This is a genomic window from Novosphingobium sp. MD-1 (assembly GCF_001014975.1).
Lineage (GTDB): Bacteria > Pseudomonadota > Alphaproteobacteria > Sphingomonadales > Sphingomonadaceae > Novosphingobium.
This window is the reverse complement of record NZ_BBXA01000030.1, coordinates 360,235-417,905: the sequence shown is the minus strand read 5'-3', so window position 1 is coordinate 417,905 and position 57,671 is coordinate 360,235. Positions and strand designations below refer to the sequence as shown.

General features: G+C 59.2%; 41 protein-coding genes and 2 pseudogenes (1 of these 43 running past the window's edge). 20 read left to right on the top strand and 23 right to left on the bottom strand.

Going from position 1 to position 57,671, the window contains the following annotated elements; translation table 11 throughout:
• Positions 1-309: 309 nt before the first annotated feature.
• The 12 genes and pseudogenes from NMD1_RS15000 to NMD1_RS21255 all read left to right on the top strand — a co-directional run bounded on the left by NMD1_RS15000 (position 310) and on the right by NMD1_RS21255 (position 12,713).
• Positions 310-2,496 carry a TonB-dependent receptor gene (locus NMD1_RS15000; RefSeq protein WP_125955349.1) on the top strand — a complete coding sequence of 729 codons (2,187 nt, stop codon included), beginning with the start codon at positions 310-312 and terminating at the stop codon, positions 2,494-2,496.
• 440 nt (positions 2,497-2,936) lie between these two features.
• The gene (locus NMD1_RS14995; protein WP_158453974.1) at positions 2,937-3,890 is read left to right on the top strand and encodes an enoyl-CoA hydratase/isomerase family protein; all 954 of its coding nucleotides are present in this window, start codon (positions 2,937-2,939) and stop codon (positions 3,888-3,890) included.
• Between the two features lie 127 nt (positions 3,891-4,017).
• The gene (locus NMD1_RS14990) at positions 4,018-4,368 is read left to right on the top strand and encodes a RidA family protein (RefSeq protein ID WP_125955347.1); all 351 of its coding nucleotides are present in this window, start codon (positions 4,018-4,020) and stop codon (positions 4,366-4,368) included.
• A 237-nt stretch (positions 4,369-4,605) separates the two neighbouring features.
• Positions 4,606-5,784, top strand: coding sequence for a lipid-transfer protein (locus NMD1_RS14985; RefSeq protein WP_233497667.1), 1,179 nt, complete (start codon positions 4,606-4,608; stop codon positions 5,782-5,784).
• Position 5,785: 1 nt separating this feature from the next.
• On the top strand, positions 5,786-6,229 hold the full coding sequence (locus NMD1_RS14980; RefSeq protein ID WP_125955346.1) for a MaoC family dehydratase N-terminal domain-containing protein: 444 nt from the start codon (positions 5,786-5,788) through the stop codon (positions 6,227-6,229).
• Positions 6,222-6,638: a MaoC/PaaZ C-terminal domain-containing protein gene (locus tag NMD1_RS14975; RefSeq protein WP_118074302.1), complete on the top strand. Its 417-nt coding sequence runs from the start codon at positions 6,222-6,224 to the stop codon at positions 6,636-6,638. The genes NMD1_RS14980 and NMD1_RS14975 overlap by 8 nt, the downstream gene beginning before the upstream one ends.
• Entirely contained in the window at positions 6,635-8,152 is a 1,518-nt protein-coding gene (locus NMD1_RS14970) for an AMP-binding protein (RefSeq protein WP_125955345.1), read from the top strand. The genes NMD1_RS14975 and NMD1_RS14970 overlap by 4 nt, the downstream gene beginning before the upstream one ends.
• A 270-nt stretch (positions 8,153-8,422) precedes the next feature.
• Positions 8,423-9,499, top strand: coding sequence for a CaiB/BaiF CoA-transferase family protein (locus NMD1_RS14965; protein ID WP_125955344.1), 1,077 nt, complete (start codon positions 8,423-8,425; stop codon positions 9,497-9,499).
• Between the two features lie 728 nt (positions 9,500-10,227).
• Complete coding sequence (locus NMD1_RS14955; RefSeq protein WP_125955342.1) at positions 10,228-11,499, top strand: D-amino acid dehydrogenase; 1,272 nt, start codon at positions 10,228-10,230, stop codon at positions 11,497-11,499.
• Between the two features lie 122 nt (positions 11,500-11,621).
• Positions 11,622-11,993 (top strand): transposase, encoded by a 372-nt coding sequence (locus NMD1_RS21770; RefSeq protein ID WP_118074305.1) that lies wholly within the window; start codon positions 11,622-11,624, stop codon positions 11,991-11,993.
• Between the two features lie 56 nt (positions 11,994-12,049).
• Positions 12,050-12,516, top strand: a pseudogene (locus tag NMD1_RS14945) (transposase).
• A 71-nt stretch (positions 12,517-12,587) separates the two neighbouring features.
• Entirely contained in the window at positions 12,588-12,713 is a 126-nt protein-coding gene (locus tag NMD1_RS21255; RefSeq protein WP_158453971.1) for a transposase domain-containing protein, read from the top strand.
• A gap of 596 nt (positions 12,714-13,309) precedes the next feature.
• Here the strand turns inward: NMD1_RS21255 and NMD1_RS14935 are convergent.
• The 3 genes and pseudogenes from NMD1_RS14935 to NMD1_RS14920 form a co-directional block, all read right to left on the bottom strand.
• Positions 13,310-14,043: pseudogene (locus NMD1_RS14935) on the bottom strand (IS5 family transposase).
• Between the two features lie 670 nt (positions 14,044-14,713).
• A complete protein-coding gene (locus NMD1_RS14925) occupies positions 14,714-16,123 on the bottom strand; it encodes an aldehyde dehydrogenase family protein (protein WP_233497660.1) in 1,410 nt (469 codons plus the stop codon).
• A 12-nt stretch (positions 16,124-16,135) separates the two neighbouring features.
• Positions 16,136-17,242, bottom strand: a complete 1,107-nt coding sequence (locus NMD1_RS14920) for an NAD(P)-dependent alcohol dehydrogenase (RefSeq protein WP_118074307.1) — start codon at positions 17,240-17,242, stop codon at positions 16,136-16,138.
• Positions 17,243-17,417: 175 nt separating this feature from the next.
• Here NMD1_RS14920 and NMD1_RS14915 point away from each other — a divergent pair, with 175 nt between their 5' ends.
• Positions 17,418-18,584, top strand: coding sequence for an acetyl-CoA C-acetyltransferase (locus NMD1_RS14915; RefSeq protein ID WP_118074308.1), 1,167 nt, complete (start codon positions 17,418-17,420; stop codon positions 18,582-18,584).
• A gap of 342 nt (positions 18,585-18,926) precedes the next feature.
• Here the strand turns inward: NMD1_RS14915 and NMD1_RS14910 are convergent, their stop codons facing one another.
• The 5 genes from NMD1_RS14910 to NMD1_RS14890 form a co-directional block, all read right to left on the bottom strand.
• Positions 18,927-21,635, bottom strand: a complete 2,709-nt coding sequence (locus tag NMD1_RS14910; RefSeq protein WP_125955340.1) for a LuxR C-terminal-related transcriptional regulator — start codon at positions 21,633-21,635, stop codon at positions 18,927-18,929.
• Between the two features lie 108 nt (positions 21,636-21,743).
• Entirely contained in the window at positions 21,744-22,622 is an 879-nt protein-coding gene (locus NMD1_RS14905; protein ID WP_118074310.1) for a fatty acid desaturase, read from the bottom strand.
• A gap of 100 nt (positions 22,623-22,722) precedes the next feature.
• The gene (locus tag NMD1_RS14900) at positions 22,723-24,279 is read right to left on the bottom strand and encodes a class I adenylate-forming enzyme family protein (protein WP_118074311.1); all 1,557 of its coding nucleotides are present in this window, start codon (positions 24,277-24,279) and stop codon (positions 22,723-22,725) included.
• Between the two features lie 39 nt (positions 24,280-24,318).
• Positions 24,319-25,419 carry a CaiB/BaiF CoA-transferase family protein gene (locus tag NMD1_RS14895; RefSeq protein ID WP_125955339.1) on the bottom strand — a complete coding sequence of 367 codons (1,101 nt, stop codon included), beginning with the start codon at positions 25,417-25,419 and terminating at the stop codon, positions 24,319-24,321.
• A gap of 131 nt (positions 25,420-25,550) precedes the next feature.
• The gene (locus tag NMD1_RS14890; protein ID WP_125955468.1) at positions 25,551-26,342 is read right to left on the bottom strand and encodes a crotonase/enoyl-CoA hydratase family protein; all 792 of its coding nucleotides are present in this window, start codon (positions 26,340-26,342) and stop codon (positions 25,551-25,553) included.
• Between the two features lie 60 nt (positions 26,343-26,402).
• On the opposite strand from NMD1_RS14890, the gene NMD1_RS14885 reads away from it, so the two are divergent.
• The 4 genes from NMD1_RS14885 to NMD1_RS14870 all read left to right on the top strand — a co-directional run bounded on the left by NMD1_RS14885 (position 26,403) and on the right by NMD1_RS14870 (position 30,622).
• On the top strand, positions 26,403-27,338 hold the full coding sequence (locus NMD1_RS14885) for an SDR family oxidoreductase (protein ID WP_233497658.1): 936 nt from the start codon (positions 26,403-26,405) through the stop codon (positions 27,336-27,338).
• Entirely contained in the window at positions 27,335-27,766 is a 432-nt protein-coding gene (locus NMD1_RS14880) for a DUF4345 domain-containing protein (protein WP_125955338.1), read from the top strand. Before NMD1_RS14885 ends, NMD1_RS14880 begins: the two co-directional genes overlap by 4 nt.
• Before the next feature lie 130 nt (positions 27,767-27,896).
• Positions 27,897-29,147, top strand: a complete 1,251-nt coding sequence (locus tag NMD1_RS14875) for a Xaa-Pro peptidase family protein (protein ID WP_199558138.1) — start codon at positions 27,897-27,899, stop codon at positions 29,145-29,147.
• 137 nt (positions 29,148-29,284) lie between these two features.
• Positions 29,285-30,622, top strand: coding sequence for an aspartate aminotransferase family protein (locus NMD1_RS14870; protein ID WP_118074315.1), 1,338 nt, complete (start codon positions 29,285-29,287; stop codon positions 30,620-30,622).
• A 35-nt stretch (positions 30,623-30,657) separates the two neighbouring features.
• On the opposite strand, the gene NMD1_RS14865 is transcribed toward NMD1_RS14870, so the two are convergent.
• The 8 genes from NMD1_RS14865 to NMD1_RS14830 form a co-directional block, all read right to left on the bottom strand.
• Entirely contained in the window at positions 30,658-32,595 is a 1,938-nt protein-coding gene (locus tag NMD1_RS14865; protein WP_125955337.1) for an MOSC domain-containing protein, read from the bottom strand.
• Positions 32,596-32,657: 62 nt separating this feature from the next.
• Entirely contained in the window at positions 32,658-32,927 is a 270-nt protein-coding gene (locus NMD1_RS14860) for a hypothetical protein (protein WP_125955336.1), read from the bottom strand.
• The gene (gene fghA, locus NMD1_RS14855; protein WP_125955335.1) at positions 32,920-33,753 is read right to left on the bottom strand and encodes an S-formylglutathione hydrolase; all 834 of its coding nucleotides are present in this window, start codon (positions 33,751-33,753) and stop codon (positions 32,920-32,922) included. Before fghA ends, NMD1_RS14860 begins: the two co-directional genes overlap by 8 nt.
• Positions 33,753-34,865, bottom strand: coding sequence for an S-(hydroxymethyl)glutathione dehydrogenase/class III alcohol dehydrogenase (locus tag NMD1_RS14850; RefSeq protein WP_125955334.1), 1,113 nt, complete (start codon positions 34,863-34,865; stop codon positions 33,753-33,755). The genes fghA and NMD1_RS14850 overlap by 1 nt, the downstream gene beginning before the upstream one ends.
• Before the next feature lie 92 nt (positions 34,866-34,957).
• Positions 34,958-36,316: an MFS transporter gene (locus tag NMD1_RS14845; protein ID WP_082364758.1), complete on the bottom strand. Its 1,359-nt coding sequence runs from the start codon at positions 36,314-36,316 to the stop codon at positions 34,958-34,960.
• Positions 36,317-36,504: 188 nt separating this feature from the next.
• Positions 36,505-37,887: an alpha/beta fold hydrolase gene (locus NMD1_RS14840; protein WP_162896104.1), complete on the bottom strand. Its 1,383-nt coding sequence runs from the start codon at positions 37,885-37,887 to the stop codon at positions 36,505-36,507.
• A gap of 194 nt (positions 37,888-38,081) precedes the next feature.
• Positions 38,082-40,181, bottom strand: a complete 2,100-nt coding sequence (locus NMD1_RS14835; RefSeq protein WP_125955333.1) for a CocE/NonD family hydrolase — start codon at positions 40,179-40,181, stop codon at positions 38,082-38,084.
• Positions 40,182-40,241: 60 nt separating this feature from the next.
• A complete protein-coding gene (locus NMD1_RS14830) occupies positions 40,242-42,383 on the bottom strand; it encodes a CocE/NonD family hydrolase (protein WP_125955332.1) in 2,142 nt (713 codons plus the stop codon).
• A gap of 375 nt (positions 42,384-42,758) precedes the next feature.
• Between NMD1_RS14830 and NMD1_RS14825 the strand changes: the two genes are divergently transcribed.
• A complete protein-coding gene (locus NMD1_RS14825; RefSeq protein WP_125955331.1) occupies positions 42,759-43,349 on the top strand; it encodes a hypothetical protein in 591 nt (196 codons plus the stop codon).
• An 8-nt stretch (positions 43,350-43,357) separates the two neighbouring features.
• Here NMD1_RS14825 and NMD1_RS14820 read toward each other — a convergent pair whose 3' ends face one another.
• Both NMD1_RS14820 and NMD1_RS14815 read right to left on the bottom strand, forming a co-directional pair.
• Positions 43,358-44,602, bottom strand: a complete 1,245-nt coding sequence (locus NMD1_RS14820) for a sulfotransferase (protein ID WP_125955330.1) — start codon at positions 44,600-44,602, stop codon at positions 43,358-43,360.
• A 122-nt stretch (positions 44,603-44,724) separates the two neighbouring features.
• Complete coding sequence (locus NMD1_RS14815; protein ID WP_158453970.1) at positions 44,725-47,196, bottom strand: TonB-dependent receptor; 2,472 nt, start codon at positions 47,194-47,196, stop codon at positions 44,725-44,727.
• Between NMD1_RS14815 and NMD1_RS14810 the strand changes: the two genes are divergently transcribed.
• Positions 47,186-48,475: an aromatic ring-hydroxylating dioxygenase subunit alpha gene (locus NMD1_RS14810; protein WP_199558137.1), complete on the top strand. Its 1,290-nt coding sequence runs from the start codon at positions 47,186-47,188 to the stop codon at positions 48,473-48,475. The two genes, NMD1_RS14815 and NMD1_RS14810, sit on opposite strands and share 11 nt — an antisense overlap.
• Here NMD1_RS14810 and NMD1_RS14805 read toward each other — a convergent pair.
• Positions 48,469-49,092, bottom strand: a complete 624-nt coding sequence (locus tag NMD1_RS14805; protein ID WP_054123164.1) for a TetR/AcrR family transcriptional regulator — start codon at positions 49,090-49,092, stop codon at positions 48,469-48,471. The genes NMD1_RS14810 and NMD1_RS14805 overlap by 7 nt on opposite strands.
• Positions 49,093-49,404: 312 nt before the next feature.
• On the opposite strand from NMD1_RS14805, the gene purU reads away from it, so the two are divergent.
• Entirely contained in the window at positions 49,405-50,244 is an 840-nt protein-coding gene (purU, locus tag NMD1_RS14800) for a formyltetrahydrofolate deformylase (RefSeq protein ID WP_233497657.1), read from the top strand.
• Between the two features lie 79 nt (positions 50,245-50,323).
• Here purU and NMD1_RS14795 read toward each other — a convergent pair whose 3' ends face one another.
• The 4 genes from NMD1_RS14795 to NMD1_RS14780 all read right to left on the bottom strand — a co-directional run.
• On the bottom strand, positions 50,324-53,053 hold the full coding sequence (locus NMD1_RS14795; RefSeq protein WP_125955328.1) for a spermidine synthase: 2,730 nt from the start codon (positions 53,051-53,053) through the stop codon (positions 50,324-50,326).
• A 72-nt stretch (positions 53,054-53,125) separates the two neighbouring features.
• Positions 53,126-55,447, bottom strand: a complete 2,322-nt coding sequence (locus NMD1_RS14790; RefSeq protein ID WP_125955327.1) for a TonB-dependent receptor — start codon at positions 55,445-55,447, stop codon at positions 53,126-53,128.
• Between the two features lie 124 nt (positions 55,448-55,571).
• The gene (locus tag NMD1_RS14785) at positions 55,572-56,036 is read right to left on the bottom strand and encodes a hypothetical protein (RefSeq protein ID WP_125955326.1); all 465 of its coding nucleotides are present in this window, start codon (positions 56,034-56,036) and stop codon (positions 55,572-55,574) included.
• On the bottom strand, positions 56,026-57,671 hold the 3' portion of the coding sequence (locus tag NMD1_RS14780; RefSeq protein ID WP_125955325.1) for a 2Fe-2S iron-sulfur cluster-binding protein. Its footprint extends 1,054 nt past the window's final position; only the last 1,646 of its 2,700 coding nucleotides appear in the window; its start codon lies beyond the right edge, outside the window; its stop codon occupies positions 56,026-56,028. The genes NMD1_RS14785 and NMD1_RS14780 overlap by 11 nt, the downstream gene beginning before the upstream one ends.

The following is a 57,671-nucleotide window of genomic DNA, read 5'->3' as shown; positions in this document are numbered from 1 at the left end:
GATCCCTGACAGTCGACTCCGCCAGCTCACCTGATCGCGTTTGCCCGGCCAAGTATGCCGCAGGACCCTTGGGTCTTGTGGTCGAAATGCCCAACCATCTAAGCGGACCGATCCCATCCACGGCAAAGGTTCGGCCCAGTTCACCAGGGCAAAGCGACCTCACGAGACTCCAGTTGTGCTCATGCGTCACATTCATCCGATCCATACCCCTGAAGGTGTTTATCGACCGGTCGGATTATATAAATTGCCCGACCGGTCGATTAATGATACACCGCGCCGACAATGAGGTAATCAAGGGGAGAGGGGCCGATGCGTAAGTTCCCGTTTTTTCTTAGTGCTATGCTGATCAGCATGCCTGCCTTCGCGCAGGAGGCCGATTCGCCTTCAGCCGAGCCGGAGGTTAAAGACAACGCGATCGTCGTGACAGCCCGCAAGCGGGATGAGCGAATTGTCGATGTGCCGCTGTCAATCAGCGCTCTGGGAGCCGGCGATATCGATGCGAAGGCGTCCCTGCGACTGCTCGACCTGGCCAATTCGGTCCCGAATCTGGTCAACATCAGTAACGGGAATGACTCTCTATCGCTGATCGTCGTGCGCGGGGTCGCCAGCCAGTCACGGGTGAACGCAGGATTTGATTCCGGTGTTGGTGTTTACGTCGACGGCGTGGTTCAAGGTAAGCTTTACAGCTTCAACCAGGAACTGTTCGACACCGAGCGGGTCGAGTTCCTCAGAGGCCCACAAGGGACTTTGTTCGGACGCAATTCCATCGCTGGTGCGATCAGCATCACCACTCGCAAGCCCGAATTCGAATTCGGCAGCGACGCAACAGTGCAGCTTGGCAGTTATGACGAACGCCGGTTTTCTGCCTTCCTGACCGGCCCCGTTGCCGAAGACAATCTTGCAATCAGCATCGGTGGCTTCCGGACCACTCGGCGCGGCTATATCACCAACGTCTTCGACGGACAGGATATCGGCGACATCGATTCCGTCGGCGGGCGGATCAAGGCCCTGTGGCGGCCAAACAACGATGTATCGGTCTTGCTGTCAGCAGATTATACGAACGAGGACCAGCTTGCTCCTGTACCGCAGCCGATCAGCGGATATGGCGCTGTCACTGGCACCTACAAGACCAACACTAACCTCCCCCCGATTGCGAAGCGCGAGCTATTCGGTGTTTCGGGTCAGATAGACTGGTCAACCTCAACTGATCTGACCCTGACTTCGATTACCGCCTACCGGACCGCCTCCTCGTTGCGCAATAATGACCCCGACTTCGGCCCATTGGCAGTCGTGGACAGCCAGAAGAAGCAGGATCAATGGCAATTCTCCCAAGAGTTGCGCCTTGCTGGCAAGATGGGGTCTCGATTTTCCTTTGTCAGCGGTCTTTACTATTTCAAGCAGGACGTTGACGGTTACGCCTCGAGCACTTTTGGCAATATTGCCAACGTCCCGGGATTCTTGAGAGGGCTGACCGGTTCTACGAGCGGGATGGTGGGATCGGAATCCTTCGCCGGCTTCGTCAATGCTGATTGGGAGGCGCTACCGCGCCTGACGCTGACGCTCGGGGCACGACTGACCTATGAGAAGCAGACCCTAGACTTCCGTCAGCAAGGCTTCCCGTTCGTTGCACCCACCCTGCCACGTGAAACCGATGCTGGTTCCGACACCGATTTCTCGCCCTTGGTTACCTTGCGCTACAAGCTTGCGCCAAGCGTATCGATCTACGGTACGGTGTCGCGCGGATACAAGAGCGGGGGCTGGAACCTCGACAATGTCACAAGCTTCTTGATCACCTCGTTCAAACAATTGCGGTTCAATCGCGAGCAGCTGACCAACTACGAAGTTGGTTTGAAGGGTGACGTGCTTAACGGTGATCTGGGCTTTGCATTCTCCGGCTTCCAGCAAAATTATGGCGACATCCAGACCGCGAAACTTGTGCCAGTGCTGGGCGGCGGCGGGGCGCTGATCGCGGTTGTCTCGAATGCTGCGAGCGCGAGAATCCGTGGGTTCGAAGGGGAAGTTAAGGTTCGTCCCTTCAAGCCGTTCACGGTTGTCGGAACCCTCGGCTACGCTGACGCGCGATTCAAGGACTACCGCGATACTACGGCCGGCGGCGCACCGTTGATCTTCGACGGCAACCGTATTCCGAATTCTCCCAAACTGACGGCCAGCCTAACCGCCACATTGCGAGTGCCTGTGAATGACAGGCTCACCTTGGGCGGGCGCGCGCAATACAGCTATGTCGATGGCTTCTTCCAGGATCGCGATAACAGCGCCGCGTTGCGGATCCCGTCTCGCGACACCGTCGACATGTCGATCGAAGCCGAGATCGACAAAAACTTCCGGCTGGCGTTCAATGTCAGCAACCTGTTCAACAACCAGGTTCCGGTCTCTATCGGTCCGGGCGGTTTCGGCTTTCCGGGTGTAGGGGCAAATCAAAACGTTCAGTTGTCCCTGCCGCGGATGTGGAATGTTCGAGCAAGCCTGAAGTTCTAGTAATCCCGAATCCTAGGTTAGCGATTCTGGACGGAAGTCCTGAAGGGATCGGATAGAGGCGGTGCGGTTTTCAGACCTACCGAGGCCGCCCGCCTCTTCAACTCTGCTGCGCCGATCACCTCGTTCACTTCTGCTCACAGCCTTGAATTAGGATCAGTCGGGCCCAGGGCTGCGTGTCGAGACATGGTCATGATGCATTTTCTGGAACTGCAGGCTCATTCCAAGGCTCGATAACTATGCATAGCCATGACGCGGCGCGACCGGGCAGCTTTTGATACCAGGCAAGCTGCTTCAATCGCCCAGCAGCGAAATCACGAACGCTATCCTAAATTCAAAGCATGACCATAATGGCGGTGGAATTCGGATAATCCAACGATGATAGCATTTTGATTCTGCGAGGCTCAATGACTGCCCCTGTATCGCTTGTTCAGCGTGGCCCCGTGGCCTGCATCGAGATCGACAATCCACCGGTCAATGCCTTGTCGCACGCAGCGCGCAGTCAGCTCATTGCCGCAGTTGCCGAAGCTGGACGCAGTGAGGCGCAGGCAATTGCGATAGTTGGCAAGGGACGTAACTTCATCGCTGGAGCAGACATTGCCGAACTAGAACATCCGGTACGAGCGCCCGGACTGCTCGAGCTCGAGGAAGCCTGCCGGCTCGCACCGCAACCAGTGATCGCCGTGATGCACGGTATGGTGCTGGGTGGCGGCATGGTTGTTGCCTATTGCGCCGACTTTCGGATTGCGGCGCCGGGCACACTTTTTGGCATGCCGGAAGTCAAGCTTGGGCTGTTGGCAACCTTTGGAGGTACGCAATTCTTGCCGCGACTGGTCGGCATGCCAGCCGCCCTCAAACTCCTGATCGGAGCCGAGCCAATTGACCTGAAGGAAGCGGAGGAAATCGGCTTCGTCGACGCGGTAGGCGATCTGCAGATGGCAGTGACGATGGCTCCTAGGTTCTCAAAACGCCCGGTTCGCAACATCGCAGGCGAACCAGCCAAAGCGGCACTTGCCGCAATCAGTCGTTATGAAACTGCACTGGATCCCGAATGGCAGGCTCCGCAGGCAACCCTTGAGGCTGCACGCGCAGGTGTGGAACACGGACTTGAGGCTGGACTGGCCCTTGAAGCCACCTTGTTTGAGACTCTGAGAGCCTCGCGGCAGTCGCGTGTATTGCGTCGATACTTCTTTGCCAGCCGCGCGCTTGCCCGCCACCCTGAACGCGACATTGCGTTGGCGAGGTTTCGCAAAATCGGGCCTGATCGCGGCGAACTTCGCCGCGCAGCCCAAAACATGATCGATAAAGGCGAGCTAACCGATACCGCAGTCGCAGACGCGGCGATCGTCGAAGCGCTGGCGCTGCCAGCGTGGCGCGCTGACCTGTTGCTCGAGTGATACTACCGATAGGCGGCAATTCGCCATCCGCTTGGCGGCCTGTCCAAGGCAACAGAGCCACCAGTCGACTGCCGCGCCCAATTGACCTCGCGGAACTGGAATTGAATCAAAAGCAGAAGGAACCATCATGGCAAGCATTATACGTCTGAACAGCGGCCCCCGGATGAGCCAGGCCGTAATCCACAACGGTACGATATACCTTGCCGGTCAGATTGGGGTGCCTGGCGAATCTGCGGCCAACCAGACCCAAGACATTCTGACGAAGATCGATGCCCTGCTCGAGCAGAGTGGCAGCGACAGGTCGCACGTGCTTTCCGCGACCATCTGGCTCGCCGACATGGCGGACTTCGAGGAAATGAACGCCGTCTGGGACAACTGGATCGATCGCGACGCTCCCCCTGCGCGCGCTACAGGTCAGTCTTGGCTTGCACGGCCAGGTTGTAAGGTCGAGATCATCGTTGTCGCGGCTGTCAAGTAATCCGCCTTCGTTTCAAATTTGGCCGCGATGTAGCCTGATGGCTTTAGCTGAGTACAGCCCGCGATCGCCTGTACAGTTAGTCTAATTGGATTGAGCCCCCTTTCGTCAGGGCCTGTTCCCCGCACCATCTTAAGAATGAGCTCAGCATCGCTGGGCCTGCCGTGCGGCCACAAAAGGTGCTTGCATTTGACGACCGGTCGGTCAATAAATGTGCCGAAAGAACAGAGGAGAGTTCTCGTGTCGAAGGTTTACGTTGCCGGTGTCGCCATGGTCCCCTTCACCAAGCCTGGGCGAAGCGAAACATACAATCTGATGGGTGCTGAAGCGGTACGCGCGGCTCTTGCCGACGCGGGAATTGCCTATTCGAAGGTCGAACAGGCCTATGCCGGCTTTGTCTATGGCGATTCTACCTCGGGCCAGAAAGCGCTTTATTCGGTCGGTTTGACTGGCATTCCCATTATCAATGTCAACAATGCGTGCGCAACCGGCTCCACCGCGCTGTTCCTTGCGCGCCAGGCCGTGGAAAGCGGCGCGGTCGATGTGGCCTTGGCCGTTGGGTTTGAACAAATGATGCCCGGTGCGCTGGATGTAATGTTTACGGACCGGCCTTCGATCCTCGAAAACTACGTCAGGATTGCAGAGCAGGCACCAGGCGACGACAACACCAGGCCGCCTGCTGCTCGGTTGTTTGGCGGAGCCGGTGCCGAGTATCAACGGCGCACAGGCTTTGAGAGCCGAAGCTTTGCTCTCGTAGCGGAGAAAGCTCGCCGCCACGCCATCAACAATCCTCTCGCGATCTTCCGCGATCCGCTTACCGCCGATGAGATCATGGCCTCACCTACGATCTTTGGCCCTCTCACCCGTCTGCAGTGCTGCCCACCCACGTGCGGAGCGGCGGCTGCGATCATCGTTTCCGAGAAGTTCAAGCGAGCCAATCCGGGTCGCTATGTTGAGATCGCCGCGCAAGCTATGACTACAGACCCAGCGCAATCCTTCAGCGATGGCAGCCTGATCGATGCGGTCGGGTTCAACATGGCGCGCGACGCTGCCCTGCAGGTATACGACAAAGCAGGTATCGGCCCCCAGGATGTACCGGTGGTCGAGTTGCACGATTGCTTCACGACCAACGAGGTGCTCACTTACGAGGCTCTCGGGCTGGCGGCACCGGGAGAAGCGGAAAAGTTCATCCGCGACGGAGACAACACGTATGGCGGTCGGACTGTAACCAATCCTTCTGGCGGGCTGCTTTCCAAGGGACACCCGCTTGGTGCCACGGGCCTCGCGCAGTGTAGCGAGCTCGTCTGGCAATTGCGGGGCGATGCCGACAAACGTCAGGTTGCGGGAGCGAAGGTCGGGCTGCAACATAACCTCGGTTTAGGAGGCGCCTGCGTCGTTACCCTTTACAAGGCTGCTTGAGATGGTTGACCTGTCGGTAATCGGAAGAACATGGCCGAAACGAACGATTGTCGCCGAGGAAGGTGCCCTGCGGTTCTTCGCGAAGGCCACGGGCGAGACCAATCCGGTCTACAGCGACGTGTCCGCTGCCAAGGCTGCGGGACACCCCGGACTCCCCTTGCCCCCAACCTATTTGTTCACGCTCGATTTGCTTGCGCCATCTGAAACCTTCTGGCTCGATGACCTGAAGGTTCCCCTGGCTAAAGTGCTACATGCAGAACAAAGCTTTGAGTATCGGCGAATGGTCTATGCTGGCGAAGAGCTGACGATCGAAACGAAGATCAGCGATGCCTATGAAAGAAAGGGCGGACTGCTGGAATTCATTGTGCGCGACATGACCATCACCGATGCGAAGGGAAGCGAATGTGCGTTGCTCAAGACAACCCTGGTGGTGCGACATGGCTAATGGAACCGAAGCGATCGCAGTCGGCACCCGGGTGCCAGAGCGCGTACTGCCGCCGATTTCCCGCACTACCCTTGCATTATTCGCGGGAGCCTCAGGCGATCACAACCCAATTCATGTTGATATAGATTTCGCCAGGTCCGCCGGTATGCAAGACGTCTTTGCACACGGCATGCTGTCGATGGCCTATCTTGCGCAATTGCTTACCAGTTGGCTACCCCAAGCCCAGTTGCGTTCCTGGAAGGCCCGGTTTGTATCCATTACCCCTGTGGGAGCGGTCGTTTCCTGCAGCGGTGAGGTCGTCGAGTTGTTCGAAGTGGATAATGAGCGACGGGCTCGCCTGAAGATCCTGGCCACGATCGGCGGCGACGTGCAAACTCTGGCCGGCGAAGCGGAGGTCGTGCTTCTATGACTGCAACCGTCATAAGTGGATCAACCATGGTCACCGGTAGTACCATCGACCAGCGCGCTGCCAAGGTGGCGACTGGATTGGCCGAGATGGGTATTGGAGCTGGTGACACTGTTGCAATCCTGCTCCGCAACGATCCGGTTTTCTTCGAAATTTCGTTTGGAGCAAACCTTATTGGGGCAAATGTCGTACCAGTAAACTGGCACTTCCGCAGCGAGGAAGCCTTGTTCGTGGTTGGCGACAGTGGTGCAAAAGTGATTGTAGCTCACGAGGATCTCCTTCCTATTCTCGGCGACCGTTCGTCGCTTTCATTGCCGATCCTGGTCTGTCCTGTCCCACAAGAGGTCGCCAAAGCCTACGGCAGTCCGGTCTCGACAGTCGATGAATGGGCGAACTGGCGTGACAAGCATGCGGAATGGCGAGGCGAACCACAGATCACCCGCTTCGGAATGATTTACACGTCGGGAACCACAGGCAAACCAAAGGGTGTGAAACGAGAGCCAGCAGATGCTGAGATGGCCAGGCGCATGGCCGCGCTCATTTCGACGGCGCTCGGTCTTGTCCCTGGCCAGACAATCCGTACAGTCATAACTGGACCAATTTATCACGCCGCACCGAATACTTACGCATTGGTAGCGGGCCGGGTGGGTGAGTTGGTAGTAATGCAACCGCGTTTCGACGCGGAAGAGCTTCTAGCGCTCATCGAGCATCACCGGCTTACTCATGTCCACTTGGTTCCGACTATGTTCGTGCGCCTTCTGAAGCTTCCCGAGGAGGTGCGTTGGAAATACGATCTGTCATCGCTTCGGTTTGTGGCGCACGGTGCAGCGCCCTGCCCGCCTGAGATCAAACAAGCCATGATCGCATGGTGGGGGCCGATCATTCACGAATACTACGGCGGTAGCGAGACTGGTGGCGCCGTTTATCACAATTCCGAAGAAGCCTTGCGCAAACCCGGAACTGTCGGTCGTGCAATGGATGGCTGCGCGATCCGCATTCTCGACGACGAGGGCAATGAGATTCCGGCCGGGACTCCAGGTCATGTCTATATTCGTTCAACCAGTTTCCCGGACTTTACCTACCACGGTCGCGATGCTGACCGCCATGCAGTCGAGCAGGAAGGCTTCATCACGATAGGTGATATCGGGTTTCTCGATGAAGATGGTTATCTATTCCTCTGCGATCGGGCAAACGACATGATCATTTCGGGGGGGGTCAACATCTACCCAGCGGAGATCGAAGCCGTGCTGCTTTCACATCCGGGAATCGCCGACGCGGCCGTCTTCGGCGTACCCGACGCGGAGTTTGGAGAAGCTGTTTGCGCGGCGATTCAGCACGCCGACATTGGCGGACCCGATGCCTGGGAAGTTAGAGCCTTTGTCCGCAGCAAGCTCGCAGCTTTCAAGGCTCCTCGGCACGTGGAGTTCCACTCCACCCTGCCACGGGAAGACTCTGGCAAGATCCTGCGTCGGTTGCTGAAGGAACCACACTGGGCGGGAACCGGAAGGTCGATCTGATACTTGCGGACTGGGCTTTCATCGCAGTTGTCGGCGACAGCCAAGCGCAAGTTCAATAGGCTTGCACGACTTGCCCACAGAGGTGCTCCCCAGCATTCAATCGGTAACGCCTCTTCGGGACTTTTGGGCCGCCGGGCGATCTGGAGGCTCTCTGCCGCCAGGTCAGCAGACAACCGATACGGCTTCGACCTGCCGACCCGAGCTCACTTGTCTGATTGTAGTTCTGTGACCCAGCCGAAACATGCGTCATCATGAAGGAAGTGTGCATTCATGACATGTGATGGACCGCTCAAAGGCCTTCGCGTAATCGAATTTTCCGGAATCGGTCCTGCACCATTCGCAGCAATGCTGCTGGCCGACATGGGGGCTGATGTCATCAGAATCGATCGGCCAAACGCGCCAATTGAATATGTCTTGGCACGCGGCAAACGCTCAATCGCGCTAGACATGAAACAGGCAGCGGACCGCGAAATGGCCATTGAGCTGATCGGACAGGCAGAGATTCTGATTGAAGGATTTCGACCTGGCGTGATGGAACGCCTTGGGCTTGGTCCGGAGCCCATGCTCGCGACCAATTCCAAGCTGGTCTACGGACGTATGACAGGCTGGGGACAATATGGACCATTGGCGCAGGCCGCAGGCCATGACCTCAATTATATTGCGATCTCGGGAGCGCTTCATGCGATAGGATTGGCCGAGGGTCCGCCGCTTCCACCTTTGAACCTCGTGGGCGATTTCGGTGGTGGATCACTCTATCTCGTCATGGGCCTGCTCGCGGCGCTAAGCCACGCGAGGGCGACTGGACAAGGCCAGGTAGTCGATGCCGCAATGAGCGACGGAGCGAGTTCACTGATGGGTTTGTTCTACGGGCTCAAAGCCCGCGGCGAGTGGAACGATGCGCGATCTGCAAACTTTCTCGACGGAGCAGCGCCTTACTATCGCTGCTACCGTTGTGCCGATGGGGGTTGGGTATCCATTGCCGCAATCGAACCTCAATTCTGGGCGCAGCTTCGGGAGCGGGTTGGGCTTATCGACCCGCTCTTTGACCGTCGAGATGACACCGCATCGTGGCCGGAGATGTCTCAGGCTCTTGAAAATATCTTTGCGACGCGAACCCGAGACCAATGGTGTGATTTACTCGAAGGGAGCGACGCTTGCTTTGCACCCGTTCTGTCTTTGAGCGAAGCTCCATTGCATCCCCACAATCAGGCACGCGGCACTTTTACCTCTGACGCGCAAGCGGCTCCGGCACCTCGCTTCTCTGTAACACCCGCCCGCAACGGCGACGACCCGCCCCTCACTGATGCCGACCGTGAGGCCATCATACGGGACTGGCTACAAAGATAATACTTTTAAAAACCACAGTAGATTTCATACAGTTCGAAATAAAATTCGATATTCTTATCCCTAATAAGGCTTGAATAAATGCTATTATTACTGATATTATTCATTTCGCGATTGCACAATCCGGGCAGTTTATAATGTCCATACTGCAGCTTTATTTCCCTTAATCTCACCAATAATTATCGGAATATTGGGGGATTCCGGAGGAATTTCCAGCCAGCAACACATAAGATGTTATCGCCACCAATCTCTTCCAAATCCCGCGCTTGTGTTACTCTCTGTAGCGCCAAGCCCACAGGCTTTTCTAACGCAGGGCGCTCTATGCAGACTCTTTCAGGCCGCACTAGTGAGATTCGCACCGGCATCGGTGTCAGCTACGGCTCTACGCAAAGCACTGGCGACCCTTTTCACGTCGTCACCAAGCTCATGGGCTATTCCAATGACGGGCCTCACCACGTCTTTATCCATGTCGCGGATGGTATTAGCGGTCACGGCGGTCCAATGATCTGCCGCTTGTCGATAGCAAGCGTCAGGCTCTCGCTCGATTTGAGTGAAATACCCGGATCCCTTTTAAAATGCGAGCCCACGGTCGAATCGATCGGCCCAACCCAGAGCGTAGATAATGTCGCTGCGAATGCCGGCAAAATTTCCTACTTGCTCCAAGCCTGTGTCGGACTCCGGTATCCGAGCGTCCTTAGAGGCCCACCACTGGCCCAACAAAGTAGGACGGCATGAAAATCGCCATTCTCGGCAGCGGCGTTATCGGTGTGACATCTGCGTGGTACCTGGTTCAAGCCGGCCATGAAGTCATCGTCATCGACCGTCAGAGCGGCCCCGCTCTTGAAACGAGTTTTGGCAATGCCGGTGAGGTCTCGCCAGGCTATGCCGCCCCTTGGGCCGCGCCCGGCATACCGATCAAGGCGCTGCGTTGGTTATTCATGAAGCATGCGCCGCTGATCTTGCGTCCGCAACCCAATATGGCGATGCTGCGGTGGATTGCTGAAATGCTAGGAAACTGCACCCATAGTGCCTACGCGACCAACAAAAAACGAATGGTTCGACTCGCAGAATACAGCCGCGAGAAGCTGATCGAACTACGCCACGAAACCGGCATTACATATGACGAGCGCAGCCGGGGAACGCTGCAACTCTTTCGCGAACACGACCAGTTCGACGGGATCGCGAAGGACATCGCCGTGCTCAATTCGGATGGCGTTGCCTTCGAAGTGCTAGACCGACAGGGCTGCATCACCGCCGAACCAGGCCTTGCCTACAGCAGCGAGAGCATCGCGGGCGGTCTGCGCTTACCCAATGACGAGACGGGAGACTGCTTCAAATTTACCAATGCACTTGCCGATCTCGCGAAGGCAAAGGGCGTCACCTTTCTCACTGGTTGCACGATCCGTCGCCTCGCCACCGACATGGGTCGAATTACCCATGTCGAAACCGATAAGGACAATATCCGTGCCGACATCTATCTTGTCGCACTTGGCAGCTATTCGCCGTTGCTACTCTTGCCGCTCGGGCTACGTCTGCCGGTATATCCGGTGAAAGGCTATTCCACTACCATCCCAATTGTCGACGAAAGCCGCGCGCCAGTTTCGACTGTGATGGACGAGAGTTACAAGGTCGCTATAACGCGGTTGGGCGACCGTATCCGCGTCGGCGGCATGGCTGAGTTGTCAGGCTATTCTTCGAATCTGCCCCAAGCGCGGCGCAACACGCTAGACCTTTGCGTCGGCACGCTGTTTCCCAGTGCAGGCGACCTCAGACGTGCCAGCTTCTGGAGCGGCCTCCGGCCAATGACTCCGGACGGCACGCCGATCATCGGTCCGACCAAAATTCCAAATTTGTTCCTCAATACCGGCCACGGCACGCTTGGCTGGACGATGGCCTGTGGATCAGGGCAGATCATAGCCGACCTGATTAACGGCAAGCGCACCGCAATCCAAACCGACGACTTGGCTGTCAGCCGCTATCAGCGCGGTTTATCCCGGTCCTAGCTAGCTGCGGTCCCAGCCTTAGACTATCCCAATGGAACAAGCTCACCTTTGGTCCCACCCTATTGGGCGTCAAGCCGAGCGCCGAGTCTCAGCGCCCTGATTAGGTTGAGGTCGCTGGTGCTATGACGATGGCATGTGATGATGCTGGCGCTAGCCGGGTAGCGCGCCTCGACGTGTTCACCGGCTTGGGGCGGCGGTGCGATCGGCTGCCGGAGGTAAATGCGTCGATCGTGGCAGAGAGCCTCTCCGGGCAGGAGACCATCTGCTCGGTCGTGCGGCGCCATGGCATGAGCCCATCGCAGCTGTTCACCGGGCGTCGGCAACTCCGCAAGCAGATGGAGAGCCGGGGCGCATTTTTCCGGCACTCGTTTCTGCCGTGGTCGATACTGGTTCGGCCGCCAAGTCCGCGCCTGCGCCCAGTGGGCGAAGAGAGACCCACGCCCGAAGGTGAGAGCAGTGGAACTGGAGATCGCCGGCTTGGCGGTGAAGATTAGCCGCGGCGCCGATGCCGGAGTGATTGATGCGGCAATCGAAGCGCTAAGGCTACGCGATGATCGGGCCTGCTGCCGATGCGCGTGCTGAGCGCGCGCAGAAGCATATCTGGGAAGCTATTCCGGCATCTTGCAGGTCGGACGGGCACAGCGGCTACGCCGCGCTCGCCAGACTAAGCCAGCAACTCAGCCTCGCATTCTGCTGGTCGCACGTGATACGCAAGTTTTACGAAGTGGCTGACAGTTTGCCGGTCGCGACCGAGGTGCAGCGCCGCATCGCTATACTATACGAGCTTGATGACGAAGTTCGCGGCACCTCCGCCAGTAGCGACGCGCTATTCGCAGCGAGAAGGCCGGCATCATCGTCGATGAACGGCGCATCTCCTCCGAGGCGAGGCTCCGTCAGATCAGCGCCAAGAGCAAGTTCGCCGACACCATCCGCTACGCGCCGCCCCGCCGGACCGGACTGTCGCTGTTCCTGAATGAAGTCCGTGTCGAACTTGACTCTATTCCGTCGAGCGGCTGATCCGGCCGCTGGCCCTCAATCGTAAGAATGCACTCTTCGTAGGCTCCCACAAAGGCGGCAACAACTGGACTGTGATCGCCAAGCTCATTGAGAACTGCAAGATCTTGGGCGTAAACTCACACACTTGGTTGACTGAAACGCTCGCCAGGCTGGCCAGCGGCCATACAGCAAACGCCGTTGGTGAACTCATGACATAGACGGGCGCGGCGTGAGGAGAGCGCTTACGAGCGAGCGGCGGAGCTCGAAGGTTTGTCGGTCGACGAGGTGACGTTCTTCGGAAAAGTGATTGTGGCCGAAAGCCTGTACCTAAGCGACTTTCTGCGGCGACATCGTCTGTCGAAAGGGCAGCATAGCCCGCTGTCGTCGTCGGAACGGCGGGTGTAAGTTTTCCGCGCCGTAGTTAATGCTGACCGGCTTCGCGCAACTCCTCATTTCCCAGTCCTCGCGCAGGGGCAGAACGTAGGCAGTCGGTCATGACAACCTCGGCCTACCCCTGTTGCTTGAGACTCTTCATCATCAAGGTCAAACTAGGCGGCGTGGACAAATTCCACATCGCCACAGCTGGAGGCAAAAGCCGCCAGTTCGAGGAGGCGAGGTGAAGGAATATCGGCTATATTTCGAGCCGAGCCGACGCTGAAATGGCGGCTTTTGGTCCAGCCCCGAAGGGGTTGCCCTGAGACAGGCCCCGGCCGCGTTGCGCGGCCTTGAAAGAGGCCCGCTCTTCCTGCGGCCTCGCGCCTTGCCAGGGCCTGTCTCAGGGCAACTGTGGCGTTGCGGAATTTGTCCACGCCGCCTAGGTTTCGTGGACAAAGGGTATCCACTGTAGGGCCGCGACAAGATTGACGAAGCCGAGGTATGATTCTTGGGTTTTGTCGTAGCGGGTGGCAATTCGGCGCCAGTTCTTGAGCTTGTTGAACAGACGCTCCACGAGATTGCGCCAACGGTACTTCTCGCGGTCGTGTGGCACCGGGTTGCGTCGGTTGCTCTTGGCGGGAATGACGGCTTCGATGTCAGCTGCAGCCAGATCCTCCCGGATGGCATCGGCGTCATAGCCCTTGTCTGCGAGGAGGGCCTCGATCCTGTCGGCGATCATACGGAGCAAAGGCCCGAAGCCTTGAATATCGTGGCTTTGGCCAGGCGTCAGCACGAACCCGAGTGGGCGACCTTGGGCATCGCATCGCGCGTGGAGTTTGGCGCTGAATCCCCCTCGCGATCGGCCAAGAGCCTCGGCTTCCTGAGTCCCTTTTTTATGCCGACTGCACAATGATGTGCCCGGACCACAGTGCTATCGATCATGTCGGCGGTGACGTCTCGCCCCACCATCTCTGCGAGTGTCTCCAGCATCGCGTCAAACACGCCGGTCGAAACCCAGCGCCGGTAGCGCCGGAACACGCTGTTCCATTTGCCATATTCGTCAGGCAGGTGACGCCACTGCGAGCCTGTCCGGGCGATCCACATCATACCTTCGAAGTACCGCCGATTGTCCTGCGCTGGACGGCAACCGCGCCCTGTCTCAGGCGGCAGCAATTCCGAGATTATCGACCACTCGTCGTCCCTCAATCCAACCCGCTCGCCCAATGCCGCCTCCAAAAGACAGCCTTGAATCAAGCAGCGGGTCTGCTGTCAACCTTTGTCCACGAAACCTAATGATCGATGCTCGGGCTTGGCACTTTGCCTTGGCCACGGTCGACGACGAAATCTGTGAAGGCAATGAATCACTCGTCGAGCTTACTCGCGCTCTTCCAGGACTTGTAAATGCGGCCAATCGGTCGATGGCATCAAAGTTTCTCTAGTCACTGCTGCGCGATCTTGCGCGTTGCTGGCGAGACATTCTTCCTGCCGCGGGCGCCAAAGGCCCGCTTCCCCGTCCATGGCCTGACGGCGGGGTCTTGGACTCCCCAGAAGGGGGGGGGCTGACAATCCTGTCGCCGTCTTTAGGTCGCTCGGCGCGCAGCGCGAAGCGAGGTCTCGCGATGCATGCCGCATTTCATTGGCAATCTTGTGGCGGGGTTTGCCGACGGCTTCGCACGCATGGGCACGCACGCGAGCTAAGTTCTTGATAGCCGGTCTAACGGCAACAGGCTAAGAGCGAAGTTGGAGAAGTGCTGCGCGACGACCGTTGCAGCTGCATAGCAGATTTGCATACCGCCATCATCGCTGGTTCAAAGTGACGTAATTCCTACCAGATGTTGCTGATCTATTTTGTAACAAGGAAGGTCTTTGGATCGGTATAGGCCATCAATCCCTCGATCCCATTCTCCACCCCCATGCCCGATTGCTTGCGCCCGCCGAAGGCTGCGAAGGGTGACAGGGCGAGCCCCTCGTTGATCCAGACATTCCCAGTATCCATTCGTTCAGCGATCCGCATGGCGGCGTCCATGTCGGCGGACCAGACGGTTCCGGCCAGCCCCATGTCGGTGTTGTTGGCTTTGGCAATCGCATCTTCGACATCCGTAAAGCGCACGAGCGGCAAGATCGGCCCGAACTGTTCCTCCTGGACGATACGGCTGTCTTCGGGCGGATTGTCGACCAGCGTGACGGGAACAAAGAGGCCATCTCCCTCTGGCGCTTCCCCCTGGAGCAACTGGTAACCGTTCGCTTCGCAATCGGCGAGCAAGCCCTTGACGCGGTCGTACTGCGGCTTGTTCTGGATCGGCCCGAGCGCGGTGCCCTGCTGGCTGCCATCACCCATCGGCACAGCCAGCGCCAGCTTTGCCAGTTCATCGCGGAACGCATCGTAGATGTCATTGTGGACATAGGCCCGCTTGGTCGCGACGCAGACCTGCCCGCTGTTGGTGAAAGCCGACCAGAACAGCTTTTCCGCCGTTTCCGGGACGTTGACGTCCGGCATGACGATCGCCGCATCGTTGCCGCCCAGTTCCAGTGTCAACCGCTTCAGCGTCGATGCCGCGTTTGCCATCACCCTGCGTCCGGTCGCGGTCGAGCCGGTGAAGCTGACCTTGTCGAAGCCCGGATGCGACGTCATCAGCGGCCCCAGTGCATCGCCGCCGGTGATAATGTTGAGCACCCCGGCAGGCACGAAGTCTCGCACCAGTTCGCCAATCCGCAGCACGGTCATCGGCGTGAACGGCGAAGGCTTCAGGACCAGGGTATTGCCGGCCAGCAAGGCAGGCGCGATCTTCCAGATCGACAGCACGACCGGAAAATTCCACGGCGAAATCCCGGCCACCACCCCGATCGGGACATAGCGGGTGACCTGGCGGCGGCCCGGCCCGGCCTCGATCTCGCGGTCGGGCAGGGTCAGGCTGGCGGTTGCCTGACACCACTGCGCGGCGGCCATGACCTCGAACTGGGCCTGCTCCGCCGGCTTGCCCTGCTCGCGGGTGAGCATCGCAGCCAGTTCCGCGGCGTTGGCAGCGATAGTCTCGCCGATCCGGTTGACGATTGCCGCGCGGTCGGCCCAGGCCGTGTCACGCCAGGCGGGGAAGGCGCTGCGGGCCGCGGTGATGGCCGATTCAAGCTCTGCCGCTCCGGCATCTGGCACAGCGGCGAAGACCTGTCCGGTCGCCGGGTTGCACACATCGAGGCTGTTAGCGGACGATGCAGCCTTGCCGCCGATCGTCATGGTCAGGATGTCTTGGGTCACAGTCAGGTTCCTTCAAGCCGGGAGTTCAAGGATTACCTTGACGCATTTGCCGGAATGGCTGTCGGCAATCGCCTGGTTGATCTGGTCGAACGGGTAGATGGTCGAGAACCGCTCGATCGGTAGCTTTCCGGCAGCGTGCAGCGCGATCAGTTCGGGCAGGAAGGTATCGGGATCGCTGTCGCCTTCGATGATCCCCTTGATCGTGTAGCCATAGGTAATGGCCGGCACGATCGGCAGTGGCAGCGCCGCATCGAGGCTGCCGGGCACTCCGACCAGGCCCAACGCGCCGTGCGGCGCCAGCATGCCTAGCGCGGCGGAAATCGCCCCGACATTGCCGCTGGTGTCGACCACGTTGTTCGCGCCTTGCGGGAGGATGGCCCTGACCTGTTCGGCAGTGTCGCCCGTAGCCGGATCGATGGCATGGTCCGCGCCGAGTTCGAGCGCCAGTTGCCTCCTGGCCTCCTGCGGTTCGATCATGATGATCTTCGAACAGCCCGCGATCTTGCCGCCCAGCACGGCGCTGAGGCCCACGGCGCCGGCCCCGAGGACGACCAGGTTCGATCCGGCCTGCGCCTTTAGTGAGCGCAGCACCGCACCTACACCGGTCTGGATCCCGCAGCCAAGCGGCGCAAGGCTGGCAAGATCGGCCTCGTCTGGCAAGGCCACCACATTGCGTTCGTCGGCAATGGCGTGCGAGGCGAACGACGACTGCCCGAAGAACCGGGCCGAAACCTGCCCTGTATCATCGTGGGCGCACGAGCTCCCGTCAGCCCGGACGCAGGCAAAGTTAAGCGCGACGAATTCCTGGCAATAAGCTGGATCGCCGCTGTGGCACTGGCTGCACCGCCCGCATGAATTGAAAGTCAGCAGAACCTTCTGGCCGGGCCGGACCTTGGTCACCCCTTCGCCAACCGCTTCGACCACACCCGCGCCTTCGTGCCCGAGGATCAGGGGAAAGGGTGATCCCATCGCGCCAGAGGCGAAAACCATGTCCGTATGGCAGATGCCTACCGCGCGGATCCGGATGAGCACTTCGCCAGCGCGCGGCGGATCGAATTGCACTGTTTCGATTGAAAAAGGCTGGTTCGGTTCGCGCAAGATTGCTGCCGTGCCTTGCATCACCACTCTCCTGGAATTGTCGTCACGCCTACTTTTCCAGTTCGACCGGCGTTCGGCCCCATACTTTTGTTTTGGCCGAACGCGCAAGCATGGACCTATTCACTCCGTCGAATGCTGCTCCGCCGGGCCACCTGGTGCCGAGACCGGCGACGGCCAGCGCATGTGAGGGACTAGAATGACCGAAGCCTATATCGTTGACGCTGTCCGCACGGCTGGTGGCAAGCGAAACGGGAAGCTCGCCAATTGGCATCCCGCTGACCTCGCTGCCGAAATGTTCAACGCTCTGATCGACCGCAATGCTTCGCTTGATCCGAAGGCGATCGACGATGTCATTCTTGGCTGCGTCATGCAAGCCGGCGAACAGTGCTTTGCTTTTCCGCGCAATGCGATCCTTGCCTCGCGATTGCCTTCGACGACACCTGGGGTGGCGGTCGACCGCCAGTGCGGATCATCGCAGCAATCGCTGCAGTTTGCGGCGCAGGCCGTAATGTCTGGAACCCAGGATGTGGTGATCGCGGCAGGTGTCGAGAGCATGACCCGGGTGCCGATGTTCTCGAACTTCTCCCTGCACGAGAAGGAAGGGATAGGCACCGGCCCGCTGAGCCCGCGCGGCAAGGAACGCTACAACCGTACAACGCAGTTCAGCCAATTCGAAGGGGCCGAACTGCTCGCGCACAAGCATGGATTCAACCGAGAGGCGCTTGACCGCTTTGCGCTGGAAAGCCACCACAAGGCTGCGGCCGCCATCGAGTCTGGCGCATTCGACGACGAAATCGTGCCCATCGATGTAGGTGGTGAATTGCACAGAGTCGACGAAGGCGTACGGATGGATGCGACGCTTGAGGCAATCTCGTCAGTCAAACCTATGCGCGAAGGTGGTGTTGTTTCAGCTGCCAATGCCAGCCAGGTTTGCGACGGGGCGAGCGCCGCGCTGGTAGTAAGTCAGCGTGCACTCAAGGAGTTCAACCTGACCCCAATTGCGCGTATCCATAACCTGACAGTGACCGCGGGCGATCCAGTCATCATGTTGGAAGAGCCGGTTAATGCGACCCGCAAGGCCTTGCTGCGTACTGGCATGTCAATCGGCGACATCGACCTCTATGAAGTCAATGAAGCCTTTGCACAAGTGCCACTGACGTGGCTGAAGGAGATCGGCGGCGATCCCGAAAAACTCAACGTCAATGGCGGCGCCATAGCTCTCGGCCACCCGCTGGGAGCGTCGGGAACAAAGCTGATGGCGACCCTGATCAACGCGCTTCATGCGAGAGGCAAGCGCTGGGGGTTGCAGACAATGTGCGAGGCGGGAGGTGTCGCCAATGTAACCATCGTTGAGGCGCTCTGATTGATGCCAATGCCACTATCAGTCACCCTTATGATCGCGTCCTCCAGTGATGCCATTAAGCAAGGCGCCTCTCGTGGTAGCATTTGCCACCCCGCCATGTCGAATTCATCAGCTTCGCCTCTCACCTTCTCTCCTCCCTTTTCAGGGGAGAAGCGATCCTTCGATCGATGCAGGGGGCACTTCGGCCGGGATAGCGTTCATCCAGATACAGCCTGGATAAGCCTCATCACTCAGCGCATCATAATTAGCAGTGGTCTTTCGCGAAGCTCCTGTCATTAAGGCTTCGATATCACGATGATTGGGGTCGAGCTTAGCGTATTCACACTCGGCTCACTAACCGATCTACACCGAGGCAAGACCGAGCGAGCGAGCGCGATGGATTGCTGCGGTCCGGTTGTTCACGCCAAGCTTGCTGTATAGATTGTAAAGGTGCCACTTAACCGTGGCTTCCGACATGGCGAGCCGCCCGGCAATTTCGCGATTGCGCAAGCCTGCTAGCAGAAGTTCCACCATCAGCTTTTCCCGGGCGGTCAGCGGCTCGAGCGGAGCGTACATCTCGTCGTTGGGCTTGGCGATCTGACTTTCAAGACCGAGGCGCGCTTGCAAATTCTGCAAGAACCCAAGTTCGTTCATCTGTCCGCCGAGACTTTGTTCTAATCTGGCCAATGTCGCCGCTACCAGCGGACGGCAAAGCTGGGCATCGTCGAGGAAGATCTGGTTGAGCCCCCGGTCACGCGCAACCGCCACCGCGTCGAGGAAGGCACGGACCGCCTTCACGCTGTCACCCTGGTTGTAGTGGACCGCAGCCTTGAGGATCAACGCCTGAACCAACCGCAAGTTGCGCCCCCCGTGCCGCGCGGCGCTGATCAGGCCGGTCAGGATGCGCAGCGCCTCGTTCCAGGCCTGGTCCGCTATAGCCACCCGGGCCGAAACGATCTGGCGCAGTTCCTTGACGCTGGGCAGGTCGGGATCACCCTCGTCGGGCCGCCGTTCACCCAGTGGCTGGACTTCCGTGATGCCGCTTGCCTCCTCGATCGCCTCTTCGCTGCGACCGGCCCGAAACAGCAGCAGGACCCGCTCGTACCGCAAGGTAAAGGCGAGGCGCGGGGCATAGGCCTTGGCCAGGCCGGCCTCCATCTTGCGGGCCAAGGTCAGCGCGTCCGAAGCGCCAGCCCTGAGCGCGGTCACCCGCAGGCAGGCCGCGAGGCCAAAAGCGGCGGTTTCGCTGACCCCATGTTCGGCCAGCATGTGGAGGTTTTCATTCACCAGCGCTTCGGCACTGTCGATTTCGCCCAGATGATAATGGGCAGCTGCGGAAAGCAAAGCCAGGGTCGATGAGATGTTGCTTGGTGCCTTGGGAGTTTCAGACCAGCCCGCCCCCAGCGCTTCGAGCCGGGCGAGCACCTGGCGCGGTTCGCCCACGACCAGATCCATCGTCATCCCGATCCCGCAGACCCAGGCATTGCCATAGGCGCTGTCGCTGTCGGCAATCGCCCGTTGCGCCAGATCGAAAGCGCGCCTGGCGGCGGGAACATCAAGGAAGGCGAGCGACGAAAGCACTAGGCTGCAGGCAACGGTCGCGCGGTCGAACGGATCGGCACTTGGATTGCTGCTCAGCCAGTCGCTGGCCGCGCGCCGTGCCGAAAGCATGTCGTCCATGAAAGTCGCCGACAAGGTATCGAGCAGCCCGATCTGGTTCTGCAGGCCCGCATCAATTTCGCCCCCGCTACCGATCTGCGCATTGCGGTGAAGGCTTGCGACCAGGCTGGCGGCCTGGCGATAGCGGCGGGCGAAGAACATGGCCCAGGCTTGCCAGTAGAGCAGCGTCGAATCGTCTTCGATCATGCCCTTGGGAAAGCGCGACAACAGCTGCAGGAAGGTCGCAAGATCGCCGCGCACGGACACAAGTTCCGGCGCCAGCCTGGCAAGAAGCGACCGCGCCCGGCCGGCATCGCCCGAAAGCAGCGCCATATCGATCGCTTCGGCCAGCTGATCATTCGCCTCGTACCAGCGTCCGGCCGCGCTGCGCATCTCGGCCTGTTCCTGACGGGGCAAGCGATCGAACTGCGTCAGCAGGTACTGGCGGAAGATCGGATGATAGCGGAACCAGCCGCTGTCGCTTTCCAGTCTGACGATGAACAGGTTGTTGCGCTGCACCTGTTCGATCATCTGGGCGGCGTCGGCGCGGGGAGCAACCGCTTCACACAGCGCAAGGTTGAACTGTTCCAGAAAGCAGGTCGCCACCAGGAAATCCTGAACCTCGCGCGGCTGGCCGCGCAGGACTTCTTCCGAGAGATATTCGGCGACGTCGGCATCGCGTGAGGAAATCTCCTCAAGCAGGCGCTTGGTGTCGGCCCCTTCCTTCAGGGCGAGCAGGAACAAGCGGATGGCGACGGGCCACCCTTCGGTCCGCTCCAGCACGCCAGCCAGATCGGCGCCGCCGCCATCCGGCATGACCGTGCGGGCCAGCGTGCCAAGCTCGCTCTTGGTAAAGGCCAGGTCCCGGACGCGAAGTTCTGCGACCCGGCCGGCCAGCATCAGCTTGCGCGTGGCAAAGCCCGGCTTGACGCGCGAGGAGATCACCAGGTGCAGGTATGGCGATTCAGTCGCCAGCAGGGCTTCGATCAGCGCGTCGGTTTCCTGCGACTGCGCCAGATGATAGTTCTCGATGATGACGGTGAGATCGGCCTTGCGCCGATCGAGGCCAGCAGCGATCAGGCTGGCTGATAAGGCCCCGCTGGCTTCAAGGCCGAGGCTGTCGTCGGCGGCCAGACCGCCTTCAGCAGAACTCACGTCCATCAGGAATGCGGCAAGCTTGCGGGGTACCACGTCGGTGCGGTCGCAGTTGTACCAGTATGCGCCGCCCTTCGCCGCTCCAAGCGCCTCATGAAGCGAGGTCAGCAAGACAGTCTTGCCATAGCCAGCCGGGGCGACAGCTAGCACAAGATCCTTGGACTGAACGTCAAGAAGGAGCTGATCGATCAGGGCATCCCTGCGGATCAGGTCACCGCCCGACACCGGCGGCGCGGTTTTACCTCTGGGGTAATTCAAGCTGGCTACCCTGCGCTCCACATCCCGACCCTGATGGCGGATTATAGTCGCAGATGCACCCACCACCCATACTTTTGTATGGGTGGTGGGCAATGCGCTCCAGAGGATCTAGTGCCTCGCCAGTTCCTTCGTCCGCGGCGACAGCCCGAAGGTTGGCGGCATCAGCGGGTCTTTGGCCATGATCTCGTCGCCGCGCAGCTTCATGATCTTGATGTAGTTGTAGAACGGCGCGGTGGGATAGAGGTGGTGGATCAGGTGGTAATTGTGGTTGGCCATCAGCGGCGAGAGAATCCACTCCCCGCCCATCCGCAGCGCGGTCGCCTTGTATTCGTTTTCCTTGGCATAGGTCTCGAACGGCTGGTGGGTCAGGAAGCTGAACACCAGCACGAACAGGAAGGAACTGATCCGGGTCGGAATGAACCACAGCATCAGCAGTTCCAGCCCATAGCCCAGCCAAATGATCAGCGCGCAGGTCGCGAGGATGAAAGCAACATAGGCAAACAAGGCCGGGTACTTCCGGCGGGCAAAATCGCCGCCCTTCTGGAAGAACCACTTGGTATAATAGTAGTCGAAGTTGAGCCAGCGCAGCGGGAACCACAAATCCAGCTTGTGCGCGTAGCCATCCGGATCGCGCTCGGGATCATTGGCATATTTATGATGCGCCATGTGGATGTAGCGAGCCACGTCCATCGGCGCGAGCGGGGCGAAATAGACCAGGCCGATCCTGCCGAGCAGCTCATTGACGAACTTGTTCTTGCTCACCGCATTGTGCGAGGAATCATGGACAACGCTGAACAGGTAGTACGCGGTAACCCCGTTCACGATTGCACCCAGCCAGAGCGGAAACCCATGGGCGATGGCGGCGTACCAAACCCCGCCGATAATGCTGGTGCAAACGACGAACAGTGCCACGGTCGGCCATGCTACCTTGGGGCAGGACCGCAACGCATTGAACTGGGCAGCTGCATTCTGCGGTAACGTGGACATCAGACTCTCCTGGACCAAGTGTTTCCGCATCAATGCCTGCCCACGATGGGCAGCGCCTCGACGAAAGTTTGGCTTGTCGATTTTTCCGCGCGGCCTGGTCCTAGCCCACTGCCCTGTCCCGCCCCTTCCAGAAGGGTTCGCGCAGTTCGGTCTTCAGGATCTTTCCGGCTCCGGACAGCGGCAGGCTGGGCCTGACTTCCATGCTGCGCGGCACCTTGTATCCGGCGATCAAGGCCCGGCAATGGGCCTGGAGTGCCTCAAGTGACAGCTCACTACCTGGCCGCAAGACCAGGGCGACATGCACGGCTTCACCCATCTGCTCGTGGGGAATCCCGATCACCGCATTGGCGGCAACGGCGGGGTGGCTGGCGACGGCATTCTCGACCTCGGCGGAATAAATGTTCTCGCCGCCCGATATGATCATGTCCTTCGCCCGGTCGACGATGAAGACATAGCCCTCCTCGTCCATCCAGGCCATGTCGCCGGTATGCAGCCAGCCGCCGCGCAAGGTTTCGGCGGTTGCTTCGGGCATGTTGTAATAGCCCTGCATTACATTCGGCCCCTTGACGATGATTTCGCCAATCTCGCCGCGCGGAAGCTCGCGGTCGTCGGGATCGACAATCTGGAGATGGACATCGAAAGTCGATCGCCCGGCCGCGCGCAGCCGGTTCGGGCCATCATTGTCCACGACATGCTGGTGCCAGGGCAGCGCGCAGATGAAGGCCGCGCTCTCGGTCATGCCATAACCCTGAGTCAGGCGCACGTCCGGGAAGGCCGCCATGGTGCGCCGCAGCAGTGTTTCGGAGGCGGGTGACGCGCCGTAGAGGATGTTACACAGGCTCGACGTGTCGAAATTCCCGATCGCAGGGTGATCGACGATCGCCTGAAGCATGGCCGGAACCACCAGCGTGTCGGTGACCCCAAACCGCGCGACATGGTCGAGCACAGCATCGGGACTGAAGGCGGGGAGCATGACATGGGTGCAGCCGCGCAGGACCAGACAGGTGGTGAGCAGCATGTCGGCAAGGTGGAACATCGGTGCCACGTGCAGCCCGACTGCGCCCTCGTTGAACACGCCCTCGGCCAGCATCGACAGGCCGGATGAGCACAGATTGGCATGGCTCAGCATCACGCCCTTGGGCCGTCCGGTGGTGCCGCCGGTGTAGAAGATGCCCAGCAGGTCATCGCCGCCAGCCCCTGCGTTCTGCAAAGGCTCCGCCGCTGCAATCAGCGCGTCAAGGCCAGGAAGGTCATCCGATTCCTCGGTCCCGCCCATCAGGAAGATATGCTGCAGACCGGGGCATTGCTCCCGCAATGTGGGAACCAGCGCGGCATGATGCTGGTCGACCATCAGCGCCACACAGCCAGCATCATTGAGAGAATAGGCTATCTCGGCGGGGCTCCAGCGGAAGTTGACGGGCACGATCACGCCGCCTGCCCAAGCCGTCGCCAGATAGACCTCAAGGTAATGATCGCTGTTGAGTGCCAGCACCGCGATGCGCGCACCTTTGGCAAGGCTCCGGGATGCCAGGCAACCGGCCAGCCCGGTGACCCTCTCATAGAGCTCCGCGAAAGTCTGACTGCGGGCACGGCAGATCGTCGCCGTCACGTCCGGATGGTGCTGGACGGCTCTTTCGAGACCTTGTGTGAATTGCATGGGTTGCCTCCTTCCTGTCCGCCGGCCGTAAATGCACTACTACAGTGCGCGAGGCGCTGCTGCCTGCTTGTCCGATGCCCAATCAGCTATCATTGCCTCCGCTGCCCGGTCCTCGGGGATTGTCGCCCGGGTTCGTGAAAACCGCGGCGCGGGCGCAGGATGAGCAAACCCGTCGCGATCGACGTAGGTGCCACGGGACTTCATATGGGGATGCTGTCCAGCCTCGCGGAAATCAAGGACGGGGGCGAAGCACGCGTCGATACCTTCGATCTGGTTTGCCCATTCATCCCTGGACTTGGTGAGAAACTTAGCCGCGAACCATGCACAACGGTCCGGCCAATTTGTGGTGTCGTGTTGGTCCTTGACCCATTCGGCAGGTGCGCCAACTGCTGCAAGCAAATGCGAATAGAATTGCGGCTCGATGGCTCCGACCGCGATTTCCTTACCATCCTTGCAAAGATAGCAACGATAAAATGGGGCCGCGCCACCCAGCATGTTGGCCTCGCGATCAAGCGAGATTCGTCCGGAAGGCACCAGCCCTGCAAACATACTCATGATCGATGCGACACCATCGACTATCGCGGCATCCACCACCTGTCCAAGACCAGACCGCTCGCGCTCCCACAAGGCAGCCATGATGCCGAAAGCAAGGAACACGGATCCACCGCCAAAATCGCCGATCAGATTGAGGGGCACTGTCGCCGGTTCGCCCGGCTTCCCAACCGCAGCCAGCGCGCTCGTCAGCGCGAGATAGTTGATGTCATGGCCTGCCATACGCGCCAACGGCCCATCCTGACCCCAGCCGGTCATCCGCGCATAAATCAACCGCTTGTTCAGCGAACAGGCGTCGTTGGGACCAAGACCAAGCCGTTCCATCACACCGGGTCGGCTCCCCTCAATGGACACGTCCGCCTGAGCGATCAACTCGAGACTCTTAACCCGTCCAGCTTCCGACCGGATATCTAGGGTCAGGATTGCCCGCCCGCGATCTGCAACGGGATTGGGCTGATCGTTACCGTTAGGCCGATCAATACGCAGGACATCGGCTCCCAAATCTGCCAACAACATTGCACAGTGCGGACCTGGTCCGATGCTCGCAAATTCAACGACCCTCAGTCCAGCAAGGCGTCCGCTCGTCATGGCATAGCCCTTCCTGGCGAAGTCGCCGGCGCAATCGGGTTGAACTGATCAATCAGGACTTGATGATGAACCATCTTGCTAAGTCCAATACCTTCGGGGGTGGCCAAGGTAGTTTGAAATTGCGCATCCGCTTAATCGCGATAGACGGGCAGGCGCTTCTCTGCATAAGCCAGCAATGCCTCTCGGTGATTATGCGAAGCGAGAAGTCCTTGCTGCTCGGCAGCTTCGGCCAGGAGCAAGTCGGGGTCGGATGCTCCCGCGGTTGCTGCATTTGCCAGACGCTTTGCGGCTTTGACCGCGTCCGGGCTGGACGATGCAATTTCTTGCGCAAGTTCGCGGGCGGCCGTCAACGGGTCTGCCGCCATTCGGGTCGCCAAGCCAAGCTCCAACGCTTCCTCGCCCGAAACTATTTTCCCTGAGAACAGCAAGTCGCGCATCACATCCGTGCGGACGAGCTGACGTAGCAACACTGTGCCCGCCATGTCGGGGATCAGTCCCCATGCGATTTCCCGGATCGACAACCTGGCATCCGGCGCGACGATGCGGATATCCGCGCCCAAGGCCAGTTGCATTCCGCCGCCAAGCGCGTGCCCCTGGATCGCCGCGATGACCGGCACGGGTAATTCGCGCCATTGCATAGCGACATGCTGAAAAAGGTTTGCATCGCCATGGGTGCGCGCCGCCAGGTTTGACAGGATTTTTGTTCCGCCTTGGGCCAGCGCGTCAAGGTCAATTCCAACTGAAAAGCTGCGTCCGTTCCCGCTCAGGACCACTGCCCTCAAACCCTCTTTTGCCGCGAGCGTGTGACCGGCTTTGACGATCAGGTCGAAAGTCTCGAAGTCAAGTGCGTTGAGTTTCTCGGGGCGGTTGAGCCGAACTTCGGCGACCCCATCAAGAACAACCAGTTCAACCCGATCCGCCAATGTTCCGCTCCCGATGTAGCTTTCAGGCTTCACGCCAGCGCCGGATGCCTGTGGTAGCGATTGATCGAAGCGCGTCGAGTTCTGGCCAACCAAAAGTATGGTGTGGCTCCATCCGATCCTACCCTAGTCGGGGTCACAGTTCTGATGGGAAGCCCTCGACGCATGATCACCGACACATTCAATCCCGAGGTTCTGCGCAGCCAGGTGGCTTTCATTACGGGAGGCGGCAGCGGCATCAATCTGGCGATTGGCAAGGCGCTCGCCCGGTTGGGAGGCAACGTCGGCATTTGTGGGCGAACGGCCGAGCGGCTCGACGCGGGGCGGAAGGAACTTGAAGCGGCCGGTGCCAAGGTCTTCGCGGCGGTTGCCGACGTCCGCGATGACCTGGCCGTGCAAGCTGCCGTTGCGGCTTGTGGCGAGGCGCTGGGGCCGATCAGCTTCGCGGTGTGCGGGGCCGCCGGCAACTTTGTCGCGCCGGCCGAAGCCATTTCGCCCAAGGGCTTCCGCACCGTGGTCGATATCGACCTGCTCGGCGCATTCCACGCCGCACACGCCTGTTTCGAGCAGCTGCGGCAGACACGAGGGAGCCTGCTGTTTGTCTCGGGCGGGCAGTCCTATGTGCCCTTCGCCTATCAGGCCCATGTCGGCGCGGCCAAGGCCGGGATCGACAACCTCATGGCAAACCTCGCGCTTGAATGGGGGCGTTACGGGATCAGGGCGAACAGCATCGTGCCCGGACCGATCGAAGGCACCGAGGGCATGAACCGGTTGGGTGGGGACAACGCCGAAGCCATCTGGAAGGCGATGACGCCGCTTGGCCGGATGGGGACAATGGAAGATGTTGCCAATGTCGCGGCGTTCCTGGCCACGCCCCTCGCGTATTACATTTCAGGCGCGCGCATTGCCGTTGATGGCGGGCAGAACCTGACCGGTTCACACGTTTTCAACCGGGCAATTGGCGATGCGCTGGATGCAGCGAAGGGGGAAACGGCATGAACTTCGTAAAGATAACCACCGTCCTGCTCTCGTTGATTGCCTTGCTGACCGGAGCGATGGACGTGATCGTGGGAGTTGCCGGGCAAGCCAACATCGGTGTCGGCACAGCGGCAGTGGCTCCGTTCGATCCAGTGCTCGACAGCCAGGTCCGCTTCCTTGGCGCGGTCTGGCTTGGGCTCGGCGTGATCCAGCTGGTCTGCCTTGGTGACTCGCGCCGCTACGGTCTCATTCTCCAGCTTTGCTTCGCCTTCGTGGTGCTTGGCGGGATAGGACGGGCGCTGTCGCTGCTGCAGGCGGGTCATCCGTCGAGCGATATAGGCACCGCCTTCATCGCTGTCGCCTTGGCCATCGAACTCTTGCTGGTGCCACTTGCATGGCTGGCCTTCCGTCGCGGAACATTGGCCGCCGACGAGGGCTTCGTTCGATGACCAAATGGCAAGCAACCAACGGCAACAAAGAACGGAATGCTCGTCAACGCCATCAACGCCCGATCCAGAGGGAAATCGCTCTTTACCGCGCCAAAAACAAATGCGGAACATTGACTCAAAGGAAAAGGTCGTGAGCCGAGTTTTCAAAGACGCCCGCAAGGCAGCCTATTTCAATCCTGAGGGAGTCGATAAGCCGCTTCGCAGCCCCGTGCCTCTCGACACGCTCAGGGCTGCCCGCGCCTATCGCAAGCGGCGCTTGGTAGACCAGGTTATCAAGCATGATTGTGCGGCCATCCTGCTCTTCGATCCGGTCAACATTCGATATGCGCTGGATGTGTCGAACATGCAGCTGTGGGCGACGCACAACCCGTTCCACTATGCATTGGTCTTCGCTGATGGCCACGCGATTGATTTCGAGTATCCCGGTGCCGAGCATCTCGTGAACGGACTCGAGACAGTCGATGAGATCCGCAGCGCCAATCCGTTCTTCTATATGTATTCCGGTCCCTATCTTGAGGAACGGGCGGGGCAATGGGCTGCGGAAATCGCCTCGGCAGTGCGCGAGCGTGGTGGTGGCAACCTCAGGCTTGGCACCGACAAGCTCGAACTTCCGGGCGCCGATGCGCTGCGGCGGCAAGGGCTGACGTTGGTCGAAGGCCAGCAGATGACCGAGCAGGCCAGGCTGATCAAGAGCCTAGATGAAATCGAACTGATGCGCTGGACGATTCGAGTGTGCGAAGCAGGAATGGCGCGGATGTATGAGCACTCGCTCCCCGGCAAGACCGAGCAGGAAATCTGGGCGGAACTTCATTACGAGAATATCCGATCAGGTGGCGAATGGCTGGAAACGCGACTCCTGACTATCGGAGAGCGCACCAATCCTTGGTTTCAGGAATGTTCCGACCATGTCGGCAAGTTGGGGGATATGCTTGCTTTCGACACCGATATGATAGGACCCTATGGTTATTGCGCGGATCTTTCGCGATCCTGGACCATCGGCCACACACGGATGACCGATGAACAGAGCACGTTGTACAGCACCGCACTCGAACAATTGCTCCACAACACCAACTTGATCCATCCAGGCATGGAGTTCCGGGAGTATATGGAAAAGACTTGGCGAATTCCCGAACGCTTCATGGCCAACCGCTACTCCTGCGCATTGCACGGTGTCGGCATGGCTGATGAATATCCCGGCGTACCCTATGCTACCGACCCAGCCGACCTGTTGCCTGGCCGGTTTGAAGACGGCATGGTCTTTTGCGTTGAGAGCCTGATCGGCGAGCAGGGAGGACGTGAATGCGTCAAACTGGAAACCCAGGTTCTCGTGACACCCAACGGCACAGAACGGCTCGACAGTTTTCCATGGGAAACACGGTGAGCGGTCAGACTGCTCAGCTTTGCCCTGATTGCAGCCAATAGTATACCAACATGGGCACGGGATGGTGTGTTTGGTGATTTACATCGCGATAATTCGCAACTAGCAACTATTTTGGTATACTAGGACCAAGGGCAGCCATGGCAAACACCAACGCAGACTGGACGCATCGGGCAGCAAGAATATTGACTGGGCCACAGAGCAACCTCGCGCCCGCATTGCCGATCGCTCCCATTTTCGCACAGCGCGCGGCTGGCCACCGCATCTTCGATGTGGAGGGTCGAGATTATATCGACCTCGCCCTGACCATGGGGCCGCTGATATTCGGTCACGGACACCCCCAGTGGATCTCAGCCGTCGAGGCGCAGCTGCGAACGCTGCCCTCGCCCCTGCCCGGCCAGTTCTACTCCCCGCTCGAAGTTGAACTCGGCGAGCGGATGACCAGCGCGATCCCCTGCGCAGAACTGGTAAAGTATGGCCTGTCCGGTTCCGAAGTTGTCCAACTCGTGTTTCGTCTGGCCCGGGCCTTCACCAGCCGTCCCTATGTGCTCCGTTTCGACGGTCACTATCACGGCTGGATGGACAGTGTTCTCGGTGGATCAATCAACCCCGACCCAGACGCACCGCCACACCCAATCGATCTTCCGGGAACTGCGGGCGGCTTCAATACGTCTACCGAAGGTCGATCACCGGTGGCACTCCTCGACCAATACAAGATCAAATGGAACGATGCTGATGCTCTGGAAGCGGTACTGGAGCGATACGGCGACCAGATCGCTCTGGTACATATGGAACCGATCATGTGCAACTTCGGTGGTTGCCCGCCCCGCCCGGGCTATCTCGAAGCGGTTCGCAAGCTGTGCGACCGCTTCGGTGTTCTGCTGTGCTTCGACGAAGTGATTACCGGTTTCAGGGTCGATCTGGGCGGAGCGCAGAAAGTGTTCGGGGTCACTCCCGATCTGGCCACCTACGGCAAGGCGATTGCGGCCGGCCTGCCCTTCGCCGCCGTGGCCGGCCGCGCCGATGTCATGGAATTGCTCAGCGATCGCCGGGTCGTGGGAGCTGGCACGTTCAACTGCTTCCCGCTGGGCATGGCCGCCGCAATCGCAACCTTCGACCTGCTGGCCGAAGACGACGGAGCATGGTACCGCAATGTCGACCGCATCCAGGCCCGCTTCAGGGAGGGGCTGCGCGAAATGGCTGCCGCGCACGGCCACGACGACCTGTTCCTGCAAGGACCGCGCGGCCAGATCTACGTCGATTTCCTAAAGGCGGATGTTGCCTATTCCCCGACCGAACTGGAAGCCGCCGATGCAGCCCGACGCGCCGCCTTCCGCGTGATCTGCATGGAGGAAGGCCTGTCGATCGGCGCCGGCAGCCGGATCTACATTTCCGGGACAATGGCAGAGGATGACATCCGCGAAGCCCTTGCCCGCCTCGACAGGGTATTCGCACGCCTGCCCCGGCCGGCCGGCTGACTTTCCGGTTCCGAGCAGAGCGCAGCCCTGCGGCATCAACCGGCGATGGGGTGGATGTCGGTTTCCAGCTCGATGTCCGACGCCGGTCGGGCCGTGCACAGCAAGACAGTTCCGGGATCAGTGGGCGCAGTCACGCCGGGCAGATATTCGACCTTGCCTGCGACAAGCCTGGCCGCGCAGGCCCCACATGCCCCGTAGCGGCAACCGTTGGGGGCCGCATAGCCTGCCGCTTCGATCCATTCCAGCAGATTGCTGGCATCGCCCCAGGCCCCTTCAAGTGTCGCATTGACCTTTACCCCAAAGGAGCCGGCCGAAGCGCTTCCGGCCTGGAAGTGAGCCTTGCCGGCGGGAATGAATAGCTCGCTGGTCCATCTGGCGTCAGCGACCCCGTGCGCGCGCAGCTGGCCGCCAAGACGTTCGACAAAACCGGGAGAGCCGCACAGCATGATTCTGGCGCCCGCGCCGAAAAGGGGACTTGAAACGAGCCTGACTGCATCCAGCCTGGCCTGGCTAAAGGCAAGGCGCTCCTCGCTGCAGCGCGGCGCCTTCGCCAGAACATCGATCTGAAGGTTGGGCAAGAGGCGCAACGCCGATTGCAACTCACCTTCGAAGGCGAAGCCTGCCGGAGTATCCGTGCAGTGAAACAGATGGATCGGACGCGTCGGCCGCAGCGCGATCGCGCTGCGCAGGATACTGAGGAACGGGGTTATCCCGACTCCCACACTGGCGAGAACAAGCGGGCTGGAATCGGCGGGATGGACCGCGAAACTGCCCATTGGCCCGTTTATCCTGAGAGCATCACCAACCTTGATCCGATCGACGAGCATAGCAGTGAAGCCCGCATCGCGCGATGGATCGCGGCGGACGCTGATCCGGCAGGCCGTGTCTGCGACCCCGCTCGATAGCGAATAGACCCGCGAATCCCCGCCGCCCGGCATTCGGACAATCACATGCTGGCCCGGCAGGAACGGCAACAGCGCGCCATCTTCGGGCTTCAACCAGAACGAGGTAATTTCCGCCGATTCCCGGATCACTTCTGTGACGCGCCACAACCGGTCGCCGCGGGGGCTGGGAGCGGACGCTTCACGACCCGGTTGTGCGAAGGCGGGGATATCATAATACCTTCGTTCTCCCAGGTTCGGTTCAACGCCGACTTCGGCCCCGCATTCCAGCATTCCGCCCCGGATCACGCGGGCATAGACCCCAAGCACATGGCCGGTCTTGTCGCGCAGCCTCGACGAAACCGCGGGATTGTCGGGCAGGTCGGGCTGTGCATAGCGCGGCATGGCGCAGCGAACGGTCGCCTGGGTTATCGCGATCACGGCATCGCCGATGCACAGGCGGTGCCCGATCCAGGCCTGTTCCGGCCAATCGGCCAGCGTGTCGCAGTCCAGCACCAGGTTTGCCCGATAGCGTTCCAGACGTGCGATATCGTCCGAACCGCCGGCCAGCTTCTCCAGCGATTGCCGGGTCACGACATGCAGGGGCGCAACATCGAAATGGCTGCCTGGCCAGGTGACATACTGGCGCAGGACCAACCCGACTTCGTCAGGAACATCGGCCTTGGGAAGTTCATCCTGGAGCGACAGTCCGAGCAGGCGCTTGACCCCGTCGGGATTGAGCGGCACCCGTCGCCGGTAGTGTGCGTCATCTTCCATCAGGGGCAGCAGGCTTACTACCCGGCCGAGCTGCGCGCCCAGCAGCGCGGAGGCAAATGGATCGGCCGAATCGATCAGGTCGCCCGCCGTGGTGACGATCATGACACCGCCGCTTTTCTCGTCATACCGGGCCTGCAGGCCCAACATCACGGGAAGGCGCTTGGCGCTCAATATTTCCCCATTTCCCTCGTCGCGCAGACACAGAATCCGGTCGCCGGGCAAGCCGGCCGTGTCGAGTCGCGAACGGATCAGGCGTTCGCCGCCGAGTGACTTGACCGGATAGCGCCACAAAGCATCAAGCGTTCCAACCTGCATACCCCCTCCATCAGGCCCCACTGCTCACCGCGCCGCTACCGGTTCTTCGACCCATTCAGTCCTCAGCAGGCGCCGACGTATTGCGCGGCATCTCCGATTGTCTTGCCGTCGGGAAAAGTCGGCGTGATTTTGCCTGCACAGTCCGGCTGTTCGGCAAGCGCCCAGCGACCGGTCAATGGGAACAGCAGGCTACGACCAGGCGAATTGCGCCTGGCGATACGCAGCCCCCAGTCAAACGGCATGATCCCGTCGCCCTCACCATCAAAGAAACATGCGGAGAACGCCACATGCGGCGGCTGACAAAGGAACCGATCGGCAGCGAAGTCAGCCACCGAGGCGTACCGCATGCCAGCCGATGTGATCGGCCACGAAGGTGGAGATGAAGTAGTACGAATGATCGTAACCCGGCTGCATCCGGATCGTCGCCGGGATACCGGCCTTGCGACAAGCCATGACCAGCAGCCCGGTCTTGAGCTGCTCGTGCAGAAAGTTGTCAGCATCGCCCTGGTCGACCAGCAGATCGGGCAGACGAGCACCATCCTCGATCAGGGCACAGGCATCGTACTCGCGCCAGGTCGACTTGTCGGGCCCCAGATAGCCGCCCAGCGCCTTCTCGCCCCAGGGGCAGTTCAGCGGGCTAACGATTGGGGAAAAGGCGCTGACCGAGCGGAAGCGATCGGGATTGCGCAAACCGATGGTCAATGCACCATGGCCACCCATCGAATGGCCTGTAATCCCCTGACGCGCCATATCGACCGGGAAATTCCCACCGATCAGCGCAGGCAATTCCTGCTCGATATAGCTGCCCATCCGGTAATTGGCCGACCACGGCGCCTGTGCCGCATCGACATAGAACCCGGCGCCCTTGCCGAAGTCATAGCCTTCGTCATCCGGCACCAGATCGCCGCGCGGGCTGGTATCCGGGGCTACGAAGATAACCCCATGCTCCGCGCATGCGGCGCGGAATTCGCCCTTTTCGGTCACATTGGCATGGGTGCAGGTCAGGCCCGACAGATACCACAGCACCGGCAGCTTCTGCCCCGGTGCGTGATCCGGCACGAAGACCGAAAAGGTCATCGGCGTGCCGGTCTCGGTCGACTGATGGGTATAGACGCCCTGCGTGCCGCCATGGCTCCGCCAGGCCGAGACCTGCTCCATCAGAACACCACGACCGAGCGGATCGACTTGCCCGCATGCATCAGGTCGAAGGCGGTGTTGATCTCTTCAAGGCCCATCACATGGGTGATCATCGGATCGATCTGGATTTTGCCCGCCATGTACATGTCGACGATCTTGGGCACATCGGTGCGGCCCTTGGCCCCGCCAAAGGCCGTGCCGCGCCAGTTTCGGCCGGTCACGAGCTGGAACGGCCGGGTGGCGATTTCCTTGCCGGCCTCGGCCACGCCGATGATGATCGAGGTACCCCAGCCACGATGGCAGGCTTCCAGCGCGGTGCGCATAACTTCGGTATTGCCGGTGGCATCGAAGGTATAGTCCGCGCCGCCATCGGTCATCAGAACGATCTTGGCGACCACGTCCTCGCGGCTCATGCCCTTGGAGTTGAGGAAGTCGGTCATCCCGAACTTGCGGCCCCACTCCTCGCGGGTCTCGTTGATATCAACGCCGATGATCTTGTTCGCCCCGGCCAGCCGCGCGCCCTGGATCACGTTGAGGCCAATGCCGCCGAGGCCGAAGACCACGACATTGTCACCGACCTGGACCTTGGCCGTGTTGATCACCGCGCCGACCCCGGTGGTCACACCGCAGCCGATGTAGCACGAGGTCTGGAAGGGCGCGTCCTCGCGGATTTTGGCGACGGCGATTTCGGGCAGGACGGTGAAGTTCGGGAAGGTGCTGCAGCCCATGTAGTGGAAGATGGTCTGCCCCTTGTAGCTGAACCGGCTGGTGCCATCGGGCATCAGCCCCTGGCCCTGGGTCGCGCGGATCGCGGTGCACAGGTTGGTCTTGCCCGAGAGGCACGACTTACACTGGCGGCATTCGGGCGTGTAGAGCGGGATCACGTGATCGCCTGGCTTGACCGAAGTCACCCCGGCACCAACCTCACGCACCACGCCGGCGCCTTCGTGGCCCAGGATTGAGGGGAATATCCCTTCGCTGTCGAACCCGTCGAGGGTGTAGGCATCGGTGTGGCAGATACCCGTTGCCATGATCTCGACCAGCACTTCGCCCGCCTTCGGACCCTCCAGGTCGAGCTCGACAATCTCGAGCGGCTGTTTCGGCGCAAAGGCAACGGCGGCACGGGTCTTCATGTTGTACTCCTGAAACTTGAGAAGTCGAAACCAGATTGGCGGCGGCGATGATCACCATCGCGCTCGCTGTTATGTATTCCTGTCACTTACCGCTAATGCCCTGCAATAACGTCGCTTGTTTCGTGGCGTTCGCCTCTGACGAAGGTGAGTGCGGCAATGCTTATCAAGGGCACAGCAGCAATTGCGAAGAAGAGGCTGCTTGGCGTCCAGTCTCGAGCCATCAGAGCACCTGTCACCAACGGACTTAAAATAGATCCGAGCCGACCGAAACTGAGAGCCCAGCCCACTCCGGTTGCACGCAATGGAGTGGGATAAAGTCCGGTCGTGTAGGCGTTCAAACACAGTTGTGCAGCAAGTACGAAAACACCAGAAACGAGAGCCATCAGTAGAGCGAAGTCCGATGCTGCAAACATGCCAAGACCAGCAATGAAGACGATTGATCCGAAATTCACGGCAATCAGAACCGGGCGGGCACTCAGGCGATCACTCAGCAGGCCGAACGCAAGGCTGCCGAAGACACCACCGAGGTTGTGCAGCATCTGGGCATAGGCCCCCGTATCCTGGCTATGTCCGGCCTGTGTAAGCAGACTGGTGAGCCAACTTGCAAGGGCGAACAGGACGAACTGCGTCGCAAAGAACGTGATCCAGAGAAAGACAGTCTGCGATCCCCGATTGGCCTTGAACAGATCGGCGACGCTCCCCCGAGCCACTGCCTGTTCACCTGTCGTAAGCTGCGCGCCTGCGGTCACGCGCGCTGTCGCATTAGCCTTCGTGAGTAGTCCGATCGCACGTGCTCTGGCGGCAGTCGTGCCCTGCGCTGTGAGGTAGCGGGCGGACTCTGGAAGGAGCGCGAGGAGAGCGAAAACCAGGATTGCCGGCGCGATGCCTCCTGCGAAAAAGACACTTCGCCATCCGAAGTTGTTAATCAGGAATGGCGCCAGGAGACCCGCCAATGTGCCGCCCAGAGCGTGTCCGCTGAACATCACGACCAACAGGAAGCTGCGATGCCTTTTTGGCATGTATTCGGCAACCAGAGCAGCGCCCAGCGGGATGGTGCCGCCGATACCGAGGCCAGTCAGCAGCCGCAGTGCCTCCAACTGCTGAATATTCTTGGCGAAGGCCGAAGCGAGCGTTGCCAGGGTGACGATTACGAACATTATGATCATGACTGGTCGGCGACCAAACCGATCACCGAGCATACCCCCTATCGCCCCTCCAAGGGCCATGCCGACGAGCGAAGCCGCCAGAGCGGGCGCGAACGTCGGCAGGCTCAGGCCCCAGTCCCGTGCGACCGTCGGTGCGATCACGCCAAGTGCTGTCGTATCGAACCCGTCAACAATGGCCACTAACGTGCACAGCAGGATGAGTCCGAAATGGAAGGCGGAGAACGGCGCATTGTCTAGCACGTCGGAGACGGCTATCATTGGACGTTCGTCCTTATTGGAAGCCATTCAATCTCTCCCGGCTTGCCATCGTCGATCGCAAAAGCTGCAAGACCTCAATTCTGGTATACCAATATGCAGGCCTGCGCAATCCGCGCATTGATTTTCTGCCGATAATCGTAGGATTTTTGGCTCATAGTGCCTGCCCCCATAGGTCGTAGTATACCATGGGCCGCCTGCACCGTCTCTGCATAGACCTACTTTAGAACCCATCTGGTTTCGGGCAGCTCATCGACACATGCCCGATCCAGCGGATCAACCGGATTCTCGAAGAACTTGACGATCATACGACCTGCGCATTCGGAATGGTTCAGCAGAACGAAGTGAAAGGTCAGCGGAAACTCGACGATCCGGGCAGTGGTGAAGTTGCCTGCGGTCTCCTCGCTCTGGAACCGTGGAGTAACGAGGTCCAGTTGACCAGCAAGAAACAGAGCTGGCGTATCGGACCGGGCCACGGCAATCGTAGCAGGATCGCTCATACTGAAGCCCATTCTGGGGCAGAACCTGGCCCAATCATAGCTTTCGAACGCCGTCATCCTCGCGCCCGAAACCACTGCTGGCGCCAGTTTACGGGTCGGGAAGGCGCCAGTGCCAGGGCGATCCATGCGGGGAAACTCGTCGCGGCAGACCGAACTCGGCCAGGTGAAGGCCGGATCCTTCCCACCGCTATTGGCTTCCGGGTTGGCGAGGCCCTGCCAGGCGAGCAGGTCGCCCTTGGCAGCGCGCTCTACCGCCAGCGGAATCTTGCCCCGCAGGTCCGGATGGGCCAGCGCCAGCCTGACCTGATCGAGGAATTCCACGTTGGAGACCTTGCGGCCCTCGATCACGCGGGGGCGGCGTTCAAGACTGGAGGCTGCCTTGCCCAGATTGGCTTCGAACCGGGGGAATGCTGCGGCGCACTCCGGCGCGGCCGAGCATTCGTCGATCAGCTCGACAAGCGGCTGGACCACGAAGGCCTTGCCGAAGGCATTGGACTCCATGCCCGACATGCCGTCGAGCACGACGGCTCCGATCGCCTTGCCATCAATTACATTGAGGCGCTGCGCAATCGTGGTGCCATAAGAGACGCCATAGACGTTCCAGCGATCAATGCCGAGTGCAAGCCGCACGTCCCGCAGATCCTGCGCGGCCTCGTAAGCACCATAGGCATTGAGGTCCATCCGCTCGGTAAGGCTTTTGCGGCAAGTCTCGACCTTAGCCGGATCAACCTTGGGATCGGCTGCCTCCAGGCCTTCCGGGAATTCCGGGCACGACATGTCAGGCTTCCCCCACGGTGTCGATCCGCGATGATCGACATAGATCACCGCATCCTTGCGTGACAGGATTTGAGCCAAGCCCGGTTGCCTTTGCAGGTTCTTGAGGCCCGCGCCATTGCCCCCCATGACGAACAGGATCGGAGCGCGGCCCGCAGCCAGCTGTTCAGGCTGGACGATGGCGAAGTGGACAGTCACCGTTCGGCCATTGGCCCTTTCCCGGTCCTCGGGAACCTCGATCTTGCCACACTGGACGCGCCCGCCAAGCGCCGGTGCAACCTCGATCGGGCAGGGAGCGGGTGCCACAGCACGCTGGGGAATAGTCATGGTCTCCGCCCTACCAACCTGGGCGATTCCGGTTAGTGCGAGCGTCGCACCTCCGAAAAACCAAGAGTTCCAGCGCAGAAAATTTCCCTTGGGCATCGATCTAAGCTCCCTATTATTTGTCAAATTGTCATAACGGTTTCACCAAAAAGGTGCCCTTCACAACCCACCGATTTCGATGAAAATATTGAATCCAGTCAGTTTCCGTTACGCGGGATACGATTGGACCATTGCCTCGCAAACAGAGCCTTATCGTTCAGCTTGGCCTCGATGCTTTCCTCGACGATAAATTCGCTGGGGGTGCTGGTCATCGTGGTTTTGACGCGTGCTTCCGTTTTCCATCCATCGCGCGACGAAGCATTCTCGGAGGTAAATGCAATGCGGTAGGAATTGACATCTCCCTCCGTGATCGTGGCATCTAACGAAAGCCCTGAACCCAATTGCATTTTTATCGGCTCCAGATTTTGGAGCTCCATTGGCAAGGCAACTTCCATAACCCCTTTGCGCTTCCCGGCTGCTCCCTCAATTCTTGCCAGCCTGCTCGTCGGCTTCATTTCCTGTGCAGGAGATCGTGCAGGATTGGGCAATGTCTTGATCGGCATATCTGGTTCGGTTGTCCTGCCAATGCGTAGGGGCAACTCCAGATGGGTCACGCCAGTAACCAAGTGCAGCGCAACATCTTCGGGCGCGGGCCAAACAATTGGCCACAGGTTTTGGGATATCGACAGGCGAAGCCGGGAGCCTTTTCTTATACGCCGGGAAGTATGCTTCAAAAGCACCTCGTGGGTCTGTTCGGTTCCTGGTGCAATAGGGACATAGGCTGTATGATCAGAGTTGTGCGCGAGATTGCGGACGCCGTACGTCAACAGCCAAGATCGTCCGTCTGGCGTAACTTCGTTAAGTCGTACTGCGATCTTGGCAATGGGCTTGTCAGCGACGAAATGAAGTTTCAGTCTTGGCTGCCCAACAATATCAATGCCTTGTGTGAGCGGCGCTGTTTCGAATAGAATCGAAAAGTCGTCGTCAAATGATTGCTCGACAGGTGCCTGGGATGTCATGTCGATCGGAGACAGGACTGGTATAGCCGTACCTACAAGGACATTAGCGGGAATCTCGACTTTCCCCTTGGGCGAGCGCTTGCGGCTTAGTATTCCGCCCTGTCCCAATCGGTAAGAGGTCTTGCTGATCTGGGCAGACGGCCAGGCATCATCCGCTACCCAACGGCCCGGAACGTCTTGGGGATAGCATTGTGCCACCGTTGCTTCGGCCACGAACGACCGCAACATCGGCTCTTTCATCAAGCCTGTGTCATGACCATTCAGCCAATGGTCCCACCAGCGCGCTTCCTCAACCGCCCAATCGAGCCGCGGTCCCGGATCGCCCTCCTGCGGCCAGTCATGACCCCATGGGCCGATTATGCCCTTCCGTGGGCAGTCAAGCCTCTCCAATATTCGAGGCACGGTATCAATGTAGGAATCCTCAAGTCCGCCGATTGCATAGACAGCGCATTTGACCTTTGAGTAATTCGAAAGAATTCTATTTCTCCAGTACTGATCAACCAGCTGGTGGCGCATCCATTCAGAAACCAGAGGAAGCTGTGCCTGCAATCGCTCAAGCCACATTGACTGCCAGACTTCGCCCACGAGCTCCGGATCGGGCGGCACCGTCATGACCTGTTTCCAGATTGTGCCCCAAACCACTTTTTCGTTGATGACGCATCCGCCCAGTGTATGGACATCGTCTGTATAGCCGTTTTCCGTGCCCATTGCGGCGATGATTGCCTTGAGCTCGGGAATATCTTTGCCTGCCGCCTGGTAGGCCGTGATCGCACCGTATGAAATGCCCCTCATCCCGACATTGCCATTGCACCAGGGCTGGCGTGCTATCCACTTTATCAAGGGTGTAACGTCAGCTTGTTCGGGCAAGTCATACTCGTTGACAATTATGCCGCCTGACTCACCAGTGCCGCGCACATCGACCCTCACTAGGGCGAAACCACGTGGGACCAACCACGATGCGGTTCGGTCGTCGACACGCCGATAATTTCTACGTTTGCCGTAACCAATATACTCGAGGATCGCTCCTACCGGGCGGGCATCAGCATCTTCGGGCAGGAAAATTCGCGCTGCCAGCTTCACGCCGTCAGGCATCTCAATCAAGCTGTGCTCAACAACTTTCAGCTTCCGGTTTGCTGGCGGTAACCAAACGTCCGTCTTGGCCCAAGCCGGCCGATACCAACCGCCAATCGCCGAAAGCGCGCCCGCGCCAGCAATGAACTCCCGCCTCGACCCTTGCATGCTCTTCTCCTCGTCACAGACACTGGCCTCGCGCTCCGCCCGAGGACTCAATCGGTCGCCCTATTGAAGGTCGCGCGGGATGCGCTCATTCCATTCGCGTTCACGAACGACCTTGCCGTCCCTCAATAGCTGCCGGACATGCCTATAATGGAAGGCCCCGGCATCGCTCTTGAGCTCCGTCGTGCCGCGCCATTCGACATCATGCTCTCGCCATTTGCTTTTCATGAACGATCGGCCAACAAAGCTGGCTTTCGCGGGATCATCATCGGCAACGGAAAATTCGACTGATACGTCCTCCCCGTCAGGGCTGGCCCACTGATAACCGCGTTTGACGGTCGTCGTCCGCTTCAGATCGTCGCGCAGGATTTGACTTCTGACCGGGCCGTTCCAGGTCGTTTCAGCATGGCCGCTGCCTGCTGCTTCCGCTTCAGTCACTGTCAGATTGCGGCTACCCATGTCGGCCGCCGCCTTTTCGGCAGCTTCGGGCGCTTGCGGCGGAATGACCGGCAGCGCGAGCGTCGAGCCGCCCTCCCCCACGCCGAGCGTCATCACCAGCGGCTTCGCCGACGGCCAATAGGACGGGAACAGGGCATTGGAAACCGAAATGCGCATGCGGTGGCCAGGTTGGAAGATCCATGAGGTGGCGTGAAGTTTCACTTCCAAGGGATACCGGGTTCCGGGCACGAGTGGCTCCGGCTCGACAGATGATTGGCGTTGTGCGCCGTTCAACGCCCCGCCCGTGACCAGCGTTGTGGTCCCGTCAGGGGCTACGTCGGATAGCTTCACGAACCAGTTCGCATGATCGACATCGACTGAGGACAGCAGCGACGCGACCGGAGAGCCAAGAATCTGCAATTCACTCGTCAGCGGCGAGCTTTCATAGATGAGCGCTGTCGCGTCGCCCTCGCGCTGATCCGGAGACACATCGATCCAGCCCAGTCCTGCGCCGACCCCCGTACTGGCAATCATGCGCAATCGGTGATCCGAAGCCGGCCCCGCAATGGGCGCTAGGGCGTGGCTCTCGGTCAAAGAGAAGATCTGCGGCCGGATGGGCGCATTGTTCCAGCGCGCAATCGAGCGCCACTCGCCAGGGATTTGCGAGCGCGAAATGATCGGGCGGTAGGGGAGCCGCATGAAGACACTCACTTGCGGCTTTTCAAGCACGCCGTTCTGCTTGCCTTTCAGGAAGTAATCCCACCAATCGAGTGTTACTCGCCCAAGATCGGCGGTCGGCCCGGGATAATCCGAGCTGTGATTCCAGGGGCCGATCACCGCCCGCACAGGCCCACGCGAGTTTTCCAAAGCGCGAATGGCCGCGTTTCGATACGGATCATGCCACGCTCCGACCATCATAGTCGGCACATCACCTGCAGAGGGATTAAGATCACGGCGCAAGCCGCGGTGCCAGAACTCACCGTCCCGCTGCTGCCGCAGAAATGTAAGACTCATCGGCTGCTGGTCGAACCGGTTTCGCAGGATCTCCTCATCGAACGGATCCTGATCCGGCGGTGTCACAAACAGCATGCTGTCGGCGGCGACTGTATAGTCGTCCATATGGAGGATACCCGAAGGATAGCGAACATCTTCGGAGTAAATGTCTTCGGTCGCCATGAATGTGACGATGGCTTTGAGCGCAGCCGGTTTCCTGCCACCCACCAGCATGGCGGTGAAGCCACTCCACGAGGTCCCAAACATGCCTATGCGGCCGGTTGACCAAGGCTGACTTGACAGCCAGTCCACGGCCTCAGCCGTATCATCAAGCTCGGTTTGGGAGTATTCCCGGTCTGCCAGCTTCCCTTCACTGGCTCCCGTTCCACGAAGATTGAGATAGGCTACGACATAGCCTGCCTTGACGTAGTCGGCATACCACGGGCGTCCGTGGCTTCCACAAGGACTAGCATATCCATCGACCGTGAGAAGAACTGGGAATCTCTCTTTCGGAGGCGCCTTGGAAGGTTTGGCAAGGCAGATTTCCAGTTGCACTCCATCCTTCATCGCAATCTTTTGTCGCAAGAAGCTAGCTTGCGGGGCATCTTTGGCACTGGCGTAGGACGTGGTAAGGATCGCAAACGCTGCCGCGAAACCCAGACTTAGACGACTCATTGTACGAGAACTGCGCGAAACCAGGCCGCCCGGTTCGATCTCGCGCTTCTGTAGCTTCTGATCGCCGTCACTTGCCCAGACAGCAATTTCTCCCGCCATTCTCCGTCCTCCACTCGGTGAGTGGCCGAATCATCCAGCCTTGACACTACCATACAGTTCTGTATTGTAATGCCAAGCGCGATGAATTCGGGTTTCGTCAATATCTCCGGGGCGCCGATCCACAGCCTCCCACTGGCGTCAAATCTCAAAGACTCGGTGCAACGACCAAGCCACGCCCCGCAAGTACTCACCGCATCCGAAGGAGTTTGTTGAGTGCACAGAAGTTTTCGACGGGTCTCCTGCCTGATCGCCGGGGCGGTTGCTGTCTCAGTTGCTGGCGCTGCGTCGGGCGGAACCACGGCAGTTTCAGACGCCAGGCGCCTAACGTTGCAAAACGTCGGTGCTGAGAATACTGAGTATCGGGACCGCAGGGCCTTGAGACTCATCGTTTCTCCTGAAGCGGAAGCAGCTGATATCGACGCGACCTTCGCGGTGCTTCCCTATCCGCCGATCAGAGATTTTGTAATTGAGGCGGATGTAGCAGGCATGCCCGTATCCGCGGAAACCACCGCGAGAGGTTTTGTTGGTATTGCCTTCCACATCGCCGAAGATCGGAGCAGTTTCGAAGCCATCTACTTGAGGCCGACCAACGGCCGCGCCGAAGATCAGGTGCGACGGAATCGCGCCATCCAGTACATCTCCCATCCAGACTATCCTTGGCACAGATTGAGGACTGAAGATCCGGGGCAGTTCGAGTCCTATGTGGATCTCGAACCGGGGCGATGGACTCGCATGAAAATCGTGGTCGAAGGTGCGCGCGCCAGCCTGTTCGTTAACGGTGCCAAGCAACCTAACCTGATCGTCAGCAATCTCAAACTTGGCGAGCGTTCGGGGCGAGTTGGTCTGTGGGTCGGACCAGGTTCGATCGCCCATTTCTCCAACGTTGTAATCAAGCCGATTCCCGCTCGATCAAAGCCGCATGAGCTGACAAAAGACAGCGAGCCAACGTCCGCCACCGCCCGTTAAACGGGACGTCATTCTGTTACGAGGCCTTCTGCCAGCATCGCCTTGCGCATCGGCTCCAGATAGGGCGCAAAATCGCGCCATCCGCTCAACCCTCTCGTATGAATGGGCTCCCTGATCTGGGCCGCGCTGTGCGAGGTGTTCGCAGTTGACCCCTTGTGTGGTGACAGGCAATCTTCATTCCAGTCGAGGCCGCAGGCAGCCACGAGTTCGCGGATGCCGGTTGTCGGATCGCGCACCAAATCGTCATAAAAAACATGGTGAATCCTGCCGGGCAGTTCGCGGCTCCAGTGGTCCATCAGCCTATGGAATGCCGCGATGTAGCGTCCAAGCTCAACCTGATCATAGGAAAAAGGATAGCCTTGTACGAACAGCGTCTTGAACATGCCCCAGCCCACCGCAAGTGGCGGCTTGTGGACATGTACGATGCGCGCACGTGGCAAAGCTTTGGCGATGAGCCCAATATAGAGATAATTGAGCGGCAGTTTGTCGATAATATGCAGTGACGGGTCCCGGCCTGCCGATGCGAGCGCGTGATAGAACTCACCCAACATGACTGGATCCAGCGTCTTGCTGAACGGGATCAAGGCATGTTTGCCGCCCCCCCGGAATCCACTCGCTTTTGCGCAATGCTCCAGCGCGCGCGCGAAGGCCGACATCTCTCCACCAGATACGACGTCGGGATGAGCTTCAAGAATGCGCTCCACCAGGGTCGTCCCCGAGCGCGGCAGGCCAAGGACAAAGATCGGCGCAGCACCGGAAAATCCCTCGCCCATCGACGCCAAGGTAGAACTAGTAAAGGTGCTGCGAATTGCCGCTAGCGCCGCGAGATCATCGTCAATGTCATAATCCAGATGGCATCGCCGCAACTTGGTGGCTGCGTCCAGGGCAGCAAAGGCCTGGGCGACATGACCAAGGTCTTCCCGCTCTTTTGCAAGCGCATAAAGTAGCCGCATGCGATGCTGCCAAGCCGGGTGATCACCGCCCAGTGCTGTCTCGATCTGTGCAATGTGATTGCGAACGCTTGTTTGGCGCCTGAGATGACTACGATTCAACCACGCTTCGCTATCTGCAGGGTCCACAGCTATGACGGCATCATAGTCCTTTTCGGCAGATTCCAGCTCACCAAGAAAGCGAGCCGTCGCCGCGCGATTGAAACGCACGCCGACCAGGTTCGGCTCGCGTGTAAGCACGCTGTCGAAAAAGCGGTTGGCTAGGCGGTAGTCGCCCGCAGCGGACGCGAGATCGCCAGCCATCGCCGCAGCCTGAACATCAGCGACAAGCTCGTCGAAAGATCTCGTCAGGCAAGCTCTCGCTAGGTCGGGCCTGTTCCCGGCAAGAGCGCCGCGCGCCTGCTCAAGTGCTGCCCTCGTTTTGCTCACTGTCTCAACGTCAGGCGAATTCCCACTGTCCGCGGCCGCGCAATATAGTCCCCACGGTACAAGGCTCTGATGTTCGGCGGCGCAAGGTTATTTCCGGCAGTTTTCGCTGAAATGCCATCGACGTCAAACACGTTCGTCACAAAGATCTGCATACGCAGCGCCGAACTCCAGTCATAGGCGACCGACATGTTCGTCATGGCGAACCCATCGAGCCTAGCAAATCCCGGAGAATTTGGATCGAGGCTAGACAGTACATCGCTCCGCCAGTTCACATCGGCATGGAAGTCGATGGTCCGATCCTTGTTGCTACCCAGCGGAACCGAAATATCTATGGCGGCACCCACCTGGTGCCGCGCCGAACCGGGCAGCCGGGTACCAGAAGGTGCGATAAAGTTGCGCCCGCCGAAGGCAATCGGACCAATAACTTCGGTCGTCTTGGCATCGGTATAGGCGTAGGAAATTGATGCTGTGACCATTGAGGTCGGACGCACCTGAGCCTCAAACTCGATCCCTTGCGATCTGGCCCGGCCGCCATTGACAATTGTTGGTGTACCGGCCCTGGAGGCAATTTCAATCTGGATGTCTTGCCAGTCGATGCGAAACGCAGCAAGTGAGTAGCTGATCGCGCGGTCCAGCAACCGGCCCTTGATGCCGAGCTCGTAATTGTTGGCGCTGTCCGGACCATAGTTCAGGAAGGTGCCCGGATCGCAAGCCGGACAGGATCGTGGTCCGATCGGGTAGGCGTTGGCGCCGCCCGAGCGGAAGCCTTGGCTAAAGGTGAAATAGGCCAGCTGGTCGCCGAATTCGTACGATGCGTTCCCTTTGAAAATGGCCTTAGTTTCCGAACGCGAGCCGGAACCTTGCGACGTGCCATTCGCGAGATAGGCTGGATCGCTTGACGCGCCATCACCGCCAAAAAACCCCAGGGTCGGAAATGTCTGCACTGTACTCTGGCGGAACTTCTGATTGAAGATTCGCGCTCCTCCAGTGAACGACAAGGCTGGGGTCGCATGCCAGGTAAATTCCCCGAAACCCGCCAGCTCCTCAAAACGCACCTGACGATCGAAGGTGAAGGATGTGTCGGGCGGATTGAGCGTGCCAGGCCGAACCCCTCCGAAGTAGAGGACCACGTCATTGGCATAGGTATCAAGGAAAACGCCGCTTCCCGGCAATGTCGAATAGGCAGCAAGTCCTGGCACGGTCGAGAAAGCGAAAGTGCTCTGTTTACGGTTCTGGTAATATCCCCCAATCACATATTCGAACGTGTCACTATCTTTCGAAACCAGGCGTAACTCCTGTACGAATGATCTGTCCTTGACGATGTCGTAGTTCGCGGTCGAGGCGCGCGGATAGTTTCCATAATACTGGATGAATGCGCTGGCGATCTGGGAATTATCGTACAGGTCATCCGAACGGCTGCGGGAATAGGACGTCGCGGACGTCAGCGTCGCAAAACCGAAATCGACTGTCCCGGTAAGCGAAGCAAGATCGGTATCCGTATCAATTGGGCTCACTGGGATAAGTTGCCGGTTCTCATAACCGGAGGTGCCCGTTCGGAATGGAAAGGCGTTTGCCTTGGTGTTCTGGTGAAGATAGCTCGCCTCGATGTCCACGGCATCGGTGGGCTGCCAGCGCAACGCGGCGCGGGCGAACCAGATTTTCGCCCAGTCAATGTCCTTGATCGCCCGGGTCACGGCCGGGCTGGTCAGGGGGCTTGCCGGATTGGCCAGCACAACCTGTGCATCCGGATTGAACCTGATATCTTTGTCATAAACATAGGCATTGGTCGCGTTGATGATCCCGGCCTGATACTCGTAGCCCCCATTTACGCGCAGGGCTAAAGTGGAACCGATGGGGACGTTCAGCATGGCATCAGCGTCATAGCCAGCTTTGCCAGCATGTCGCGTCGTTGATGCGGCGAGATTCGCTTCATAATCGAACTTGCCAATGTCGGGGCGATTGCGGATCAACCGAATTGTACCGCCAACCGACCCCGCGCCGAACAACGTACCCTGCGGCCCGCGCAAAACTTCGACGCGGGCAATGTCGCTCAGCTTGAGGTTCGCAAAAACAGGGATGTCGTCGATATAGGTCGATGTCGCAGAACTTCCGAGCTTGGGAAACGATGTTCCCCCCCCGCCAATCGCGTCAGTCGATACGCCGCGAATGATGAAGTTGTTGTTCGAGCCGTTGGCACGCGGCCCATAGTCAACCGCAATCAGACCGGGTGTGCTATTCCGCAACCCAGCAAGATCTGTGATGTTAGCCTTCTCCAGCGTATCTCCTGAGACCGCGCTGATGTTGTAAGGGATTTCGAGGACGGTCTCTGCCCGTCGGGTGGCAGTGACCACAATCTCGTCGGCCTGCGATGAGCCGCTGCGGTCAGCCTCCTGAGCGCTCGCAGATTGCGGATGCATCATCACTGCGAGACTTGCAGTCTGCAGCAAAATTGACCGCTTGAATCTCATCAATCCCTCCCTTTTTGACCTCAGCATTTTAACGGCATCGAATCAAAAACATACAGAACTGTATTGTATTGAAGACCCATTGGCAATATGGAAAGTAGCCCATTCGGATTCGCGAGAGGTCATGATGAGTCAGTTTGTATCTTCAGCCATGAATGCGTCTTTGCCATTCCGGTGTTACACAGAACCAGCGTTCTTCGAGCGGGAGCGCAGCGCACTCTTTAGCCGGGAATGGGTATGTGTAGCGCGTTGCGAAGACGTACCAGAACCCGGCAACGCTATCGTAGTGCCGGTCCTTGGAGAGAGCGTGATTGTCGGGCGTCTCGAAGACGGCAGCCTGCGCGCCCACCAGAATATCTGCCGTCACCGCGGATCAAAACTTTGTGGTGATGATTCGAAATGGGGGGTTACCCTCAACGGGGGAATTGACCGGGGCTTCATTCGCTGCCCCTATCACCAATGGACCTACGGTTTCGACGGCGCGCTGATCAATGCACCTCACCTGACTAAATCGGACGATTTCAATGTGAAAGATTTCAGCCTGATCCCGGTTGGTATCGCAACCTGGGGCGGGTTCATCTTCTTGAAACTGCGCCCAGAGCTTGGGGAAGAGATACCCAGGGCACTTGGGGTTGCTGATATTGGTCTCGCTCCGAAACGGCTCGCAAATTACCCGCTGGACCGACTACAGACCGCGCATACCATCAAATATGAGGTCGCCGCGAACTGGAAGGTCATCGCCGAAAACTACAATGAATGTTATCACTGCAGCGGTGTCCATCCGGAACTTTGCGAAATCGTGCCGGTATTCCGCAAGAAGGGTGGTCTCGAACTCGACTGGGAAAATGGTGTACCCCATCGCGAAGGAGCCTGGACCTACACGTTCACCGGCACGACGTCCCGCAAGCCGTTCGCAGGGCTCGACGAATTCGAGTTGGTTCGGCACAAGGGCGAACTCGTCTATCCGAACATGATGCTCTCAATGAGCGCAGAACACGGTGCCGCCTTCATCCTCTGGCCTATCTCAGCCGAAAAGACGATTGTCGAATGCCGCTTTCTCTTCAATCCGGAGGAGATTTCCCAACCCAATTTCAACGGTTCCGACGCGATCGACTTCTGGGACATCACGAACCGCCAGGATTGGGCAGTCTGCGAACGCGTCCAGCAGGGTATGAGCATGGGAGCGCTCGAACATGGCTGGTATGCACCAATGGAAGACGACAGCCTCGACATCCGCAAATACCTTGCTGACAGGTTGGGGGCTGGAGCCATAAGTCAGTAGAGCAGTACCTTGTCGTAGAGCGCTCCAAGGCGCTTGCGCTCGGCGCTGCTTTCGCGGATGCCGAGGGTGTAGTAGCCTACCTGATGATAATAGATGATGCGACCGCGGACCTCCGCTTCGTCGCCCGTGAAGCCATAAGATTTGAACATCTCCGCAAAGGCAGCAACTCTAATGTCGTCGATGCGGTGCACAGCTTCCGCAACGTCGGGATCGGTTCGTGCCCAGTCACGGATTGCCGAATCAAATGCCGGGTCGAATTCGGTTTCGTCGATCCACAAGCGGCCGACAGTCGCATCAAAATCCTCGCGATCGCCGCGTGCGCCGGCCGCCTTGATCGCCGCCAGCATTGGTTCGGTGTTACTTGCTTCCCACAAATGCAGCAGTGCATCGAGCAGCGCGTCGCGATCTTCAAAATGCCAGTAAAAGCTGCCGCGAGTTACCTTCATGCGCTTTGCAAGCAAATCGACTTTTACGCCGTCAATACCGCTTTCAACCAGCATAGTTTTCGCTGCATTGATCCAGTCTTCGCGACTTAAGCGCGACGAGGTCCGGTTTGAACTGGACGTTGGGGGCTTTGTCCGCCGACGCAATGTACCGGCGCTTCCTTCGCTGCTCACCGCACCTCCCACCAGTCCGTACCCCGCTCAAAATTACGAACGATCAAACAACAGCATGCCAAATTCGCATAAAGCGGGGCATCCTGATGTCCCCACCTCATAACAGAACGGCAAGAATGGGGACCTTGACCACCTCAATCCCACCAAATCTGCGCAACGCCAGGATCTACGAGTCGCCAGTTGGCCCGCGCGTTGGCAATAGGCTCCGCAGGAGCAGAGTTCAACGCTTGCGATTTCCATACACTGCTGTATGGTCATTGAATGACCTGAGGCTGCTGTGGAAATGGCTTCGTAATCCAGATGACAAACAAAATGTTCCTTACCATTCGCTGCACTGATCGGCCAGGACTCGTCGCGGCTGTCACAGGCTTTCTTGCCGAATCCAACTTCACAATCGTGGAGTCGCACCAGCATCAGGATGCCGACGACTTCTTCATGCGGATCGTATTCAAGCCGGTGTCAGCAGCGATACCCTCGCTGCCTGAGGTTGAATCCTCTTTCGCACCCATTGCATCACGGTTCGATATGACAGCGACCTTCACCGATGCCTCAAGGAAGCCAAGAATCCTGCTGATGGTTTCGCGCTTCGGGCATTGCCTGCATGATCTGCTCTACCGCTGGCGCGCTGGCCAACTGCCAGTGGAGATCCGAGCTGTTGTTTCGAACCACGAGGACATGCGCTCATTCACCGAGTGGAACGGCATCCCGTATCATCACCTGCCCGTCACTCCGCAGACCAAGCCAGAGCAGGAACGGGCTCTTCTCAAACTGGTAAAAGAGAATCACATCGATCTGGTTGTTCTGGCTCGGTACATGCAGATCTTGTCACCAGATCTTTGCGCATTGCTCGCTGGGCGGTGCATCAACATTCATCACAGTTTTCTTCCAAGCTTCAAAGGTGCCAAGCCCTATCACCAGGCCCATGCCCGGGGTGTGAAGCTCATCGGTGCGACGGCTCACTACGTTACAACCGATCTCGATGAAGGCCCGATCATCGAGCAGGACACGCGGCGCGTAAGTCATTCTCGTACCGCCGAGGAACTCACGCTTATTGGTCAGGAAGTCGAGGCATCAGTCCTCTCGCGTGCCGTCCGCTGGCATGTCGAGCAGCGTGTCATACTGAACGGATCCCGAACGATTGTGTTTGATTGAACGGAATGAGCCCAGCAGGTTGACGACCTGTTGCGGGCTGTCCAATGCCACGTTTGTCAAGCCCCGCGTCACAGTTTCCTTATCTTTGCGCAACGCCGTCAAGTGCGGCAATGGCGCGCTGGCGGATCGGTGACGACTCCAGCCTCCCAAGGGCGGCCTTTAACGCCTCCGAACGGCGCGCTTCGAGAGTTCCACCCCTCGACTGGCTCGCTACAACGGCAAAGGCGAGCGCAGTTTCCACCAGCATCGCATGATCGCCGATCACTTGCGCAAGAGTCGCGCGCTGGATCAGCAGATCGGTGGTTGCCTCGACGCGCAGCGCGGCATCAACGATAGTCAGCGTTTCTTGGGCCATGGCTGCACGCTGCCGGGGATCGACGGAAGCAATCCGTTCAAGGCGCCAGGCCGAGCGTAGCTGATTTGCGGCTGCATACCCCGGTTCAACAGGTGTCACGGACGCAAGTTGCCGATCCATCCCCGCCAGCGCCGCATAATCACCAGCTGCGCCTTTCGCTCTGGCCAGCGCCACCAGCCCACTTTCCGTCACCGGCGTGAATGGCAGCAGGCCTGCCTGCGCCAGCCGCAGGCGGGAATAGTCGCTACCGGCCCGCACGCCCGCAGGCCTTTGGGTAAAGGCATCGAGTCCCGTCCGGGTCAGGATTCCCCGCCCCGGCCCTGTTTCAAAAGCCATTGAATTCCTGTCGTCGCTGATCGGAAAGGCCCCTGCAATAGCCCGTCGCACTGCTCCCTCATCAAGGAGGAGCGACCAGGCGAAATCGTCCGCATCCAGGATGCCCGCTCGATCGAGCAGCCGGACATCGGCCGGCCCTACTACAGCAAGCCCGCTCTCTGGCAATATGGGAGCATCCGAAGCCATGACGATCAAGTTGAACGGAACCGGTTCGTATACCCGGACATTGGGGAACTCAGATGCAAGCGTCGCGAGGAAAGATCGGAGTAACCGTGGATCAACAAAGGACGCGTTCATCCATTGGACAAACACTCCATGATCGGCGAGGCGCGCCTTGGCGAGCGCAACAAACTGTCGCGTGTATAGATTCGAGGAACCCGCCGTCCAAGGATGCGACGGCTGTGACACAATGATGTCGTAGCGTTTGCCAGTGCGCAGCATTGCGTTACGTGCATCATTGTGGACGATCTTGACCCGGGCGTCAGATAGCGGATCCACCGCACGCTGCGACGCAATCCTGAGATTGGCATCGATGATACGTTCTTCGATTTCGACAACATCTATGGTGCTGATCCACGAAGGGACCGGTTCCAGGCTGACGCCTCCGCCAAGACCGATCACCATCATTGATCTGGCCTGCGGTCGTGCGAGCGATGGAAGAATAGTCAGCCAGTGTTGATCATTCAGGGCTGGTGGCGTACCCGCCCGCGGCACCAGTGCTTCCGGCAGCCCATCGCTTCGAATAAGTACACCGTCATCACGGTCGCGCACTTCGACTGTTGCAACGCGCCCCACATTGAGCGAAACCAGATCACCGGATGTGTCTCTGTCTACGACACCGGCCTTGAGCAGCGAGTAGGGTTCCGGCACTCCAATTACGAGCCCGCCGATACTCGCAAGCGCGCCTGCTGCGAATGCATAAGTTTGATTTGATATGTGAGAAACGGCCGCAGCAGCTAAGAAAAGTAGCGTTACTGCAACAAGCAGCGTTCCGCCGAAGCCGTACGATTCCAGCAGATAATGGCCAGCCAACATAGCGCCTGCTACCGCCCCCGCAGTATTTGAGGCATAGACCACAGCCGCGCTTTTCGCAGGGTCTCCGCCTGCCGCCTCGACGAAGCGCGGATAGGCCATGCCGAAGGCAATGGCTCCCGGAAACAGAGCCAGAACCGCGGATTTCTCAGCAGCTCCCGTAACAAGGATTGCGAGATAGCCCAGCGAGGACAAGATTGCGCCGAACGTGAGCGCCATGGCTGCACTTCCCGGCTTCCGCGCAGCATAGAGTCCACCGAGCGCAAGTCCCGTCAGCCATAGGCCCAGCATGAACGCAAAGCCTTGAGTCGTCCCCCCAAAGGGAATTGCCAGCAGCCTTGTCCAGAATACCTCAAGTGCGAAAGTAGCGACCCCGGACAGAAACGCCGCAACCAGCACCCGTTGAACAGGCGAAGCAGCGGTTCCCGCATCGTGCTTCTTTTCGGGGCCGTTGGAGCGCAGGTGGCGCCAAGCCAAGACAGCGGCCACAATATTGGCCGCTGCGGCCAACTGGCTGGCCACAGTCAGTCCCAAAGACGGTAGCAGTAGGAAGCCTGCCAGCATCGCTCCTGCCGCTGCGCCGAACGTATTCAGCGCATAGAGGCCAGCGACATCGTCCACACCGCAGCGCACCGCGCGCACCAGAATTGGCAGCGTGGCTCCCATGGCGATGGTCGGTGGTGCAAAGGCCGCTGCAACGATCGTAAGATAGACCCAGAACTGGGCCCAACCTGCATCAGGCGGCAAATGCGCTCCGCTCGACAACAGTCCGATCAGCAGCGTCTGCAACAGAGGAAATAGCAGAGGAACGGCGATGGCCCAGACCGCAATAAACAGCTCTAGAAACGCGTAGCGTCTGCCTGCATCGACGCCGGAATTGAGCCAGCGCGCGGCCATCCAACCACCCAGCGCAAGACCGCCGAGAAAGCTGGCCAGCATGATCGCGACGGCGCTTTGTGCCGTTCCAATCGCCACCGCCATCTTGTGGGTCCAGACGACCTGGTAAACCAGCGCTGCCATGCCAGACAACGCCATGCAGATAGCGGCGACGACGTACTTCGGATCTCTCTTTCTTGCGATGCTCATTCAAGCCCCGTCAGGCCATGAACTGGCAGAGCCGGGCAGAAATTGCCACCCATGCTCTGCCAGTTCGCGTGATCAGAACCGGTAGCGTGCCTGAATAGTGAAAGTCCGCGGCGGTTCGGTGAACGCTGAAATCGAGTTAAATCCGCCCGGGATCGTGTTCTTGAAGGCAGCGGTGCGCTTATCGGTAAGATTGCGAACGGCCAGCGACAGGTCCCAGCCACTTTCACTCGACAGGCCGACCCTGGCGTTAAGCTTGGCAAATTTCTCCTGGAAGGAGTTCGGGTTGATGTCGGTCAAGGTCGCGAACCGGCTCGTGAAATAGAGGTCGCTACCTGCCCGGAGCGTAAGCCCACTCCCGATTTCCTTGGACCAGTCCGCTGAAATGTTGCCCGACCACTTCGGCGCATAGGGGGTCGTAACGCCCGAGAGATTCTGGGTGTTGTTCGCCGTATTACAGCCAAGAGCGGCCGTCTGGCCAGCGAAGCACTGCGCGGTAGTAAAGTCCTTGTAGGTTGCGTCTAGATAAGTGACGTTAGTCGAAAGCCTGAAGTTCCTTGTCACCGCGAACTGGAGTTCCGCTTCCACACCTTGAGTCCGCGCGGATGCGGCATTGGTTGTCTGGAAGAGAGCGGTTGCGGGATCGAAGGAAGAAACCTGCAGGTCCTTGTAATCGCTCCGGAACGCCGTGATATTTAGCAGGACTCGTCGGTCGAAGAAGCGGCTCTTCAAGCCGATCTCATAAGCGTTTGCATTCTCCGGATTAAACGGCCCGCCATCCGTTCCGGAGAAGCCCCCGGACTTGAAGCCCTTCTTGAAGCTGGAATAGATCATCACGTCTTCAGCCGGACGATACTCAAGCGTGATAGCGGGCTGGAGCTTCTCATCCTTTCGGCTCGCGGTCAGGATTGGAAGTGGAGTGCAGCCCGAATAGGGAGTGGATTCACACCCGGCAAATGCGAGATCCTTCTTGACCTCTTCGTAGCGCACTCCGCCGCGGATCGTCAGCGGACCGAAGGCATAGCTCGCCTCCCCGAACAGCGCCCATGATGACGCATCTTCGACGCTGTCCTGAACGCTACCGATAATCCGAGCGTTCACAAATGCCGGAGTTCGGTTAGTCGAGCCTGCCGGAGGCGGAACCACAAGCGGCAGAAGATTACGCGCATCGTTGTCCGAAGTGCTGACAACATCGTTGTTGTTCTTGTCGACATAGGCTCCCAGGAACCATTTGAACGCACCGTCCTTGGGCGAAACCAGACGGATTTCCTGACTGATCTGATCATAGCGTTCAGTGAAAGTGGCCGTGGAATAATTAGCCACGCCTTGATCGGTATCGATAAACTGGTAGTTCTTGTACTTGTAATAGCCCGTTACCGAGCTCAGCGTCACTCCATTGCCAAATTCATAATCCAGCAAAAGTGTGCCGCCGCCCGAGCGCAGGCGGTTATAGAATGAACCACCATTATCGTCAGTATAGAGGTCTGGCCGCGCTGCTTCTGCCACTGATGGGATCAGTCCACTCGAGGCCTTGAAGCGATCGAACAGACAAGGCTCACGAACTGCGTCGGAAATGTCACGGCGGAAATTGGGCTGACAGATGATCGACTGGTTATTGCGCCCTCGGTCGTCATTGTTCCCAAAGTAGCCGATGGCCGTCAATTTGAGCCTGTCTGCCAATTCTCCTGTGATCGTCATACGACCCAGAAGATCTTCAATCTCGGGCTCCTTGCGACCGGTTACTGTGTTTGTCAGATAACCATCAGACTTTCGGTAGCGCAAGGCGACACGGGTGGACCAGTCCTGTCCAAGAGGGATGTCGACCGCACCAAATCCAGCCCTTTCATTGGTGACCGGCTCATAGCTGAACTCGAGCTCGCCGCCAAACTTATCGCCGGGCCGCCGCGTGGCCACGTTAATGGCGCCCGCAATCGCATTCTTGCCCAGAAACGTTGGTTGCGGCCCCTTCAGGAACTCGATTCGGTCGATGTCAAGAAAGCCAAGGCGCTGGGTGCGGGCCCGGCCATAATACACCCCGTCGATGTACATTGGCGCCGACTGCTCGAAGCCCAAATTCTGCCCCGAGCCGATCCCGCGCACGGTAATGGTATCGGCCATGCCGCCTCGCGACACGCGCAGACCCGGCACTTGGACATCCTCGAAGTTCTGAACTGCACCACTTCTCAGAAGGTCGCCGGTGACAGCTTGCACCGAGATTGGCACGTCCTGCAGGCGCTCAGGCCGCTTGGTCGCCGTAACGACGATCTCTCCAAGTGCCGGCTGCTCGTCGCTCTTTTCGGCGGACTGCGCAAACGCAGGCGAAGCGAGCGGCAGCGCTAGCATAGATGCGGCCATTAGCCGGCCGAAGGAATTGATTCTTCCCAGTGCGTCTGTCACGACCCCCCCTATGGTATACTGAGTTTGTGGAAATATGCGTCATTGAGGCGTTTGTCAACTTGGGAATCCCCATTTGGTATACTATGATGCCGGGGCGGCTTCTACAACACCCCACAGCGCAGCCTCATTGCGAGTCACGAGGTAGATCCTGCCAACATGGTGCACCGCGATATGAGCGGGGTATCAAAAGGGTCACCAGGCCCTTCTGACAAAACGCCATGACATCGACTTGGCCAATCTGTATTGGCCTGGCCTCTTCTCCCCGCAGCAACACAGCAGAATGCGTCGCCAGTTGCACGCTATCGACATTGTAAATGGCAACGAAGCTGTCGGAGACATCGGTGATGATTGCGGGTGCCCCGGCAAGCTGCAGCTTCATCGCAGCAGCACGATCGGCCATACCGGATGCAGAGCCCAGCAGTAACCAGTCACACCGGCTGGTGCGCAGCCCCAGACAGGTGGACGTGTCGCCATGCAGGTCGCCGAAATCGGGCAACCGGCAGTTGAAGCAGCCTTCTATCGGGCTTTTCAACTCCGGATGACGAGCCAGATCAACCGACAAACGAATAATTGAGAGGTCAAGTGTCAAGCCGACCTCCCTCGCGGTCATAGGCGACCGTCTCTGAAATCCTGGCCTGCCAACTCCTCCCCAGCGAGACGATCTCGACGATTTCACCAAGGCGCCGCTGCCCCTGCTCGACCAATCCCAAGGCAACGCCCCGTCCCAGCACGGGGCTGAACTGGCTGCTCGTAACGAATCCTCCGCTCTGCCCACTGGGAGCCCGCACATGACCACCTACCGGCAATATTCCGCCGCAAAGCGAGGTCAGGCCCACCAGTTGCTTACGATATGGCGATAAGGATGAGCGACGCGTCAGCGCTCGCCGCCCAAGGAAATCGCTCTGCTTTTTGGCGATGGCTCCGCCAAAACCGATATCACCGGGCTGGGTCTCGCTGTCGGTATCAGTTCCAACATGAATGTAGCCCTTTTCGATACGCAAGATTTCGAGTGCCTCTATCCCATAGGGCACCAATCCATAGGGCTTGCCAGCCGCCATCAGCGCATCGCCCATCTGCACCGCCTGCCCCGCTGGCACCTGGATCTCGTAGCTCAACTCACCAGAAAAGCTCACGCGCTGAATACGTACTTCCGATCCGTCGAGTTGTCCCTCTCGGACGGACAAGTGTGGAAAACGCTCACTTGAGAGATCAAAACTGGGCCGCAATGCCTCGAGCACATTTCGTGCGTTCGGGCCCGCAACAGTCCAGACAGCATATTGCTCAGTCACGTCTTGAACGACAACATCCATCGGCCATTCGCATTGAAGCAGATCCTCCAGCAGGCGGACCATCCGGTCAGCGAAGGCACTGGACGGGCTGAGCAGGAAACTCCCGTCTTGGAGACGAGCATAGACCCCGTCATCCAGGATCGTACCGTTCTCGTTGAGGACAAGCCCGTACCGGATCCGCCCGGGCTTGAGCGTCGAGGGGGTGCCAACATAGACCCGGTCGAGGAACGCTGCAGCTTCGGGGCCGGCCACGAGAATTTTGCCAAGCGGCGAACCGTCAAAAAGACCAACGCCACTTCGGACCGCTGCGGCTTCACGCTCAGCTGCCGCCTGGATGTCTTCCCCGCCAACCGGATATGCCGCCGGCCTTTCCCATCCAAAATCCTCGAACACAGCACCTTCGCGTACATGCCATTCGTGTGCGGGCAGATACCGACGGGGTCGGAAGCGTTCACCGCGTAGATCAGCACCGATCAGACCAAAGGCTGTAGGAACGAAGGGCGGACGAACCTTGCTTGCGGACAGCGTTCCGGGTTCCGCGCCGATGGCCTCCGCGAGGATCATGGCGCCGGGGACCGAGCTCAGCTTTCCCTGGTCGACGCCCATTCCCAACACAGTGTAGCGCTTGAGATGCTCAACGCTTCGATAGTTTTCGCGGGCCGCCAGCTTGATGTCTGCCACGGTTACATCGGTCTGAAAATCGACGAACATGGTCTTTTCATCCCCGCCGTGGACAGTCCAGATGGGCTCCGCCTCAATCGGTTCGGGGCCTGCCCATTCGACATTGGCGACCAACCCATCCGGCTGGAAACTCTGGCTGCGCTCGTTGAACTTCGTCTGACCGCCAGCCATGGTCCACAGTTGGGAAGCAGGGTTCCAGCCTCCCGAGACCCCGACAAAGTCGCACGCGAGACGACTCAGGCCATCCGGCTTCT

Coding starts and splice junctions, on each gene's coding strand:
- NMD1_RS14975 (WP_118074302.1), top strand. CDS start 6,222: ATGGCTAATGGAACCGAAGCGATCGCAGTCGGCACCCGGGTGCCAGAG.
- NMD1_RS15000 (WP_125955349.1), top strand. CDS start 310: ATGCGTAAGTTCCCGTTTTTTCTTAGTGCTATGCTGATCAGCATGCCT.
- purU (WP_233497657.1), top strand. CDS start 49,405: ATGTTCCTTACCATTCGCTGCACTGATCGGCCAGGACTCGTCGCGGCT.
- NMD1_RS14850 (WP_125955334.1), bottom strand. CDS start 34,865: ATGAAGACCCGTGCCGCCGTTGCCTTTGCGCCGAAACAGCCGCTCGAG.
- NMD1_RS14965 (WP_125955344.1), top strand. CDS start 8,423: ATGACATGTGATGGACCGCTCAAAGGCCTTCGCGTAATCGAATTTTCC.
- NMD1_RS14835 (WP_125955333.1), bottom strand. CDS start 40,181: ATGCAAGGGTCGAGGCGGGAGTTCATTGCTGGCGCGGGCGCGCTTTCG.
- NMD1_RS14955 (WP_125955342.1), top strand. CDS start 10,228: ATGAAAATCGCCATTCTCGGCAGCGGCGTTATCGGTGTGACATCTGCG.
- NMD1_RS14915 (WP_118074308.1), top strand. CDS start 17,418: ATGACCGAAGCCTATATCGTTGACGCTGTCCGCACGGCTGGTGGCAAG.
- NMD1_RS14895 (WP_125955339.1), bottom strand. CDS start 25,419: ATGACGAGCGGACGCCTTGCTGGACTGAGGGTCGTTGAATTTGCGAGC.
- NMD1_RS14865 (WP_125955337.1), bottom strand. CDS start 32,595: ATGCAGGTTGGAACGCTTGATGCTTTGTGGCGCTATCCGGTCAAGTCA.
- NMD1_RS14840 (WP_162896104.1), bottom strand. CDS start 37,887: ATGACTATTCCCCAGCGTGCTGTGGCACCCGCTCCCTGCCCGATCGAG.
- NMD1_RS14900 (WP_118074311.1), bottom strand. CDS start 24,279: ATGCAATTCACACAAGGTCTCGAAAGAGCCGTCCAGCACCATCCGGAC.
- NMD1_RS14905 (WP_118074310.1), bottom strand. CDS start 22,622: ATGTCCACGTTACCGCAGAATGCAGCTGCCCAGTTCAATGCGTTGCGG.
- NMD1_RS14990 (WP_125955347.1), top strand. CDS start 4,018: ATGGCAAGCATTATACGTCTGAACAGCGGCCCCCGGATGAGCCAGGCC.
- NMD1_RS14845 (WP_082364758.1), bottom strand. CDS start 36,316: ATGGCTTCCAATAAGGACGAACGTCCAATGATAGCCGTCTCCGACGTG.
- NMD1_RS21770 (WP_118074305.1), top strand. CDS start 11,622: ATGACGATGGCATGTGATGATGCTGGCGCTAGCCGGGTAGCGCGCCTC.
- NMD1_RS14920 (WP_118074307.1), bottom strand. CDS start 17,242: ATGCAAGGCACGGCAGCAATCTTGCGCGAACCGAACCAGCCTTTTTCA.
- NMD1_RS14880 (WP_125955338.1), top strand. CDS start 27,335: ATGAACTTCGTAAAGATAACCACCGTCCTGCTCTCGTTGATTGCCTTG.
- NMD1_RS14830 (WP_125955332.1), bottom strand. CDS start 42,383: ATGGCGGGAGAAATTGCTGTCTGGGCAAGTGACGGCGATCAGAAGCTA.
- NMD1_RS14870 (WP_118074315.1), top strand. CDS start 29,285: ATGGCAAACACCAACGCAGACTGGACGCATCGGGCAGCAAGAATATTG.
- NMD1_RS14815 (WP_158453970.1), bottom strand. CDS start 47,196: ATGAGATTCAAGCGGTCAATTTTGCTGCAGACTGCAAGTCTCGCAGTG.
- NMD1_RS14980 (WP_125955346.1), top strand. CDS start 5,786: ATGGTTGACCTGTCGGTAATCGGAAGAACATGGCCGAAACGAACGATT.
- fghA (WP_125955335.1), bottom strand. CDS start 33,753: ATGGAGCAGGTCTCGGCCTGGCGGAGCCATGGCGGCACGCAGGGCGTC.
- NMD1_RS14970 (WP_125955345.1), top strand. CDS start 6,635: ATGACTGCAACCGTCATAAGTGGATCAACCATGGTCACCGGTAGTACC.
- NMD1_RS14795 (WP_125955328.1), bottom strand. CDS start 53,053: ATGAGCATCGCAAGAAAGAGAGATCCGAAGTACGTCGTCGCCGCTATC.
- NMD1_RS14820 (WP_125955330.1), bottom strand. CDS start 44,602: ATGGCTGGCGATCTCGCGTCCGCTGCGGGCGACTACCGCCTAGCCAAC.